62 protein-coding genes and 1 tRNA gene (2 of these 63 only partly in view) are annotated in these 55,166 nt (G+C 69.2%); 48 read left to right on the top strand and 15 right to left on the bottom strand.

Annotation, left to right across the window (positions count from 1 at the left end; translation table 11 throughout):
* A protein-coding gene (locus DV20_RS05805) for a PaaI family thioesterase (protein WP_043776959.1) crosses the window boundary here: on the top strand, positions 1–384 show its 3' portion. It extends 24 nt beyond the left edge of the window; only the last 384 of its 408 coding nucleotides appear in the window; its start codon lies off the left edge, out of view; the stop codon is at positions 382–384.
* On the opposite strand, the gene DV20_RS05800 is transcribed toward DV20_RS05805, so the two are convergent.
* Positions 381–1,361 (bottom strand): MCE family protein, encoded by a 981-nt coding sequence (locus DV20_RS05800; protein ID WP_043776958.1) that lies wholly within the window; start codon positions 1,359–1,361, stop codon positions 381–383. The genes DV20_RS05805 and DV20_RS05800 overlap by 4 nt on opposite strands.
* A gap of 59 nt (positions 1,362–1,420) precedes the next feature.
* Positions 1,421–2,611, bottom strand: coding sequence for an FAD-dependent monooxygenase (locus DV20_RS05795; RefSeq protein ID WP_043776956.1), 1,191 nt, complete (start codon positions 2,609–2,611; stop codon positions 1,421–1,423).
* A 114-nt stretch (positions 2,612–2,725) separates the two neighbouring features.
* On the opposite strand from DV20_RS05795, the gene DV20_RS05790 reads away from it, so the two are divergent.
* Positions 2,726–3,385: a TetR/AcrR family transcriptional regulator gene (locus DV20_RS05790; protein ID WP_043776954.1), complete on the top strand. Its 660-nt coding sequence runs from the start codon at positions 2,726–2,728 to the stop codon at positions 3,383–3,385.
* Here the strand turns inward: DV20_RS05790 and DV20_RS05785 are convergent.
* From DV20_RS05785 to DV20_RS05775, 3 genes are all read right to left on the bottom strand, one after another.
* The gene (locus tag DV20_RS05785) at positions 3,382–3,657 is read right to left on the bottom strand and encodes a YggT family protein (RefSeq protein ID WP_043776952.1); all 276 of its coding nucleotides are present in this window, start codon (positions 3,655–3,657) and stop codon (positions 3,382–3,384) included. The two genes, DV20_RS05790 and DV20_RS05785, sit on opposite strands and share 4 nt — an antisense overlap.
* Before the next feature lie 103 nt (positions 3,658–3,760).
* Positions 3,761–4,921: a right-handed parallel beta-helix repeat-containing protein gene (locus DV20_RS05780; protein WP_051735802.1), complete on the bottom strand. Its 1,161-nt coding sequence runs from the start codon at positions 4,919–4,921 to the stop codon at positions 3,761–3,763.
* A 142-nt stretch (positions 4,922–5,063) separates the two neighbouring features.
* Entirely contained in the window at positions 5,064–6,032 is a 969-nt protein-coding gene (locus DV20_RS05775) for an NADP-dependent oxidoreductase (RefSeq protein WP_043776950.1), read from the bottom strand.
* An 82-nt stretch (positions 6,033–6,114) separates the two neighbouring features.
* On the opposite strand from DV20_RS05775, the gene DV20_RS05770 reads away from it, so the two are divergent.
* Together DV20_RS05770 and DV20_RS44715 are read left to right on the top strand one after the other, a co-directional pair.
* Positions 6,115–6,735: a TetR/AcrR family transcriptional regulator gene (locus DV20_RS05770; RefSeq protein ID WP_051735801.1), complete on the top strand. Its 621-nt coding sequence runs from the start codon at positions 6,115–6,117 to the stop codon at positions 6,733–6,735.
* A gap of 798 nt (positions 6,736–7,533) precedes the next feature.
* The gene (locus tag DV20_RS44715) at positions 7,534–9,060 is read left to right on the top strand and encodes a hypothetical protein (protein WP_152603635.1); all 1,527 of its coding nucleotides are present in this window, start codon (positions 7,534–7,536) and stop codon (positions 9,058–9,060) included.
* A 333-nt stretch (positions 9,061–9,393) separates the two neighbouring features.
* On the opposite strand, the gene DV20_RS43670 is transcribed toward DV20_RS44715, so the two are convergent.
* A complete protein-coding gene (locus tag DV20_RS43670) occupies positions 9,394–10,998 on the bottom strand; it encodes an AAA family ATPase (protein WP_160169701.1) in 1,605 nt (534 codons plus the stop codon).
* Between the two features lie 318 nt (positions 10,999–11,316).
* On the opposite strand from DV20_RS43670, the gene DV20_RS46405 reads away from it, so the two are divergent.
* On the top strand, positions 11,317–11,454 hold the full coding sequence (locus DV20_RS46405) for a hypothetical protein (RefSeq protein ID WP_235190715.1): 138 nt from the start codon (positions 11,317–11,319) through the stop codon (positions 11,452–11,454).
* Positions 11,455–12,005: 551 nt separating this feature from the next.
* Here the strand turns inward: DV20_RS46405 and fxsT are convergent.
* Positions 12,006–14,384, bottom strand: a complete 2,379-nt coding sequence (gene fxsT, locus DV20_RS05760; protein WP_235190714.1) for an FxSxx-COOH system tetratricopeptide repeat protein — start codon at positions 14,382–14,384, stop codon at positions 12,006–12,008.
* Between the two features lie 929 nt (positions 14,385–15,313).
* Here fxsT and DV20_RS05755 point away from each other — a divergent pair.
* Positions 15,314–15,562 carry a hypothetical protein gene (locus DV20_RS05755; protein WP_043776948.1) on the top strand — a complete coding sequence of 83 codons (249 nt, stop codon included), beginning with the start codon at positions 15,314–15,316 and terminating at the stop codon, positions 15,560–15,562.
* 312 nt (positions 15,563–15,874) lie between these two features.
* Here DV20_RS05755 and DV20_RS05750 read toward each other — a convergent pair whose 3' ends face one another.
* From DV20_RS05750 to DV20_RS05730, 4 genes are all read right to left on the bottom strand, one after another.
* Entirely contained in the window at positions 15,875–16,690 is an 816-nt protein-coding gene (locus DV20_RS05750) for a hypothetical protein (protein WP_043776946.1), read from the bottom strand.
* Positions 16,691–17,624: 934 nt separating this feature from the next.
* Positions 17,625–18,098 carry an NUDIX domain-containing protein gene (locus tag DV20_RS05740; RefSeq protein ID WP_043776944.1) on the bottom strand — a complete coding sequence of 158 codons (474 nt, stop codon included), beginning with the start codon at positions 18,096–18,098 and terminating at the stop codon, positions 17,625–17,627.
* Between the two features lie 5 nt (positions 18,099–18,103).
* Complete coding sequence (locus DV20_RS05735) at positions 18,104–19,333, bottom strand: helix-turn-helix domain-containing protein (RefSeq protein ID WP_200876357.1); 1,230 nt, start codon at positions 19,331–19,333, stop codon at positions 18,104–18,106.
* Between the two features lie 206 nt (positions 19,334–19,539).
* Positions 19,540–19,890 carry a GntR family transcriptional regulator gene (locus DV20_RS05730; RefSeq protein WP_043776943.1) on the bottom strand — a complete coding sequence of 117 codons (351 nt, stop codon included), beginning with the start codon at positions 19,888–19,890 and terminating at the stop codon, positions 19,540–19,542.
* A gap of 167 nt (positions 19,891–20,057) precedes the next feature.
* Between DV20_RS05730 and DV20_RS05725 the strand changes: the two genes are divergently transcribed.
* The 28 genes from DV20_RS05725 (at position 20,058) to DV20_RS05595 (ending at position 36,513) form a co-directional block, all read left to right on the top strand.
* Complete coding sequence (locus DV20_RS05725; protein WP_235190713.1) at positions 20,058–20,276, top strand: hypothetical protein; 219 nt, start codon at positions 20,058–20,060, stop codon at positions 20,274–20,276.
* Position 20,277: 1 nt separating this feature from the next.
* Positions 20,278–20,514 carry a hypothetical protein gene (locus DV20_RS05720; RefSeq protein WP_043776940.1) on the top strand — a complete coding sequence of 79 codons (237 nt, stop codon included), beginning with the start codon at positions 20,278–20,280 and terminating at the stop codon, positions 20,512–20,514.
* Between the two features lies 1 nt (position 20,515).
* A complete protein-coding gene (locus DV20_RS05715; protein ID WP_043776938.1) occupies positions 20,516–20,725 on the top strand; it encodes a hypothetical protein in 210 nt (69 codons plus the stop codon).
* An 84-nt stretch (positions 20,726–20,809) separates the two neighbouring features.
* On the top strand, positions 20,810–21,493 hold the full coding sequence (locus tag DV20_RS05710; RefSeq protein WP_043776936.1) for a hypothetical protein: 684 nt from the start codon (positions 20,810–20,812) through the stop codon (positions 21,491–21,493).
* Between the two features lie 37 nt (positions 21,494–21,530).
* Positions 21,531–21,668 (top strand): hypothetical protein, encoded by a 138-nt coding sequence (locus tag DV20_RS45750; RefSeq protein ID WP_167344362.1) that lies wholly within the window; start codon positions 21,531–21,533, stop codon positions 21,666–21,668.
* Positions 21,665–22,060 carry an SsgA family sporulation/cell division regulator gene (locus tag DV20_RS05705; protein WP_043777235.1) on the top strand — a complete coding sequence of 132 codons (396 nt, stop codon included), beginning with the start codon at positions 21,665–21,667 and terminating at the stop codon, positions 22,058–22,060. The genes DV20_RS45750 and DV20_RS05705 overlap by 4 nt, the downstream gene beginning before the upstream one ends.
* Positions 22,061–22,118: 58 nt before the next feature.
* Positions 22,119–22,730 carry a hypothetical protein gene (locus tag DV20_RS05700; RefSeq protein ID WP_043776935.1) on the top strand — a complete coding sequence of 204 codons (612 nt, stop codon included), beginning with the start codon at positions 22,119–22,121 and terminating at the stop codon, positions 22,728–22,730.
* 142 nt (positions 22,731–22,872) lie between these two features.
* Complete coding sequence (locus DV20_RS05695) at positions 22,873–23,130, top strand: hypothetical protein (protein WP_043776933.1); 258 nt, start codon at positions 22,873–22,875, stop codon at positions 23,128–23,130.
* A 10-nt stretch (positions 23,131–23,140) separates the two neighbouring features.
* The gene (locus DV20_RS05690) at positions 23,141–23,542 is read left to right on the top strand and encodes a hypothetical protein (protein WP_043776932.1); all 402 of its coding nucleotides are present in this window, start codon (positions 23,141–23,143) and stop codon (positions 23,540–23,542) included.
* Between the two features lie 2 nt (positions 23,543–23,544).
* Entirely contained in the window at positions 23,545–23,730 is a 186-nt protein-coding gene (locus DV20_RS05685; protein ID WP_043776930.1) for a hypothetical protein, read from the top strand.
* On the top strand, positions 23,727–24,095 hold the full coding sequence (locus DV20_RS05680) for a hypothetical protein (RefSeq protein ID WP_063607773.1): 369 nt from the start codon (positions 23,727–23,729) through the stop codon (positions 24,093–24,095). The genes DV20_RS05685 and DV20_RS05680 overlap by 4 nt, the downstream gene beginning before the upstream one ends.
* Entirely contained in the window at positions 24,088–24,438 is a 351-nt protein-coding gene (locus DV20_RS05675) for a hypothetical protein (RefSeq protein WP_043776929.1), read from the top strand. The genes DV20_RS05680 and DV20_RS05675 overlap by 8 nt, the downstream gene beginning before the upstream one ends.
* A 2-nt stretch (positions 24,439–24,440) precedes the next feature.
* Positions 24,441–24,761, top strand: coding sequence for a hypothetical protein (locus tag DV20_RS05670; protein WP_043776927.1), 321 nt, complete (start codon positions 24,441–24,443; stop codon positions 24,759–24,761).
* A complete protein-coding gene (locus tag DV20_RS05665; RefSeq protein WP_043776925.1) occupies positions 24,758–26,071 on the top strand; it encodes a hypothetical protein in 1,314 nt (437 codons plus the stop codon). Before DV20_RS05670 ends, DV20_RS05665 begins: the two co-directional genes overlap by 4 nt.
* A 114-nt stretch (positions 26,072–26,185) precedes the next feature.
* A complete protein-coding gene (locus tag DV20_RS05660) occupies positions 26,186–28,432 on the top strand; it encodes an FtsK/SpoIIIE domain-containing protein (RefSeq protein ID WP_051735799.1) in 2,247 nt (748 codons plus the stop codon).
* Between the two features lie 240 nt (positions 28,433–28,672).
* A complete protein-coding gene (locus tag DV20_RS05655) occupies positions 28,673–29,158 on the top strand; it encodes a hypothetical protein (protein ID WP_043776924.1) in 486 nt (161 codons plus the stop codon).
* Between the two features lie 141 nt (positions 29,159–29,299).
* Positions 29,300–29,680: a hypothetical protein gene (locus DV20_RS05650; RefSeq protein ID WP_043776922.1), complete on the top strand. Its 381-nt coding sequence runs from the start codon at positions 29,300–29,302 to the stop codon at positions 29,678–29,680.
* Entirely contained in the window at positions 29,677–30,126 is a 450-nt protein-coding gene (locus DV20_RS05645) for a hypothetical protein (RefSeq protein WP_152603634.1), read from the top strand. Before DV20_RS05650 ends, DV20_RS05645 begins: the two co-directional genes overlap by 4 nt.
* Positions 30,127–30,333: 207 nt before the next feature.
* Positions 30,334–30,894, top strand: coding sequence for a hypothetical protein (locus tag DV20_RS05640; RefSeq protein WP_160169700.1), 561 nt, complete (start codon positions 30,334–30,336; stop codon positions 30,892–30,894).
* A gap of 20 nt (positions 30,895–30,914) precedes the next feature.
* Positions 30,915–31,214 carry a hypothetical protein gene (locus DV20_RS05635; RefSeq protein ID WP_043776917.1) on the top strand — a complete coding sequence of 100 codons (300 nt, stop codon included), beginning with the start codon at positions 30,915–30,917 and terminating at the stop codon, positions 31,212–31,214.
* Positions 31,211–32,149, top strand: coding sequence for a bifunctional DNA primase/polymerase (locus DV20_RS05630; protein ID WP_043776915.1), 939 nt, complete (start codon positions 31,211–31,213; stop codon positions 32,147–32,149). Before DV20_RS05635 ends, DV20_RS05630 begins: the two co-directional genes overlap by 4 nt.
* Positions 32,150–32,169: 20 nt before the next feature.
* On the top strand, positions 32,170–32,961 hold the full coding sequence (locus DV20_RS05625; RefSeq protein ID WP_043776914.1) for a hypothetical protein: 792 nt from the start codon (positions 32,170–32,172) through the stop codon (positions 32,959–32,961).
* A gap of 18 nt (positions 32,962–32,979) precedes the next feature.
* A complete protein-coding gene (locus tag DV20_RS05620) occupies positions 32,980–33,267 on the top strand; it encodes a hypothetical protein (RefSeq protein ID WP_043776913.1) in 288 nt (95 codons plus the stop codon).
* 97 nt (positions 33,268–33,364) lie between these two features.
* Positions 33,365–33,568, top strand: a complete 204-nt coding sequence (locus tag DV20_RS05615) for a hypothetical protein (protein WP_043776911.1) — start codon at positions 33,365–33,367, stop codon at positions 33,566–33,568.
* A 91-nt stretch (positions 33,569–33,659) separates the two neighbouring features.
* Entirely contained in the window at positions 33,660–33,947 is a 288-nt protein-coding gene (locus tag DV20_RS05610) for a hypothetical protein (RefSeq protein WP_152603633.1), read from the top strand.
* A gap of 105 nt (positions 33,948–34,052) precedes the next feature.
* Positions 34,053–34,418 (top strand): hypothetical protein, encoded by a 366-nt coding sequence (locus DV20_RS05605; protein ID WP_043776909.1) that lies wholly within the window; start codon positions 34,053–34,055, stop codon positions 34,416–34,418.
* Positions 34,415–34,921: an ATP-binding protein gene (locus tag DV20_RS05600; protein ID WP_043776908.1), complete on the top strand. Its 507-nt coding sequence runs from the start codon at positions 34,415–34,417 to the stop codon at positions 34,919–34,921. The genes DV20_RS05605 and DV20_RS05600 overlap by 4 nt, the downstream gene beginning before the upstream one ends.
* On the top strand, positions 34,918–36,513 hold the full coding sequence (locus tag DV20_RS05595) for a DNA cytosine methyltransferase (protein WP_043776906.1): 1,596 nt from the start codon (positions 34,918–34,920) through the stop codon (positions 36,511–36,513). Before DV20_RS05600 ends, DV20_RS05595 begins: the two co-directional genes overlap by 4 nt.
* Before the next feature lie 9 nt (positions 36,514–36,522).
* Here DV20_RS05595 and DV20_RS44710 read toward each other — a convergent pair whose 3' ends face one another.
* A complete protein-coding gene (locus DV20_RS44710; protein WP_152603632.1) occupies positions 36,523–37,053 on the bottom strand; it encodes a hypothetical protein in 531 nt (176 codons plus the stop codon).
* A 467-nt stretch (positions 37,054–37,520) separates the two neighbouring features.
* Here DV20_RS44710 and DV20_RS05590 point away from each other — a divergent pair, with 467 nt between their 5' ends.
* The 3 genes from DV20_RS05590 to DV20_RS46400 all read left to right on the top strand — a co-directional run bounded on the left by DV20_RS05590 (position 37,521) and on the right by DV20_RS46400 (position 41,139).
* Positions 37,521–39,110: a hypothetical protein gene (locus DV20_RS05590; protein WP_051735811.1), complete on the top strand. Its 1,590-nt coding sequence runs from the start codon at positions 37,521–37,523 to the stop codon at positions 39,108–39,110.
* A gap of 392 nt (positions 39,111–39,502) precedes the next feature.
* Positions 39,503–39,709 (top strand): helix-turn-helix transcriptional regulator, encoded by a 207-nt coding sequence (locus DV20_RS05585; RefSeq protein ID WP_043776905.1) that lies wholly within the window; start codon positions 39,503–39,505, stop codon positions 39,707–39,709.
* The gene (locus tag DV20_RS46400) at positions 39,706–41,139 is read left to right on the top strand and encodes a tyrosine-type recombinase/integrase (protein WP_235190712.1); all 1,434 of its coding nucleotides are present in this window, start codon (positions 39,706–39,708) and stop codon (positions 41,137–41,139) included. Before DV20_RS05585 ends, DV20_RS46400 begins: the two co-directional genes overlap by 4 nt.
* 150 nt (positions 41,140–41,289) lie before the next feature.
* Here DV20_RS46400 and DV20_RS05575 read toward each other — a convergent pair.
* Positions 41,290–41,362, bottom strand: a tRNA-Arg gene (locus DV20_RS05575).
* A gap of 150 nt (positions 41,363–41,512) precedes the next feature.
* Here DV20_RS05575 and DV20_RS05570 point away from each other — a divergent pair.
* The 3 genes from DV20_RS05570 (at position 41,513) to DV20_RS05560 (ending at position 44,064) form a co-directional block, all read left to right on the top strand.
* Entirely contained in the window at positions 41,513–42,613 is a 1,101-nt protein-coding gene (locus tag DV20_RS05570) for an epoxide hydrolase family protein (RefSeq protein ID WP_043776904.1), read from the top strand.
* A gap of 168 nt (positions 42,614–42,781) precedes the next feature.
* Positions 42,782–43,702: a cation diffusion facilitator family transporter gene (locus DV20_RS05565; protein ID WP_043776903.1), complete on the top strand. Its 921-nt coding sequence runs from the start codon at positions 42,782–42,784 to the stop codon at positions 43,700–43,702.
* A gap of 29 nt (positions 43,703–43,731) precedes the next feature.
* Complete coding sequence (locus tag DV20_RS05560) at positions 43,732–44,064, top strand: RIP homotypic interaction motif-containing protein (protein WP_043776902.1); 333 nt, start codon at positions 43,732–43,734, stop codon at positions 44,062–44,064.
* 13 nt (positions 44,065–44,077) lie between these two features.
* On the opposite strand, the gene DV20_RS05555 is transcribed toward DV20_RS05560, so the two are convergent.
* Together DV20_RS05555 and DV20_RS05550 are read right to left on the bottom strand one after the other, a co-directional pair.
* Positions 44,078–44,794 (bottom strand): DUF305 domain-containing protein, encoded by a 717-nt coding sequence (locus DV20_RS05555; protein ID WP_043776901.1) that lies wholly within the window; start codon positions 44,792–44,794, stop codon positions 44,078–44,080.
* Positions 44,791–45,606 carry a DUF3105 domain-containing protein gene (locus DV20_RS05550; RefSeq protein WP_043776900.1) on the bottom strand — a complete coding sequence of 272 codons (816 nt, stop codon included), beginning with the start codon at positions 45,604–45,606 and terminating at the stop codon, positions 44,791–44,793. The genes DV20_RS05555 and DV20_RS05550 overlap by 4 nt, the downstream gene beginning before the upstream one ends.
* A 196-nt stretch (positions 45,607–45,802) precedes the next feature.
* On the opposite strand from DV20_RS05550, the gene argS reads away from it, so the two are divergent.
* The 8 genes from argS to prfA all read left to right on the top strand — a co-directional run.
* Positions 45,803–47,473, top strand: a complete 1,671-nt coding sequence (gene argS / locus DV20_RS05545) for an arginine--tRNA ligase (RefSeq protein WP_043776899.1) — start codon at positions 45,803–45,805, stop codon at positions 47,471–47,473.
* A 3-nt stretch (positions 47,474–47,476) separates the two neighbouring features.
* On the top strand, positions 47,477–48,907 hold the full coding sequence (lysA, locus tag DV20_RS05540; protein ID WP_043776898.1) for a diaminopimelate decarboxylase: 1,431 nt from the start codon (positions 47,477–47,479) through the stop codon (positions 48,905–48,907).
* Positions 48,908–48,913: 6 nt separating this feature from the next.
* Positions 48,914–50,224 (top strand): homoserine dehydrogenase, encoded by a 1,311-nt coding sequence (locus tag DV20_RS05535; protein ID WP_043776897.1) that lies wholly within the window; start codon positions 48,914–48,916, stop codon positions 50,222–50,224.
* Positions 50,221–51,282 (top strand): threonine synthase, encoded by a 1,062-nt coding sequence (thrC, locus tag DV20_RS05530; protein ID WP_043776896.1) that lies wholly within the window; start codon positions 50,221–50,223, stop codon positions 51,280–51,282. Before DV20_RS05535 ends, thrC begins: the two co-directional genes overlap by 4 nt.
* Entirely contained in the window at positions 51,279–52,166 is an 888-nt protein-coding gene (gene thrB / locus DV20_RS05525; RefSeq protein WP_043776895.1) for a homoserine kinase, read from the top strand. Before thrC ends, thrB begins: the two co-directional genes overlap by 4 nt.
* 410 nt (positions 52,167–52,576) lie before the next feature.
* Complete coding sequence (gene rho, locus DV20_RS05520; protein WP_043776894.1) at positions 52,577–54,577, top strand: transcription termination factor Rho; 2,001 nt, start codon at positions 52,577–52,579, stop codon at positions 54,575–54,577.
* A gap of 182 nt (positions 54,578–54,759) precedes the next feature.
* Entirely contained in the window at positions 54,760–54,987 is a 228-nt protein-coding gene (gene rpmE / locus DV20_RS05515) for a 50S ribosomal protein L31 (protein WP_043776893.1), read from the top strand.
* Positions 54,988–55,067: 80 nt separating this feature from the next.
* Positions 55,068–55,166, top strand: partial view of a peptide chain release factor 1 gene (gene prfA, locus DV20_RS05510; protein ID WP_043776892.1) — the 5' portion only. The gene runs 972 nt beyond the window's last position; 99 of the gene's 1,071 nt are visible here — the first part of the coding sequence; its start codon is at positions 55,068–55,070; its stop codon lies off the right edge, out of view.

Genomic DNA, 55,166 nt, shown 5'->3' with positions numbered 1-55,166 from the left:
GCGGGGCTCGCGAGCCAGCCGTTCAGCCGGCTCCTCGGCGCCCGGCTGACCGAGTTCGGCGACGGCGCCGCCACCCTCGAACTGGACGTCCGCGAGGAACTCCAGCAGCAGAACGGCTTCCTGCACGGCGGGGTCCTGGCCTACGCCGCCGACAACGCGCTCACCTTCGCCGCCGGCAGCGTGCTCGGGCCCGCGCTGCTCACCGCCGGGTTCACGATCGACTACCTCCGCCCGGCGGTGGGGGCCACCCTGCGGGCCCACGCGGTCGTGGTGCGGGCCGGGCGGTCCGGCGCCACCTGCCGCTGCGACCTGTACACGGTGGACGGCCGGGGCGAGAGCACCCTGTGCGCCGCCGCGCAGGGGAGTGCGCGCCTGAGGTCCTAGCCGTGGCAGCCTTCTTCGTTCAGCGGCCCGAACGACGGCAGCACCAGCCCGCACAGGTAGCCGTCGACGAAGCGCCCGGTTCCGGCGACGTTCGTGCCGAGCCGCACGAACGGGGCGAGCCCCCGGATCCCCGCCGCCAGCGCGTCCTGGTTGCGCTCCAGCATCGACGTCAGCTGGTCGAGCTGGGTCAGCAGCGGGTCGAGGCGTGACTCGCCGATCAGCCCGGACAGCTCCGTCGCGAGCCGCCGCGAGCCGTCGAGGAGGGCGGTGATCGCCGCCTCGCGGTTGCTCAGCTCCGCCAGCAGCCGGTTCCCGTCCTCGAGGAGCCGGCGTACGGCCGCGTCGCGGTCGACGAGCGTCCGCGAAACCACGCGGGTGTTGCCCAGCAACGCGGCGAGCCGGCTGTCGCGCGAGGCGAGCGTGTCCGACAGCCGGGAAAGCCCGGTGAGCGCCGCCCGGACGCTCTGCGGGGTGTTCGCCAGCGTCGCCGACAGCGTGTCGAAGCTCTTCGCCAGCCGCGCGGTGTCGATCTTGTCCACTGTGGACGCCAGCTCGCCGAACGCCGTGAGGATGTCGTAGGGCACCGTGGTGCGCGACCGCGGGATGGGCCGTCCCGGGTCGAGCGTGCCCTCGCCTCCCGGGTCGAGGGCGAGGTACTTCTGGCCCAGCACGGTCTTCAGCCGGATCGCCGCGCCGGTCGCGTCGCCCAGCCAGGCGCCCTTGACCCGGAACGAAACCAGCACGTGGCCGCCGCGCAGCCGCACGTCCGACACCCGGCCGACCTCGACGCCGGCGATGCGGACGTCGTTGCCTTCGCCCAGCCCGGCCGCTTCGGCGAATTCGGCCGAGTACGTCGTCCCGTCGCCGATCACCGGCAGGGAGCGGACGTTCAGCGCCGTGACCACGCCCAGGGTCAGCACGGCCAGTCCGGCGAGCGCCGTCCTGACCGGCGCCTCGGGGGCCCGCCGCGGTGACATGGCGTCGAGGGTGACCCACCTCACGCCGGGTCGCCAGCCGGGTCCCCCGATGAGCGGAATCAGGCCGCGGTGAGCGCCGGGTATTCCCGGTATTCGAGGGCGTTGGCCGCCCGGTCGGTCATCTTGACGAAGATGCCGCCGAACAACCGCGTGCTCAGCATCCGGTAGACGCGGTTGCGGCTGCGGATCTTCGCGGCCGTGCACGGTGCGAGGAAGTCGCCGGCGCCCTTGCCGTTCTTCTGCCCGACCGTGGCCGCCTTGCGCAGCCGCCGCTCGTAGTGCGCGAACGCCGTCACGTGGTCGCCGCCGGCCGCCGCGAGTTCCCCGGCCAGCACCTGGGCGCCCATCATCGCCAGCCCGGTGCCGGACCCGCCCGGCCCGGCGCACCAGGCGGCGTCGCCCAGCAGCACGACCCGCCCCTTCGCCCAGCGGTCGAGGTGGATCTGGCTGATCGAATCGACGTACAGGTCGTCGGCCGCGGGCAGCGCTTCCAGCAGCTTCGGCGTCTCCCAGCCGGTGTCCGCGAACAACCGCGCGAGCAGGGCCCGCTGTTCGCCCGGCGCACGGTGGTGGAGTTCGACGCCGTCGGCCGCGAAGACCAGGCTGACGTGCAGCCGGTCCGGCAGCCGGTGGCTGCCCACGGTCAGGCCGCGGCCGGGCTCGTTGTACATGATGCTGGTGTGGTCGAGCCCGAGGTGGTTGGGCGCGGTGAACCCGGCGATGCCGAAGCCGAGGTCGGTCCGGAACTCCGGCTCCGGTCCGAAGGCGGCGGCCCGCACCCCCGAGTGCACGCCGTCGGCCCCGACGACCAGGTCGAACTTCCGCGGCGCGCCGTGGCGGAAGGTGACTTCGACGCCGTCCGCCGTCTCGGTGAGGGCGGTGACGCGGTCGCCGAAGACGTATTCGGTGTGGTCCGCGGTGCGCTCGTACAGGATCCGCGCGAGGTCGCCGCGCAGGATCTCGACCTCGCCGCTCCACGCGGCGCCGGGCACGGTCAGCACGGGACGGCCGTCGGGACCGAGCACGGTCTGGTCGCCCATCGCCGTCTCGTACCGGCGGACTTCGTCGAGCACGCCCATCGCGGCCAGCAGTTTCACCTGCTCGCCGCGGAAGTCGACGGCCTGGCCGCCGGGCCGCGGCGCGGGCGCGGACTCGACGACGGTGACCTGGTAGCCGCCGCGGTGCAGCCAGTGGGCGGCGGACGGGCCGGCGATGCCGGCCCCGGAAACGAGCACGGTCCTGGCGGTCATCGGGGGTTCCTCTCGGATCGGTGGGTGCCGGTACCGAGACTGGGGGCCACCGCTGACCGTTCGCGCACGGTCCGCTGACGGTTCGGCCAGTGGCGCGCGGTTGCAGTCGCTAACATGACGCGGGTGGATCGCGCCGCCGACGGCCGGATCCAGGAGGACGGCGAGGGCGTCGTCGAAGCACGCATCCTGGATGCCGCTGCCCACCTGATCGCCGAAGAGGGCTTCGGCAGGCTGAAGATCGGCGCCGTCTGCGCCCGCTCCGGCTACGCGCGATCGGTCGTCTTCCAGCACTTCGGGGACAAGGACGGGCTCGGGCGGCGGCTCGTCGAGCACGCCGTCGAAGCGTTCACCGACGTCTACAGCGAGGCTGTCGCGGCCCGGACGGGCTCGGCGACCGCGACGCCGATGGACATGCTGCGGGCACTGCTGGACATCATCTTCGAGCTGATCCGCACGATGCCGACGCTCAACCAGGCGTTCCTGGCCCTCTGGGGCGACGCGGCGGCGGAGTACTCGGCCCTGCGCGGCGCGCTGACCGAGGCCGACCGCCGGTTCCGGTTCGCCATCGCGCAGACCGTGGCCAGCGGGGTCGCGGACGGCTCCATCACCGGTGTCCGCGACCCCGACTCGTACGCCTCGGCGCTGCTGGCCCAGCTGCGCGGCATCTCGATGCAGGCCCTCATCGACCCCGACGGCGTCGACCTGCGGGGCCTCCGCGCCGAGCTCGAGCGCAGCGTCGACCGGCTGTCGTCGAGCTTCCGCGGCACGCTCTAAAGGGCGTACACGATTCCCCGCAGCACGATCACGCCGACGAAGACGAGCGTGAAGGCCAGGTCGAGCGAAAGCCCGCCGATCCGCACCGGCCGCACGACCCGCCGCACCGGACCGATCACCGGTTCGGTCGCGGCGTAGGCCAGCCCGCGCGCCCGCCGCGCCCACGGCGGCGTGTTCGCCACCACCGCGACCCAGTCCAGCACCATCCGCGCGACCAGCACGAGCAGGTACAGGCTCAGCAAGAACCCGAGCAGCGTCCCTAGTGCACCCATGGTCCCCTCCGTTTCCGCTACCCGGAGAACGGGTGGGGGAGGTGGGGAGTGCCGGGTCTGTCCGGGTTCACAGCATTTCAACAGGTTCGTGCCGCCGTCGCCGTCAGCCGAACGTGACCACGAGCCGGCCGTCGGAGGCGAACGACCACTTCAGCGTGCCGGCGTAGGACGAGCAGCGGGACCCGTTCTTGCCGGTCCAGAACTGGTTCGAGCTGTCGGCGTTGCCGACGGTCTTGTCGTTCGAGCCGCCACTGGCGAAGCGGCACGAGGTGTCGTTGCGGAACACCGACGTCCCGGTGTCGAAGGAGAAGTTGCGCTCGGCGTTGTCGATGCCGACGTTGTCGGAGACCGTCATCGACCCGGGGTTGCTGTTGTAGGTGAACCCGTGGTGGCCGTTGCGGTAGGCGATGTCGCGCCGGACGATGTGGTTGACGGCGATCTTGTCGCCGCCGAGCTTGTAGCCGTTGCGGTCGCCGTTCTTGTTGACGGTGCCGTTGCTCAGCGTGCCGTTGGCGTAGGCGAGGGAGTCCTCGATGGTCACCGGGCCGATCGGGCCGGTGTCGGTCTTCGTGTAGAGGTCCCAGCCGTCGTCGATGTTGTTGTGGGAGACGTCGTAGCGGAAGACGTTCCCGGGCCCGGCGGTGAGCTTCGCGGCGAACCCGTCGGCGTCCTCTCCGTCGGAGTCGGCGTTGTCGTGCGATTCGGAGCTCACCACGAGGTTGTTCGACGGCCACTGCTCCTTCGGCGTGCTCGACGCGATCCGGGAGATCTGCAGCCCGGAATCGCGGTTGTAGCGGGTGATGACGCGTTCGATGACGTTGTTGCTCCCGCCGACGAAGATCCCGTTGTCCCCGGCGCGTTCGACGACGATGCCGGCGATGCGCCAGTAGGAGCCGTTGACGGCGAGGCCGCGGTTGGCCGGGTCTTCCGCCATGGCCGAGAAGTTCAGCACGGGCTTCTCGCCGGGGTAGGCGGACAACGTCTTGCGCGCGCTGGAAGTGCCGTTGTTGCCCGGCGCGATGGTGACGGTCTGGGCGTAGGAGTAGGTGCCACCACGCAGCGAAATGGTGTCACCGGCCCCGATCCGGGTCAGCGCCGAGGTGAGGGTGGTCGGATCCGCCTGCGTACCGGCGGCGGAGTCCTTCCCGTTGGGCGCCACGTAAACGGTGGTACCCGCGGCGGCCGACGGCGGCGCCAGTGCGGCCACCGTGACCAGTGCGGCAGCGGCTGTAAGCGCTTTCTTGGCGATCCCGTGCGAACTCATGCGCGCCTCCTTGCGAGCAGGAATGTGCCGGACACCGGATCCGGGAGCGCTCCCAGCGTCCCGGATTCCCGGTGAGGCGAAGGTAGCATCGGGTTGTGGCGCGCCGAGTGGTCCAAGCGGGTCGTCTGTACTGAAAACGCTTTCAGAGTGCATCCGCTGATGCCTGGAGGTCGATGACGACCTTCCCGTGCACGTGACGTCCCGCCTGCAGCTCGACCGCGGCGCGGATCCGCTCGATCGGGAAGGTGGCCGCGATCGGCACCCGGATCCGGCCCGCCGCGACCAGGCGCGCGATTTCCTCGAGGGCGCTCGGGGCCGCGTTGGCGCCGTTCGCCGACGTGATCCCGTCGACCAGGGCGGTGATGAGGGTGATGCGCGCGTCGGGCACGCCGAGTTCGCGTGCCGCCCGCACGGTGTCCGTGCCGTGCAGGTCCATGGCCGCGGTGACGCCGCCGGGAGCCAGCGCGCGGACCCGCTCGGCCAGGCCGTCGCCGTAGGTGACCGGCTCGGCTCCCAGGTCCCGCAGAGCACCGGCCGAGGTGGCCGACCCCGTCCCGATCACCCGCGCGCCCGCGAGGCGTGCGAGCTGGACGGCGAACACGCCCACCCCGCCGCCCGCGCCGCCGATGAGCACCGTGTCCCCCGGACCGGGGTCGACCACGGCGAGCGCCGCGGCCGCCGTGCGGCCCGCGATGGCCAGGGTGGCCGCGGTGCGGTCGTCGACGCCGTCCGGGGTGCGGCACGCCTCGCCGCCCACCGTGATGGTCCCGCCCACATCCACGACGACGTGATCGGCGACCGCGCGGGACAGGGCGCCGCCGAACACGCGGTCACCGACCGCGAAGTCGTTGACGCCGTCACCGACCTGATCCACAACGCCGGCGTAGTCGGTGCCGAACCCGCACGGCAGGCTCAGGCCGAACCGCGCGGCGGTCTCGGCGTCGGAGGTCATGAACCAGTCCATCGGGTTCAGGCCGGCCGCGGTGACCCGCACGCGGAGCTGTCCCGGCCCGGCCTGCGGCGCGGGTACCGCGCGGACGCTCAGGGCCTCCGGCCCGCCGAAGGCCTCGAACTGGACGGCCCGGCTCGTGGTGACGCTCGCTTCTGCCATGCTCGCCTGTCTCCTGAACCACTTAAACGGACTACGCTTCGGTTAACGACCCGACCGTAGCACAAGTGGAGCGTGATCCGTTTTGCCTCCCGCAGAGCCCCGCCGCCCGCGGGCGGACGCGACCCGCAACCGCCGACAGCTCCTGAACGTGGCAACCCGCATGTTCGCCTCGGCCGCCGACGAGCCGTCGATGCGCGCGATCGCCCAGGAAGCGGGGGTCGGCATCGCCACGCTGTATAGGCACTTCCCCACCCGAGAGTCCCTGGTCGACGCGGTCTACCGGGACCAGGTCTCCCGGCTGACCGCCGGAGCCCACGAGCTGCTCACCCAGCTCGACCCGCCGGCGGCCCTGCGCCGCTGGATGGACCTGTTCGGCGACTGGATCGCGACCAAGAACGGAATGCTCAACACGCTGCTGGCGATGGTGGAATCGGGGGAGATCGCCCACACCGACACCCGAGCCGAGCTACTGGCGGCCATCGAGGCCATTCTTGAAGCCGGGCGAGCGAGTGGCCAGCTCCGCGCAGACATCCCCGCAGAAGACATCGCGGCGGCTCTCATCGGCATCTTCACCGTGGCGGGCTCACCTGAGCAGAGGGCGATGGCGGGTCGGTTGCTGGATCTTCTGATGGACGGACTTCGGGTTGACCGGCCGAGCGATCGAGGTGCGAGCCCGGCGTCGGTAGTTGGTGGACGCTCCTGACACTGGCCACGGCATCGAGCGTGAGATCCACGCCGGGAAGATTGCCGCTTCGTGGCCTTGCGGGTCATGGACAAGAAAAACGCCGCCCGCATCACGGACGGCGTCACATCGTCTCCCAGCAGTGGTCCGTGGGAGGGTTGGATTTGTGTGCCCTCGGCAGGATTCGAACCTGCGACACCTGCCTCCGGAGGGATGGGTTGAAACAGGGCGACGTGTGGCTCTGACCTGCGGGTTGTTGCGTCCGCGGAGTGGTCGAGACGTCGGCTTGCACACGCATTGCACACCTGCGTCCAAGAGAGGCTGAAACAGCAGGGGGTGGAGAGTGTCTCCACTCAGCGCTGTTTCAGCCTCTTTCTCGTCTCTCAGTGACTACTGAGACATACCGTTAGTGTGGGAGAGACACTGTCACCGTAGGTGTCCCTCTCCTGTCCCACCTAAACCCGCAGGTCAGACAAGGTAAAGGGACAGAGTGACAGGTGTGACACCCCGGCCACCCCAACCTGTCACACCCGGCCGGTGATTACCGCGGGGCGCACGTGCGCGGGTCCGGTGTCCACTTTCACCCCGAGCAGACCGGCGGCGTGCAGCAACCTCGTAGCACAGTCGGTTGGTCCCCGGCACCGTACGGGCGGACTGGGGGCTGATCACAACTCCCCGCTGTACTCACAGTGGGTGGTCACCCGGCAAGGGCTCAGGGCGGCCACGTCGAAACAGCTTTTAAACCACTTCAAACTCGGGAGAGCGTGCAAAAATGCGGGTATGAACGTTCGTGCACGAAACTCCGCCGAGCGTCGGGCTGTGGCTCAGTGGTTGGCCAGCCGTGACGCCCTTATCGATCTGCCAGAGTGGATATGGGGTGGCGACCCATTCGGGATGGCACGCGACTTCGGCTGGAAGATGGTTTTCGATCAAGAGCAGCAGGCGTACAGGGTCGGCCTTGCCGAACGCAGGGCGAGGCAGTCGCCGAAGCTAATAGACCTCAAGAAACTGGCTCACGCTGGAAATATCGATTCCCCTGGTTCGTTTTCCGAACTAAAGACACTGCCGCCGCAATCTTCCTTTATCTCGATACCGGTGGAGGTTATAAATCACGAGATACAGAGAATTTCTCGAAATGACACAGGATTAGGGGCAGTATTTTCGCAGATCACGACGGCGACCCTTTCCTGTCACGAGAACCAACTGCCTGAGTTAATCCGAGATGTATTTCGCGAGACTCTACTTGAGAGTCTCCCTGGGGCGTGCGCGTGGCTGCTCAAGATCAACAAAGCATTGCAGCATAGATTCACTATTCCGAGGGTCTTGTTGGCACTGGAGCATGATCCGAGAATGCGCACGGATAGACCTGAAGATGGAGCGAAATTTCGAAGCGCTAACGGCCTGTATTCGGACACCATGATGGGGTTGGGTTCCTACTTGGCCCCGCTACTTCTTTCACTGTCTCCGTGGGTCTGGGGTATCGATGCAGCTCGTGCGGGTGGCGTGGTCATTTACACATTCGGGCAGGAGGTTCCAGGGCGTCGTCATTATCCACCAGAGCCATTGCAGAAGTTTCATCCTTCTACTCCGACGGTAATTCAGTCGAGAAAGGTGCGAGTGTCGGTCGACGGCGCCGATATTGAGGAGTCTTTGCACTGGTGGACTCGAAAGTTGAATGAGCTATTCGCTGAATTGACGGACCCGTCGAATTCTGTCGATTCATCTGGTCGTCTAGATCCAAGGCGTCAGCTTGAGCGTATTCTCAGTGTTGAGCAGATATTTCGGAATGTTCAATCAATATCGGCACTGGATCGTGATCGACACGCTGCGAGGATGCTTTGTTTCGATACCTTGGATTGTCTCTCCGGCCTGAAGTTGCTTGACTTTGAGCCGATGTGCACTGCGTCGAAGGCAGAAGCGTGCTTAGATGAAATCAAAGGTGAACTTCCCGCAAGGGTGGCCAAAGTGCTACTTCCTCGCGCCGAGGTGGCGGTTCAGGCGCTAAAGGATCTACAAGACGGATTCTTCATGAGTTCTTTGGTTGATCCAGATGGCCGCATTGAGTTGCCGGATGACGTTCACGGCTCGCGAAAGTATGAAAAAGATCGCGCAGTCGCACTCTGGCTCCGAATGCTGCGCAACGCAGGTCACTCGTTCGGGGGGCGGCCAACCAGCCGGGGTGACACTCTGCTAATCGCTCATAATGGCGAAGTTCCGCCCGATTTTCCTGATTTGGCATACCTGTATCTACTTAGGCTGATAACGTTCCCTGAACTGCTGCGAGATAATCGTCGTTCCCCTCTCTTGGGTCTTCGCAAGCAGCGGCGCGCAGAGGGTGTGGGCTAAATGGGATAGCGAGTTACCGCCTTTTGTGTCAGTCCTGCCACAAAAGGCCGCGAGCGGCGCTCTCGGAGTGCAAGATCTTGCGGCGTGCGCGTGCCCCCGCGATATGGTTGGTTACCAGCCGTGCAGCAGGAGTGCCGTGAGGCCATGTTCGACGATCTCAGCTAGTGCCGTCATCGTCACGGCCTGTTGGCCCCGCTCTGCGAGTCGTTCCGTTTGCGCTTCCCGCTGCTTAGTCGCCTGCCCTCCTCTGAGCCGGGTTCTGGCCCGCGCTGCGTGGAGGCCGATCACTGCGAGTCGTGCTCGCTGCGGCGTTGTGCTGCCTCGACGCTGAGGTCAACTATTTTGATTCACTCTCCGCTGTGGCAGGAAAGAGCCAAGGGCTTTGACTAGCTCTTCGGAAAAGGTGGTGAGGTTGATCGATTTAACATCAAGAGAGTTGATTATTAGATCTGTATAAGCAGCAACATTCATGCCTGCTTCTCGCGCGGCAATCGGCAACAATTGCTTTCCGGGGACGACCAATAAGACTTGTTCAATCGTGCCAGTGACGAGGGCGGATTCAACGAACTCCTTCTCGCTCTCAAGGATTTCTTTTGGCGAAAAACTCCAATTTGCTTCATCGAAGATGCTGGGCACCTCGGACGCAAGTTTGTCAATCGACATATTCCGCTTGCTTACGTCGCTCACGATCCCTGCGAGCCTGGGTTCAAGCTGAGCTTTCCAGCGCTGGATAATTAGCTGATGGCGCTGACTTTCCGAAACGCTCGCCCGGAGTTGATTAAGGTAGTTCGGTTCGTCGAAATTCCGTCTTAGGTGGTCGCATACTGTGCGCAGAACTCCGCTCAGACAGAAGAGGCTCTCAATCTCGTGGACTGCTAGCACATGGACGCCGGCCGGCAGACTTGTTTTGAAATTATCTGGGTGATAATCGGAGTCGATAATTCCATTTGATTCGAGGGCTTGAGCTACGCCCGACGTTCTAAGTGCATCTACGCACCGCAGTACCATCTGACTGCTTCCAACTGGCTTTACGACGGTGTCCAAGCCGTTGAACCACGCCTTATATACACGGCTATCGAAGCTGCTCTCTCCGCCTTCGCAAAAGAATATCCTGGACGCGTAGAAGGATAGGGAGGCGGAACCTAGGAGTGCTGCGGCCACGTCGTCGGGCAAGTTGTCGTCAAGGTCGATGGCTCGAAGACCGTTGGTAGGGTTGGCAATTACGTAACGTGCGGACCTTCGCGATAGTGCAAAAGTCAAATCGTGAGTAACGTATACGAATCTTATATCCCGTCGGGCGTCTTCAAGTTCGTTCCAGATTCGTACCGCTAGAAGCGAATGAAAATGTGTTTCTGGCTCGTCGACAACGATCACGCCGGGGTCGGCTAAAAAGACGCGTGAAGCGAGATATAGTGCTGCCTTTTCCCCGTCGCTCATATGGTAGGCGCTGTACTCTACCGGATCGGTGCTCTGTGTGACACTTGATACGAATGGCTTCCACTCTCGCCACTCCAGTTTGCGGCCAGGATATATTCTTGCCCAGAGATCCTGGACCTTCTCCAAGGGCGTCTCCGGAGGGCTGCCCGCCGATTCGGGATTTTCTCTGTAGCGCGACGTGAATGCCATTGCCGCCATTGAACTTTGAGCCACGAGTTGTGACAACATAAAGTCGAATTCGGAAGTCAAGTCCCAAAAATTGTTGCGCGCCTGGTTCTTCTGTTGGAAAAATTGACTTCGGGCACTGTCAAAACCCATGATTGGCAGTTCGGGGGCAACGCGTGTGTTTCGCAAAGCGTTCACGAACTCCATGGGTAGTCCGGTGAAAATGCTTCGCGACTGCCGCGTCTTGCCGCTCCCGTTGGGGCCAACTATGACGATCGGCTCCGAGCCTTCCAGTAGCGTGCCATCCGGAAGTGTGATCGTGATATCAGTGCTCATGAGTCCGGCACTGTAGCCTGCAGTGCGCGCCTTCGGGCGGATTCCTCTCCCTTGCTCGCGCATTCACACGTCGGAGTTGGTCACGGTAGGCTTGGTGCTGACCGCCATCCTGTGGCGCCACGTCGAGCGGTTCGGCTACGGCCCGGATGGCCGCCTGTTCGTCGGTGAGCGCGGGGGACCGTCTCGAAGGTCACCTACACCAAGGTGTTCCGTGCGGCCCGTGAGGCGACGTTCACGGTCGAAGTAGCGCGGGGTCCGCTGGCACGCCGGCCGTACGACCTCCGCCACGCCGCGGTGAGCACCTGGTTGGCTGCCGGGGTGCCAGCCGCGACGGTCGCGCAGTGGGCCGGTCAGTCGGTCGCTGTGCTGCTGGAGGTCTACGCCAGCTTCCTCGACGGCGGGGAGGAGGCAGCCAAGCGGCAGATCGAGCGCGTGCTGGGCACGCCGCCGCGGTGAGCGCGCACACGCATCGCACACAGACGCCCGGATTCGGCCGTGGCCCGCCATGGTTGGCCGGGTAAGTCGCGAATCGGCCTCTACGGCGTTCTCGCTGGTAGGGGCCGTCTGGCCGTTATTCAAAAGGGGTGCCCTCGGCAGGATTCGAACCTGCGACACCTGCCTCCGGAGGGCCAGACGGCGTCGCGCCGAGAAAGGTGCACCGACCTGGGCAAAGGCTGGTAAATGCTAGGCGGCTCCATGTCATTCGGGAACGCATTGGGAACATGCCGCGCGCTGGGCTTCCGCTGGACGCGTTTGAACGGATCTTGAAAGTAGCCTTGGGTTGCTTCGGGCGCCTGAGCCGCGTGCGGGTGCGAGCACCATGGTGGACGTCACAGCAGCGCCAGGCTGACCCCTTCTGTGGCGAGTACGTGCGCCGGGCGACTCTGCCACCAGCCCAGCCGCACCCCGGCGGCGACGGCGAACCCGAACGCCCGCTCCGGCAAAGATGCCCCACCGCCATGGGGCAACGTAGAAGACTGGTGAAGCATCCTCGCTGACTGCTCGTCTCAGCGTCGGTGAGACATCTGGGACGGCCCCGGACCGGGAAGGTTCTGCTCGTGCAGGGCGATGGCCTCGTCCAGGCGTCCCGCCGACTTGTAGGCGGCGGCGAGGTTGTTCCGCGAGGTCAGGGTGTCTGGGTGTTCGGTTCCCAACACCCGTTTGTAGTCGGCGAGGTTCTGCTCGTGCAGGGCGATGGCCTCGTCCAGGCGTCCCGCCGACTTGTAGGTGTCGGCGAGGTTGTTCCGCGAGATCAGGGTGTCTGGGTGTTCGGTTCCCAACACCCGTTTGTAGTCGGCGAGGTTCTGCTTGAGCAGGGCGATGGCCTCGTCCAGGCGTCCCGCCGACTCGTAGGCGCCGGCGAGGTTGTTCCGCGAGGCGAGGGTGTCCGGGTGCTCGGCGCCCAACACCCGCTCGCGGTCGGCGAGGTTCTGCTTGAGCAGGGCGATGGCCTCGTCCAGGCGTCCCGCCGACATGTAGGCGCCGGCGAGGTTGTTCCGCGAGATCAGGGTGTCTGGGTGTTCGGTTCCCAACACCCGTTTGTAGTCGGCGAGGTTCTGCTCGTGCAGGGCGATGGCCTCGTCCAGGCGTCCCGCGGACCAGTAGGTGTCGGCGAGGTTGTTTCGCGAGGTCAGGGTGTCCGGGTGCTCGGCGCCCAACACCCGCTCGCTTACGGCGAGGGTCCGCTGGTGCAGGGCGATGGCCTCGTCCAGGCGTCCCGCCGACTTGTAGGCGGCGGCGAGGTTGTTTCGCGAGGTCAGGGTGTCTGGGTGCTCGGCCTCCGACACCCGCTCGTAGTCGGCGAGGTTCTGCTCGTGCAGGGCGATGGCCTCGTCCAGGCGTCCGGCCGACATGTAGGCGCCGGCGAGGTTGTTCCGCGAGGTCAAGGTATCTGGGTGCTCGGCGCCCAACACCCGCTCACGGCCGGCGAGGGTCTGCTCGAACAGGGGCAGCGCACGGGTCAGATCGCCGGCTTCCTCCAGCAGCCCGGCGATCCAATCGGCCTGAACGAGCAGCAACGGCGACGGCTCGTCGGTATGGCTGAGTACGGCGTCGAGGTGGGCGGCGAGTTCGTCCAGCTCATCACGGCGCAGCGCGACCTGGGCGCGGGGGAACCGGTCGGTGAGCGCGTCCAGCAGGCGGGCCGCGGTGTCCACGGCGGCTGCCTGATCATCACCGGGCGGTCGGCTGGCTTCGTGACGGACCACCAACGCAGTGAGCCGGTGCACCGCGACGACCCGACGGTCCTCACCGTAGGCGGCCGCCTGGGCGATACCGCCGAGCGTGACCAGCGACGCCGCCGCCAACGTGCTGACCGCAGGCCACACTCCGCTGTGCAAACCGAGCTGCGGCTCGGCCTGCACCAGCAGGTCACGGCTCACCCCGTCCGGCGACAGCAGCGATAGCACTCGCAGCAACCGGGCCGCGTCCCCGCTACTGTCCGCCTCGTCCAGTCCTGCCAAGCTGAGCTGGGTTGCCTTCAGCACCCCAGGGTGGTCGGCGCCGGCCTGCTGACGCAACGTCTCATCCAAGTCCTGACGCTGCAGCAGCCGCGCATACTCGGCATAGGAGATCCCGGTCCGGCTGATGAATGCGGCAGCCTGAGCCAACCCCAGCGGCAGCCAGCCCAGCTGCTCACCCAACCGTGCCCCATCACCGGCCGAGTCCAGGCCGGTCGCCCGGGCCAGGAACTCCGTTCCTTCGGCCGGTGTGAACATGCCGACCTCGACTACAGCGATCCCGGCCATCGTCATGAATTCCCGCCGGTTGGTGGTAATCAAGACCTTTGTTGACCCCGCCGACGGGACGTAGCCGTGCAGGACGTCCGGGTCGTCGACGTTGTCGAACACCAGCAGCCGCCGGGCCCGGCCTTCCCGCGCGAGCCACCGGCACACCGCGGCCGCCGCCTGCTCCGGCGGCATCTCCGCCACTCCCGGAAGCCCGAGATGGGCTGCCAGCGCCGCCAGCTCGGGCACTGGCCCGGACTCCGCATTGATCCACGCCACCAGGTCATAGCCCTGATCGAGGCACGACCGGGCGTAGCCGGCAGCCAGCTGCGACTTGCCTGCGCCCCGCGCACCCGGCAACGCCACCAACGCCGTCTTGCCCCGCCGTCCCAGCGCCTCCCGCACCGCCTTTTCCTCCTGCGGCCGCGGCTGCCACTGCCACGCCTGCCGTGGGAGAGCCCCGAACACCCGGGACTGCACCTCGACCGGCCCCAGCTGCGTCTGGAGCCGCTCGGCCCGATGCCGCACCGTCTCCAGCACCAGCACACCCGCGACCAGCAACCCCAGCGCGGCGAACACGGCTGGAGGCCACCACGGCTGCTTTACTTCGACCAGGCCGGTGGCCAGGTTGCCTGCCAGCGCGACCGCCACACCCAGCATCGCCAGAGGTACTGGTGACGGCACCCAACGTCGCACAGCCACAACCAGCCTCCCAGCATGAGGACCGACCTCATCCCAAGTCGTAACGAAGGTCGGGTTGCGTAGGCTAGTCGTTACTGCCAGCTGAGCTAGGTCGGCCTGTCAACCGTCCGCTTTTCAGGTCTTGGGTTGTCAGTTCACTGTCGTCCGCAAGTCTCATCGTCGCAGTTCAGCACGTTCTGGCGTTTCCTACGTACCGCAGCGAACGGTGGCGGTTGAGACCTGCGTTGAGACCGTCCGGCCCGGCAAGAGTCCCCAAGCTCGCCCTTCGGGAGCGCAACGCTGCGTGACGTCGGCTCGCGGCGCTCCGCATGTCCGCCTCGCGAGCGGCGACCGCTCGCCCGCTCGGCGCAAAGTAGGGTGAATCGCCGGATTCGAGAGTCGGACTGCCCTGCCGAGGCATGCCGCCTCGTACCGCGGCCTCCATCCCTTGGTCTTGCCAAGCTCACGGGGTCCCCGCTGAGGTAGTTCTGCATGCGATTTGGACAGGACCTCGAAATTGCGCCGCCACCAGCGCGGATAGTGAACCCGATCGGCCCCGCCGTAGGGCTTCCCGCGCATTCATCGCCGCGTAACCACCGGTTGTCGCGCGGTTGTCGCGCGGGGCTCCCCTGGCCGCCGGGGCGACCCTAGTGTCGATGAGGAAGACGCAGGTCGGGCGACCCCACGTAGGGGCCGCCCGCGGGCGCCGGAGTACCAATCCGTCGCCCGTCCAGGACCCGAAACAGGACCTGACCTGCTTCTTCTGACGATGCACCCCTAAGAAGGAGTACCTCATGAGGCTACGACGACAGAGGTCGGCTCAGCCACCCCAGGGCGCTCATCTGTCCCCCGCGAGCGACAGGCGGCCGCTTCCCGAGAGGCGGCCTACATCCGGGCTGATCGAGTCGGTGCAGCTCTTCGCCGCGGACCCGCCGACGTTCTGGCGAGTCATCGGCGGGACGGGCATCCTCGTCGCGGTATGCCTGGTCAGCATGGGAGTCAGCGGGGTGGGGGTCGACTTCACCCCGACCGGGGTGCACTTCGCCCCCGCAACCGGACGCGAGTTCCGAGATCTCGAACTGCGTCCCGTGGCTCCTCAGGGCTGGCTGCCGCCGGGTGACACCTCGATCCACACGGGCTGCCCCGGAGCGTGCTAGCGGTCAGGACGCGGGCCTCTTCGTACTCGCCGGGTCGACGTTCGTAGATGACCGTCATGTCGGGTTGAACGTGCCAGCGGTCGACGGCGTTCGGCTGGCTGGCCACGGCGTAGGTGGTGGCATCCGTCAAATCAGGCGGGTTGTTCATCGCGCACTCCGAGCTGTTGCGTCGGTGCCCGGACCTTCCCCGTCCAGGCACCGACTCCAGCACCATAGAACACCTGTTCGACGTGTGCCACTCCGGCCAGCAGTCGAGTGCAGCGTTACGCCTCTACTTCACAACGGAGGTGCGACTAGGGCGGCACCCCACCGTCATGCCTTGCGCGCCCGCCTGTGCCCAGCTGGCCCACGGAGCTGGGCGATTCTGCTTGCGAGCTGGTCCTGAAAGTCGGTTCCCTCGCCGTAGAACGCCACGTCGGTCACGTCGTCTAGCTCGTTTAGCACTGCGGCCGGCCAGCTGTCTCGTCTACCGGCGGCGACAGCGAGCACTCGTTCACGGGGCACGTCCGTGTGGCTGAACACGTAGTAGCAGTGCTCGGCTGCCTGATCGCGACTGCTGGCGGACATAGCTTGCACGTAGATCCGGTTGTCCGTGTCGGGGCCGACAGCAGCAGTGACCTGGCGGGTGCGGCCCGATGTCTGGGGAAGAGGTGCGTTGGGCGTCACGTACTCGGGCCTCGGAGCAACAGAACCAATGGTCCGCACGACGCGATCCCGAAACTGGACCGGCCGCTTCTCGTTCGCCAGCCAACGGAGTTGATCCACCCGAAGGGTGGCCTCAGCCACGTTGAGCACGAGCTGGCCGACGTTCGACACGTCGCCCCAGCCGCCCACCATGCCGTCTTCTGCAGTCAGCGCCTGGCCGCCAAGGCTGGCGATCGACCGAGTCCAAGCCTCGACAACGCGAGGCGTTTCCAAGTCGAGATCAGCCATGTGCAGTCGCATCGCGGTCGTACCTTGATCAGAGACGCGAACCCCTCCCTCATAGGGTTCCACGAAAAGAGTGATCAAGTCATCGTCGTAGAACGCCAAGGGGAGCGTCAGCAGGTACCCGTGTCCGTACTCGCGTATCTCTAGCAAGTCGTTGACCTGCGACAATACGCTAGTTTTGATCTTCGAATCATCCATTCGCGCTCACCTCCCTGGCTCCGTCCAGTATCCCTCTGGCAACTCGATGAAGCACTCCGAAGCGAACGCCTCGAACACGCGTCTGTATGTGCCCGCCGCGACGGTAGGTCCCAACGGTACCGGCGGGATGTCGTCCGGTACATAGGCGCCCTCGGCGCCGGTCTGGGGCACGTACGTGTGCTTGTGGGTGGTGTCCGGAGGTAGACCCTTATGGTTGTCATTGACGTCCAGTCGCCGGACTGGAACCCGGTTGACGAGGTACTGCACGTGGAAGCGATCGGGACGCGCAAGCACGAAGTACGCGCGCAGCATCCCATCGGGGCAGTCCTCAACGGCCGTGCGCACGTGGATCAATCCCTGCTGCGTGTGAGGCTTCAACGAGGACCAGGACAGCTGCCCCTGCGCACGAGCTCGGCCAAGCTTGGACAGGAGCGTGCTGATAGCGGTAGGCGAGAGCGCCCCAACGGCGTAGCCACCCAAGTCAGTCAGCCCTCCCCATTGTCAGCGGCATCTCAATCTACATCGCGATCAGGCACCGAGCAGTTACGGAGGTTTTCGCAGATCAGCATGGCTGGTATGTCGTGATTCGGTGGCCCTCCTGGTACTGCTGCGTGAGGGTCAGGCGGCCAATCTGCGGGCCGGGATCGGGGCCGGCAGTACTGGCGAGGCCGCCGAAGTCGAGGGCGCAGGCGTCCACGGCGAGGGTGCCGGCCGGGCCGCGTTGGATGGGCCTGACACCACCAAGCGTGACGGCCTAGATGCAGTTGAGGACCGTGACCGCCTCCGTTGGCAACGCTGCCCTTGGTGGGTGCGTCGGTCCGGGCGCCTGGGAGCGAGCCGGCGACCGCCGGGTAGAGGCGCCGGATCATCGGGTGGTGCGTGGCCGGATGGTTGACACCTCTCCGCCCCGGCGTTCCTTGCCGACCAAGCAGCTTTAGCCTTCTCCTAGAACTGGCTCGCCGTGCTCAAGGTAGAGAGTCGTGTCAGTGACGTGGGCCTGGTACGCGTGCTTCAGTCGTCGGGCGAGACGTGGGATCAGATACTCGTCCAGGTTGTCGACTGGGACCCACTCCCAGTGATCGAGTTCGACACCGTCTAGAACGACGGCGTCCTCGTCACTGCCGAGATCCCCGCATCCGAAGACGTAGAGGATCTTGTCGCCTTCCGAGTCGTTGGGCGCCCAGTCGTGCACCAGCAGCCGCTGGGCCGACCGAGCTAGACCAACCTCCTCGCGTAGCTCCCGCGAGCAAGCCGCTGCCGGAGACTCGCCCTGGTCGACGTACCCACCGGGGATGTCCCAGCGGTTCCCGTACGTCTTCCGGACCAGCAGAACGCGGTCGTCGTTTACGAACAACGCCCCGGCGGCGATCCGGGGCGTTGCGAACTTGTCCGTCGGGTCGTCCGTCACGTTGGTCAGCCTACGACGTGCATCCGCTTGGCGAGCTGGTGGAGCTCGAAGCCCGGCTTCCCGTGGGTGTTGCGGACCCACGTGATGACGAGCTGCCGACTCAAATAATGGTGCCTGACCTGGTCGGGTGCCATCCGCTCGGCGTTCAGCACCGTAGCGACCGCGGCATCGTGACGGCCGGAGACGTGGAACGCGCGGGCAACGTCCAGCATGTGGCGCACTCGTCGCTCGACAGGGAGCGCCGCTGTGTCCAGTTCCGAGCCGATATCGAGCGCAACCTGCACGTCGCCCAGCTCCATGGCGGTGTTCACCCGGTGGATTGCCACGTTCGTGGGCCCGAATGCCGTCCAGAGATGGTTGCCGTCGACACCGAGGCGCCGGGCCGCCTCATCAGCCTCGGCCAGGTACCCGCGCGTGGTTGCTCTGTCCTCAGCGCGTGCAGCCGCCATTGACCCGGCCAGAAGCAGCGTTCCGTAGGACGAAATAACGTCGCCGTCGCCGTCGTTCAAGTGCGGCTGCAGGTAAGTGGCGGCCGCCTCTGTCAGCGACATTGCCGGTTCGTGGCGACCGGTCGACAACAGTGCGAAAGCTACTGACCGGAACAGCGATCCGGTGATGGCGTAGTTCTCCGATTGCTGCGCCGCCGCCAGGCCGCGCTCGGCCGCCATCCACGCGAGGTCAGCCTCGCCGATCTTCGTGAGCACCGACGCAGCGGCCTGGTAGCTCAAGGCCAGCAACTCGTGAGCACGCAGGCGGTCGTCCCCGTCGTACTGGCGTGCCGCGAGGAGTGCGTCCGTGAGCAGAAGCGGTGCCCTGCCGGCGGCGTATCCAAAGCGCGATCCCTGGTAGGCGTCGAACACCGAGCGCAGCTCGCGGGCGAGTTCGTCGAGCGTCGGCGGTTCCGCGTCCAACGCCGGGGCGCTCAAGATCGGCGTGAGTTGGCGGTAGTCCATGAGCACGGCCCGGAGCGCTGGCACCGTCGCCGTGCCACTGTCCGCGGTCCAGTCGAGCAAGGTCGGCTCACCGATGAGGTCACCGAGGGCGACGTCCAGCGCGTCCGCAAGGCTGCGGATCACGGATAAGCGGTCCAGCTCGATCCGGTTGTTCTCCGCCTTGCCCAGCCAGTCGCTCGTGCGGCCGACCAGCCCGGCAAGGGCCTCTTGCGACATGCCGCGACGACGCCGGTACCACGCGACGCGCTCTCCGATGGTCAGGTTCTCGCTAATTGCTCGCATGTCCCCACCCTCTCGCGCAACTGCGCCAGCAACCCGGAAAGTTCTTCCGGGTTGGCCCCGGAAGAACTTTCCGGGTTCATGCACTTAACCGGGCTGAAGCTACTTCCATGAACCGCCAGCGACACCAGCCCGCCCGAGCCCGACCATGTGGCACCGTCAGCAGTTCTGGCCATCGGCAGTGCATGCGACTACCCGCCGGAACGGCGTCAGTGCGCAAGCCCAAGCTTGCGCTCGACCGCCAAGAGTCGCCTCTCAAGGTCTGCGAGGTTAACGACGCTCGACGCCCCACCGGGAGAAGTCTCCGCCGCTGGCACCGCAGCGCCGGACGCGCGCACGAAGGTTCCTTGCCCTTGCCGCGTGACGATCAGCTGTTCGTCCTGCAAGAGCGCGTATGCGCGCTTGACCGTTCCTACCGACACGCCGAACTCCTCGGCGATCGCCTGGTGTGGGGGGAGCTTGTCGCCCTGCCGATAGCTCTCTCCACGGAGCGCCTCCCTAAGTCGACTTGCCACTTGCAGGTAGGGCGCTCGCGAGTCAGCCGGATCGAGTTTGTCCATATCAGCCAGGGTACTCCACCTAGCCAACTAGTCCATCTAGGTGACGAAAGACGAGAACACTTGACTATGTTGCTATGTTGTCTAACGTCTCTGGTGTCGCATTAAGTGCAATGACGAAAGGGTTCGCTTCGATGAGGAACGCACGACCGAGTCGCCGCCAGTCCGAGATGGACGCGGTCGACCTGGACTTCGACTACTTCGCCGACACCACCGGCCTGGCCGGTGACAGCGCCCTGACCGGGGATTTCGACGGTGTCGCCGACCTGATCGCCTTATACGCGGAGATCGCGGAGATCGACGAGGCGCTGGCCGAGCTGGACGCCCCGATCGCCCCGGTGGTGTCCCTGCCGGTCGCGGCCCCGCGGACGGTGGGGGAGGTGGCCTGAGGTGGCTGACCGTCTATTCGTCCCGGCCTCGTTCAGCTGGCTGCTGGCCACGATGCCGTCTGCGGATGCCATCCGTGAGGACCGGGAGCACTGGCTGGACGTCGCCTACCACACGATGCGCGGGGAGTTCACCGGTCCGCACGGCCTGAGCGCCATGCGCTTGGCTCGGGTGTTCCGGGCCGCCCTCGCCGCTGCCTACGAGGAGGCCGAAACCGGCTCTTCGGCTCTGGCGGCCTGAGATGCGCCGCCGTTGGCAGCAGCTGCGGGAGGAGTGGGCAGCCAGCAGCGCGGCGCTGGAGCGGGGCACAGCAGCCCGGCACCGCCGCCAGCAACGCGAGGCAGCCACCCGGGCCCACGCGCCCAGCCCGGAGTACTCGGCCGGGGACATCACGACCATGAACGCGGCCACCATCTGCGGGGCCATCGCCACCATCATCACCAACAGCTGATTTTCCGCGATTTCTCGCGACTTTCCGCATTCGTCTCGGGGCAGCGCCATGCCTGCACCCGGCCCGCACCGAAAGGACCCCCCGATGTCTCGCACGCTGATCGCCCCGGTTGCGGCCCGGTTCACCGCCCTGGCCGACACCCTGAGCCGCAACGCCGCCGTGCTGGCCGCCGCTGGGCTGCCGCAGGTCGTGACCGAGGTCCGGGTGGCCGTGTACGGCGACGTCGCGGCGCAGCTGCGGCTGCTGGCCGAGCAGGTCCCGGCCGCGGGCAACCCGCTGGTGCTGGTTCCGGCGGCCGAGGACACCGCGGTGGCGGTGGCGCGGCGGTTCGAGGCGCTGGCCGGGCTGCTGGCCGCCAACGCCCGTCTCCTGACCCGCCGCACGGCGGATGCGGTGATGCACCGCCGTGCCGGGGTGTACTGCGACGTCGCCGCGCAGCTGCGGCTGTTGGCCGCCGATGAGCGGGAGGCCGCCACGGCGGCGGCGCCGCGGACCAGCCGGCCGCCGCTGTCCAACACCGCCCCGTTGTCGCCGGTCGTGGCGCAGGCCGCGGTGCGGGTGCCCCGGGTGCGGCCGGAGTTCCTCGAGGCGCTGCTGTCCGCGGTCGCCAAGCGCCGCGCACAGGGCTGGTCGGTGGCGCGGCTGACGCTGTGGCTGCGCACCAGCCTGCGGGACCCGCAGACCGAGCACGTCCACCCGTGCGCCCAGCGGTCGTTCGTCGCCTACCTCACCGCCCTGCTCGACACCACCACCGCCCGCGCCGCCTGACCACCCACCACCCCACATCGAGGAAGGAAGACCCGTCATGGCCGAGAACGACTCCGGCGCCTGGCACAGCGAGCTGCAGCGCCAGCAGGAGGAAATCCAGCGCCAGCAGCGGGAAGCCGCACGGAAGGTCGCCAAGTTCGGCACCCGTACCCCGGACGAAGGGGGATGGTCATGACGCAGGTGCGGTTTCCCTGCTCGGTGTGGCTGCTCGGCCGGGGCACAGTCGAGGGATTCTGGGAGTACAGCACCGCCGACCCGTGGGCGGTCACGCTGCACCTGGACGGGCAGCGGTGGATTTTCGCCCGCGAGCTGCTGCGCGCCGGTCTGGCCGAGCCTGCCGGTGACGGCGACGTGCAGGTCATGCCCGATACCGGCGGCAACCCGCGCGTGCTGAACGTGCTGCTGCGCTCGCCGTCGGGCGCGGCGCGGCTGCCGGTAGCCCGCGACACCGTCGCCTCGCTGCTGGAGGCCTCCTACGCCCTGGTGCCCGCCGGATGCGAGGCCGCCGCCGTTGACTGGCCAGCCGAATGGGCACGCCTGGCCGACACCGGCCCGGCCGCTGCCTGAATCTCCCGGCAGTCGTCCCGTTCTCCGCATTTCCGTTGTCCTGCTTGGAGGCTTCGTCATGTCCCTTGCCACCATCCCCGCGACGGTCCCGGCCCCCGCGCCGCAGGCCGCCGCCGACGATGAGCCGTTCTACCCGCCGCCCGCGGCCACGATGACGGTGGCGCTGGCCAAGCAGATGGCCGGCACCGCCTACCACGAGGCCAGCCAGCGGGTGGTGCGGCTGGCGCGGCAGCTGCTGCCCCAGGCTGTCTGTCCCGATGACCGGATGCGGCTGCTGTTCCTCTACGCGGCCGAGGAAACCTACCTGGCCGGCGTGTTCCCCGCGGTTCACCCCCAGCACCCCGAGCGGTGGCAGACGGGCGTCACCGCTCACCAGCTGACCGGCGAGTTGGCCGCGATGATCGCCCACGCCGAAGAGGCCATCGCCGCCGGTCACCCCTACCGGCCCGGCGGATTCGAAACCGACACCGAGCCGTACCTCGCGCAGGCGATGGCCTACTACGTCACCGACCCGAACCCGATGGGCCGCGCCGGTGTCCTCGACACCCTGGCCCAGCACCTGCGCACCCGTGGTTTCCCGCCGCGGGCGGTCGAGCTGGTGGCCGACGTCGCGGCCGGGCTGCGGGTCACCGCGATCGGCGGCAACCGTCCGCTGCCGGGCACGCAGTAAGCACACCGCGGTATCTCTGCCCCCGGGTGCGCGGAAGCTCCTGCCGTGGACCACCACATCACTGGCGCCGATTCTCCGGTCCCGTGGCACCCACCACCGGAACCGAGCACGCCTACATCCACCCACCCCACAAGGACATCTCATGAGCATTCACGCAAACGCTGAGCAAATCGTCGCCCTTGCCCACGCGATCCCGTTGGGTGCGCTGCAGGCCGCAGGACAGGAAATGGACGCCTACTCCGACCGGGTTCACCAGCTGGTCGGCTCGACCCCCGGGGGCCAAAGGGTGGTCGCCGCCCTGCAGCAGTCCCACTCCGCATACGAGTCACTGATCAGGCTCTGGACCCAGGCGCAGATTGACCTGCTGGACCTGGCCCGCCACCACATGAACGACGGCTGAGCCGGCCGATATGAGCGACGACGACATCGGATCGAGGTTGTTCGATCGGGTCACCGACAGCGACCGCCGTCGATGGCAGATCCAGGCCCACGCCGCGCTGGCCACCGTCCTCGGCCGGGCCGCCCAAGCCCGGCTGGCACCGCTGCACTGGACCCTCGGCCCCACCGGCCAGCTGCACGGCACGGTGCCCACCCTCGGCTACGCCGCCGACAAAGTGGCCGAAATCTACGTCGAATGGGCCGACTTCCTCGGCCTGTCGACCCGACGCACCGCCCGTGGCAGCCACGGCACCGTGCACCTGACTGCGACCGGGGACATCCCCGGCCGCACCGGCCGGCTCGGCCGCCCGGTCGTGATTTCCGCCGACCTCCACCCGGCCGAGGACATCGACCCAACCACCGAGGAGTGCTGACCATGCCCGCCACATCCCGCCGTTTCGACGGCAAGCCCGAGACCGCCGCCGATACCCGCTTCTTCGACCTGCGCGAGTCCGGCTACCGCGGCCCGATCGACCAGGACGGCCACCGCGTCACCACCGGGCGCGCGAAGGAGATCCTCGACGCCTTGGCCGCCCTGTCGGACGACGGAGCGCAGCAGTGACCCCCGCCCCGCACGGTGGCGGGCACGACGACACCGCGGCCACGGTGCTGCTGTTGCGCCGCCTGGTCGAGCGCAACGGAACCTGGGTGCTGGTCAAGGTCTTCGCCGCGATGGCGGTGTGGCTGGCGCTGCACCTGTTCCGTGCCGCGCTGGTGCTGGTGGTGCGGCTGCTGACCGGGGCGATGGCGCGGGCGGACCGCTACACCACCGCCGCGGTGCTGACCCCGCCCACGCGGCGGGTCAACCACTACTTCGACGCCCACAACGGCCACGACTACGACCCGCACCACTTCGAGCACACCACCACCCCGGCTGGCCACGGCCCGCCGGGACCGCGGATGCCTTGGGAGGCAGCACATGCGTGACTTCGGCAACCACTTCGACGAAGACATCCTCGACCTGAAGGCCCGGGCCGGGCGGCCCGGCGTCGTCATCGGACCGGGCCACAGGTCCGCGCTGATCACCGACAGCGCCGAAATGCTGCCCGGGCTGCTGCTGGGCACCGCCTTCTTCGCCGTGGTCGCGCTCTCCGGCACCGTCGCCTGGCTCACCGTCGGCTCGGTGGTGCTGGCGATCGTGCTGGGGCTGCGGGCGCTGTGGCACGTGGTGTTCCTCATCCGCGCTGCCCTGGATCTGCGCGACCGGCTGGCCGGCGAGGCCCGGGAACTGGCACGCGAGCACGGCATCGACCACGAAGAGGGGTGGTGAGCATGGCAGGAGACACTCGCTGCCGCACGCGGCAGGAAGCGGCGGTGGCGTGGACCAGTGCGCACGCGGCCGAGCTGGCCGGCGTGGGCCTGCCGTTGATCGGCGGGGCGCTGCTCACGCCGTGGCTGGACCTGATTTCCCTGGCGTGGGCGGCGGTGTGGGCGGCCAACGAGATCCGGCTGCGCCGCACCACCCGAACTGCCCGCCAGGTCGCGGTGGCCACCCGCCCGGCTCGACCCGCCCTGACCACCGGCACCGCCGCCGACGACGGCGGTAAGCCGTCCCCGGCCGAGTCCGGGCCGCGCAAGGAGGTGACCCGATGAGCTGGTACAGCGACCGGGCCGAGCAGGCCCGCGCCGACCGCGCCTTGAAGGCCGAGCAGGACCGCGCCGACCGGCAGCAGCGGCTGGACCAGCAGCTGAAGCTGACGCAAATGCAGCTGGCCGAGTCCCGCCGGGACAAGGCCGACGCGCAGGCCGAGCGGGACGCCCTGCGTGCCCGCCGCGCCGCTCGGGTGGCGGCGATGCGGGCGTGGGCGGGTGCGCATGTGGTGGATCTGCTGATTTACCCGCTGATGATCGTCTCGGCCGCCATTGCGGTGCCGACGGCGGCGCAGTGGGGTGCGGCGAAGCTCGGGCACACCGGCGGGCTGCTGCCGGTGCTGTCGGAGTGGGGCATGGTCGCCTTCTCCATCGCCGTGCACGTCTCGCGGGTCCGGACCCCGGACCGGCCGGTGTGGGCGCTGCAGCTGGGGACGTGGGTGTTCGCCGCGGTCGGCTTCGCCATCGCCGTCATCCGCGGCGCCACCACCCCCGAGGGCGGCGGCTGGGACCTCGGGTTCGTGATGGGCCTGGTCTCGATCGCCGGGGTGGCGGCGCACCAGCTGGTGTCGGCGGCGCCGCGCCGGTCGCCGGCCGAGCGGGCCGCCCGCAAGCTGGCCCGGCAGGAACTGGCCGAGGCCCGCGCCGAGCTGGCCACCCGCAAGGTCGCCGCGGCCCGGGTGGACGCCGCGCGGCGGGCGGCGATCGCGCACGCGGTGGCCGAGATCGACCCCGACGGCACCGCCCGGCTGGTGTTCCAGCCGGGCCGGTTCACGCTGCACCGCGGGAAACTGCGCCGCGGGAAGCTGCGCCCGGCGGCGGTGTCCGGTCTGCCGGTCGACCCCGCGCCCGAGGGCGAGATCAGCGACACGGTGGCCGATGAGGCCGCCGCCTACCTGGCCGGGCTGCACTTCCGGCGGCTGAGCGACGTCCCCGAGCAGGAGACGACCCCGCCGGGCGAGGGGGAGGGACCCGGCGGGGTCGCCACCCTCGACGGTAAGCGACCGCCGGTCACGCCGCCGGTCGCTGAGCAGGACGACACCCGCCCGGACCAGCCCACCCCACCCCGGCGGGACCGGGAGGTCCCGGCCCGCCGCGCCACCACCGCCCCGCGACGGCGGACGGTGCGAGCCCGGGTCACCGCGCCGAAGCGCAGCCTCGACCAGCTGCGCGAGGAGTTCAAGAAGGCCTTGGCCGAACGGCCGGCCGGGTTCGACCCGGACAACGGCGAAGCCATCCGCCGCACCCTCCAGTGCGGCAAGGCGTTCTCGCGCCAGCTGCGCGACGACTACCGCGACGGCCGTATCGGCTGACCCCTCACCCCCACCACCACCGGGCAAGGCCGCAACCACCGCAACCCCGCTTGCCGGGCGGTGGCTGCGGCCTGCCCCGGGTCTGCGCACCACCACGGCAGGAAGGCACCAGCGATGAACCCGACCGACGACCACGACGACAAGACCATCACCGACACCACGCCGCAGACACCCGCCGTGGGGCCGGCCGGGGAGCTGGCCACCGTCCACCACCTGCCCGGCCGCCCCGAGGGCGGCCCCGCGATCGAGGGCGAGATCGTCTCCGAGGAGGAGTGGCGCCTCTACACCGACCAGCAGGCACAGCGGGCGTGGCGGTATGCCGAGTACCGCCGCCAGGGCGCCCTGGTGGTCAAGGCCACCCGCACCGCGGTCACCCACGACAAGACCGTGGCGACGGCGAAGTTCGCCGGCCGCCACGCCGCCTACGTCTTCGGCGGCGCCGGGATCGTGGCCAAACGGGTGTGGGAGGCCAAGACCAACTCCCGCTACGAGCGGCTGATCCGTGCCGCGGAAGCCCGCGGCGATGCCGAGGAACTCAAGCACTGGGAGGAGCGGGCCGAGCTGGCCAAGGAGAAACGGCACCGCCGCGCGATGGACTGGCTGGACGCCCCGGTCCAGATCGCGAAGACGCTGCTGCTGAGCGTGCTGGTCGCGATCGTGGTCCTGTTCGGGATCGGCTGCCTGCTGGCCCTCTCGTTCTCCGACGTCGCCATGATCGGTGCCCCGTTCGGTGCCGTGATCGACGTGGTCCGCTGGGTCACGATCGCGATCTCGGTGGCGTGGGGTCCGTTCCTGCTCGCCGCGCCGTGGATCGGCCTGGCGGCGCTGCACCACATCGGCCGGCGCGCCGAGACCACCCCGGGCTGGCTGGCCCGCGCCGACGGCGGCGGGATGGACGCGTCCACGCTCCTCACCGCCGACGGGATCATCGCCGCGCTGCGCCACCTCGGCATCCCGGCGATGAACAAGGCGATCAAGGAGGGGTGGACTCCCCGGTTCGAGCTGAACCCGACCCGGGAGGGCACGGCGCCGTTCAAGGGGTACCGGGCGATCGTGGACCTTCCGATGGGGGTCGCGCCGACGATGGTCGCCGACCGCCGCGAGGTGCTGGCCAAGAACCTCAACCGGAATCCGGTGGAGGTGTGGGCCTCGGACTATGGACGCGAGAAGGGCGGCAAGGCCGGGTACCTGAACCTCTACGTCGCGGACTCCGGCGTGATGGACAAGCCGACCCCGCCCTACCCGCTGCTGCACGAAGGGTCCACCGACGTCTTTGCCGGAGTCCCGATCGGGATCACCCAGCGCGGCGACGTGGTGTCCATCCCGATCGCCGGGTCCAACGCGGTGTTCGGCGGCCAGCCTGGCCAGGGAAAGTCCAACGCCGTCCGGGTCATGGTCCTGGGGGTGGCGCTGGACCCGCTGGCCGAAATCCGGGTCCACGTGTTCGCCATGAACGGCGACTTCGACGCCTACGAACCCCGCCTCTCCCGCTACGAGAAGGGAGCCACCACCGAGCACGTCGAGTCCGCCCTGGACCACCTCGAATCCCTGTATGCCGAAGTCGGACGCCGGGAGGGGCGGCTGGCTGAACTCGGGGCCAAGAAGCTGACCCGGGCGATCGCACAGCAGCACGAGGACATGCGCCCGCTGCTGGTCGCCTTCTCCGAGTGCCACGAGCTGTTCGGCCACGGCGAGTTCGGCAAGCAGGCCGCCGAGCTGGCGGTCAACATCGTCAAGCGCGGCCGCAAAACCGGCGTGTCCACCGTCTATGACACCCAGTCCTCGCGGGCGGACGCGATCCCGTCGCAGCTGGTGGAGAACGTCGGCGCCAACGGCTGTTTCGCGGTCAAGACGTGGCGCTCCAACGACGGCTTCCTCGGGGACGGGTCGTTCGCCGCGGGGATCCGGGCGACGGAGCTGCGGTTCAACGTCGACCGCGGAACCATGGTCGCCACCGGCATGACCGATGAGCTGTTCGAGATCGTGCGGACGTTCTTCGTCGAGGTCGACGACGACCGCGGCTGGGACGCCGCCGCCGACGTCATCGCCCGCGCCATGGCCCAGCTCAAGCCCGGCACGCCGGTGGCCGGCGCCCGCCCGGCGCAGGCGCTGGAAACCGCCCGTGACCTGCTGGAAGACGTCGCCGACGTCCTCGGCGACGACGAGAAGGCCAAGGCCACCGACGTGGTGGCCCGGCTGCGCCAGCTCGCCCCCAGCTACCGGCCCTACCAGGGCCTCAACGCCGACAAGCTGGCCTCCCAGCTCGGGGAGCTGGGGGTCAAGGTCACCAAGGTCGGTGTCCTCACCGTGTTCACGGAGCGTGTCCGAAAGGCGCTCGCCGACCGCGACGCCGACGCCTAGGGAGGGAATCCGCCCGCGCTCGCCGACCCCCGCCGCCGGCCGGGGGTGAGCCGGGCGGATTCCCTCGCTTCCCTCGCTCCCTTCGACCGCATCCGCGCTGATCAGCTATAGGGAGTGCCGTAAAGCCGCCCGGCAGGGAATTTTCCCTTCCCGACCTCGGATTCCCTCGCCCGTTCCCTTCCGATCCCGTCGTTCACCGCACCCACCGATCGTCACCGTGAGTTACTTTTGGAGGTTGTCATGGGCTTGTTCAGCTCGACCACGCCGGAGCAGAAGGCCGAACGTCGACGGCAGGAGCAGGAGGCCGACCTGGCGCTCGCCGCGCACGAGGTGGGGCACGCGATCGGCTGCGCCGCCGCCCGGATCGAGGTGCGGCACGTGCGGCTCTCGGGCGGCTCCGGTCAGGTCTCCCACGCCGACGTCGACCTCGACGACCCGGCCGAGGTTGACGGCGCCTTGGTGATGACGCTCGCCGGCTGGGCCGCGGGCGCGGAATGGGCGCACCGCCATCACGGCATGTCCCGCTCCGCTGCGCTTTCCTGGTCCCGGGCAGGGGCCCGGAAAGACTGGGCCGAGTTCCGCCGGATGAAGCGCCACGGCTCCCACAGCGGCGGCTGGTACGAGCGGGCCGCGCAGAAGCTGGTGCGCGCCAACTGGTCCCGGATCGAGCGCTACACCCGGGAACTGGTCCGCACCGGCCAGCTCCCGGGCAGCCGCTTCAACTAGCCCCTTGCCCGCCGGGCTGGCACCCCGGCGGGGTCCGGCGCTGCCGCCGATGTTCTTCGGCGGGCCGCGCGGCCGGCGCCTGTTGCCCTGCGCGGCCCGGCGACACCAGCACGCCCTCTTCCGTCCGGAAAGGACTCTCCGATGTTCCTGCCCGCTCCCGACCTGTCCGACACCGACGCCTACGCGTGCCTGCGCGTGCACCACCCGACCGTGCTCACCGACCCCACCGGCGCGATCTTCGCCGTTGGCGTCACCCGCCCCGCACAGGCCGCGGAGATGATCCGCGCCGCCGCACCGGGCCGGGACCTGCCGGCCCCGGATCGCGCGGACGCGCAGACCTTCCGGCTGCGCTGGTTCGCCTACACCCACCCCGCCCGGCCCGGCGACCCGCTGATCCGGCCCGCCACGCCCACCGAGGACGGCACATTCCCCGTGGTGATCTGGCGCGCCGCCGACCAGGCCCGCGCCCGCGCTGCCCGTGACGCCACCCGCGCCCTGACCGCGACGGGGGTGGCCGCGTGAGCACCCCCGCCGACCCGCCCCAGGGACCCAATCGCGGCAACCCGACCCTGGCTGCACAGGAGGATTTCGACGCCATCGCCGCCATGCTGGAGCAGGCCGGGCTGGGCCCGGTCGAGGTCTACGCCACCCCGGCGGCCGGGTTCCCCGACGGGGTGGTCACCGCCGAATTGCCCGCCGGTCCCGACGTCGCCCGGCGCATGCTGCGCTGGCTGGACTTCCTCGACGTCCTCGACGCCATCGCCGGGAAGTACCACGACGTCGACACCGTCCAGCGACTCATCCTGCGCGGCCTGACCCCGAGCGGGGCCCTGCTGCTGCTCATCGGCAACTTCGACGAAACCACCGACCCCGCAGCGGCCGAGCTGATCCGCAACCGGATCGAGCAGCAGGACATCCCCAGTCTGCTGGCCGCCCTCGCCCAACACGAAAACCGCACCCGGACCTGACCGCTCCGAACGGGGCCGTGCCGTGGCGGCCAAGACGAATCACCGCGCAAGCGCACCGCCATCACCGCCGTGCTCAATCTCTGCTGAAGTCCCCTGTCCCGAAAGGACGCCCCGATGAATCCCCATATGTACACCGAAGTCGCGTCCGCGCCGGGCGTGTGGTTCGCTGCCCTGCGCCCGCGATTCGGCACGTCGCAGGAGTCGGTGGTGTCCGCGCTCGCCGACGCCTGCACCGACCAGGTTCCGGTGTCGGCGCTGGTCGCCGACGACCGCGACGGCGTCAACGAGGTGATCCTCGCCCGAGATCCCAGCATCACCCACGGCACACCGACCACCGCCGACTGCGTCGCCTTCGCCCGCGAGCTGGCCGACACCCACGGCTGGACCTACGGCATGGGCTTCGGCCCCGCAACGGGCCCGTCCGCCGGTCGGGACCTCGCGGCGGCGGGGGTGATAGTGCTGATGGGGTTGCGAGAGGGCTACTTCCGTGACGCCACCGAGTACAGCGTGCGGGACGTGCACGAGCGCCTAGCGCTGCATCACGTCACCACGTATCAGCTGCACACCGGCTGGCTGTTCTCTGCTCGCCGTCTCGCCGGTTCGGTGCGCACCCATGACGAACCCGCAGCCCTGATCCGGGTTCCGACGACAGACCTGGAGGCGCTGGCCGGCGTCGCCTTCTCGTTCGGGCAGATGCGGCTGATCGTCGCCGACCTGGACAACAACCGCACATACGTGCTGCGCCAGCCCCTCGAATACACCCGCTGACCTGCCGGGGGTGAACCGGCGTGGCGGACACGACGAACTACGACGCGGCCGAGGTCACCGCGTGGCTGACCGACACCCAAGCGATTGGCGCCCGCCCGGCCCGCCAGGCCGGGCGGGTGATCGCGGCGGCCTGGAACGGCCGCGAGTTCTACGCCTCGGCCACCCTGCCCGCCCTCGCAGCAGCCCTGCGCGCGGCCGAGCGGCCGGTGTCCGAGGTGGACCAGGTCGCCGACGCGCTGGCGCGGGCGTTCGGGGTGCACCTGCACGACGTCGCGGCCTGGGATCCCCGGCCCGACTGGCGAAAGGAGATCGGCGCATGAGCGGTGATGCGCACCGTGCTGCCCTGGAACGGGTCGCGCTGGAGATGGCTGGCAGAGGGTGGGCGGTGTTCCCGATCCAGCCCGGGCGCAAGTTCCCGCCCGCCTGGCACCGCCAGGACACCTGCCCCGGCCGCGGCCCGTGCGCGGCCGGGCACGTCTTCCCCGAGCACCTGGCCACCACCGACCCCGAGGTGATCTCCCGGGTGTGGGCCGCCGCGCCGTACAACGTCGCGGTCTACGCGGGCAAATCCGGGTTGCACGTCGTCGACTGCGACGTGCCCAAGCCCGGCGAGCCCGCCGGGCCGGACGGGTGGGCCGAGCTGGTCGAGCTGGCCGCCCGCCGGGGCGGGCCGCTTCCGGACACCTGGACGACCACCACCCCCAGCGGCGGCCGCCAGCTGTGGTTCACCGTCCCGCCCGGGTGCTGGCTGGGCTGCACGGTCAAGACGATCGCCCCGCACATCGACACCCGCGGCCGGGGCGGCTACGCGATGGCTCCCGGCAGCGTCCGGCCGGATGGTGCCTACGAACTGTTCGACGACACCGACCCGGTGCCGTTGCCCGGCTGGCTGGTCCAGGCCAACGTCGAACGCGGCACCACGGCCGTCTCCGGGCGCGACCAGACCGCCGTGGGCGCGCCGAGCGCGTACGCGGCCAAGGCGGTACGGGCCGAGTGCGACCGCGTCGCATCGGCCCGGCCGGGGACCCGCAACCGGGTCCTCTCCACCGCCGCCTACGCCCTCGGCCAGCTGGTCGGCGCCGGGCTGCTGGACGAGCACTACGCCCGTACCGAGCTGCGGGCCGCGGTCGCGTCGTGGATCACGCCGGAGTCCGCCGTCAAGGACGACGGCGTCATCGACACCTCACTGGCGGCCGGGATCGACAACCCCCGCCGGATCACCCCCCGATCCGGCACCCGCCGCACCGCCGCCTGAACCCGAAAGGACAAACCGCCATGCCCGCCACCACGGCCGAATCCCGCGCGCGCAACGCCCGCCGCTACGCCGCTCGCCCGCGCACCCCGATTCCGGCCAGCGCGTGCGCGCTGCGCGCGCTGACCGTCTCCTGCCACAACGGGCTCGCACCCGCAGTCGGCGAAACCACCGCGGTCCCCGGGGTGCTGCTGACACCGCTCGCGCACGGGGAACCGCTGCGCTTCACCGGCGAGTGGTGTCTCACCCACGCCGCCACCGGCCTGAGGGTCAGCCCGCCGGCCAGCTACCTGCACACCGTCGAAGCGGTCGAATGGCTGCGCCGCACGGGCTTGGACTGGGACCGCCCGGTCGAGGCATTGCACGCCGATGCGGAACTGGAAGCGGCCTACGCCGCGCTCAACTACGCGGTCTGGGACGCCTGCAGGGAGCATCGCCCGCTGCTGCCCGCACGGACGTCGTGGGTGGACTGGCCACCGCTGTGGCGCATCCGCCACCACAGCCGCGTCGCCGTCGCGCGCTACCTCACCTGGGACGACGCCGCCGACTACGCCGAAACGGCCTGCACCGCGCCGGGCGGCGCATTGCAGCCGGACGCGGTGATCTACCGCGACACCGTCTCGCCGGGATGGGCGCTGCGCTGCGCCTCGATCGCCTGCACCGACACCAGCTGGCTCATCGACTGGTGCGACGAAGGCGAAGGGCCCGCGCTGGGCACCCGCGCCGAACTGGCCGTCTTGGCCGTCGAAGACGGCTGGCACGCCCACCCCGGCGGGCACTGGACCTGTCCCGAGTGCACCCGCCGCTACCACTGAGACCGGAGGAACCCCTCGATGGCCGCCATCGTGCACCGCTGCACCTGCACCCACCTCGACCATGTCCACGCCACGCACCCGACCAAGGACGACACCCGCCCGTGCACGATGTCCGGCTGCCCCTGCCCGGACTCCGCACCGGCCGCACCCGAGCTCATCCCGACCTGGGCCGCCGCAAGTCCCTTCGCCACCGCGCTGCCCGACCCCGCCGTACTCGAACCCGGCACCGCCGACGGATTCGGCCGGCTGTGCGACTGCGAGGACTGCTGGTCGCTCTACGACACCACCGGCGGCCAGGCCGCCTGAGCTACCACCACCCCGCACCGACCACTCAGAACCCACCCCGGGCCGGGCACCACGCATGCCCAGCCCGCTCACGCCCACCACCTGTGAGGGAGCACCCATGTTCGGCAAGAAGAAGACCGAGGACGAGGCCATCGGGGAAGCCGTCACGCACCTGATGCTGTCCCGCATGAAGCCCGAGCACCGCTCTGGCGTGCTCAGCCAGCTCAGCGACGGACAGCGGCGGCAAGTCCTCAACGCGGAGCTGGAGGGCCGCAAGGCCGCCTGGGAGCGCCAGCACGGCACGAAATGGGGCGGAAGCTAACACCCAACCCGACGGGTCCACCCGATCGGAGGCAGCAGATCACCTCACCGGGCTTTGGTGTCGCGAGCGCAGGACAGCCAAGGTGCTGCAGGTGCAGAAGACCACGACCGCAGGCACGCCGCCCACCTCCGAACCCCCGCACCCCCCGGCCGAAGGCCCGGCAACCCGGTTGCTGGCGCTGCTGCCCAACCCGATCCCACCCTGGCCGCTGCTGCTCGCGCTGGTCGCCATCCTCGGCACCGTCACGATCATCGCCCTGGCGATCCTGCACAGCATCGGGCCGACGCTGGCGACGGCCGGGGCGCTTTCCAGCGTCATCGGGGCGGGCATCCACTGGAGCAAGCGACACACCCGCGGCCGGGCCAAAACCCGGCCGTGACGTCACCGCACACCGACAACCACTGACCACATCGGACACCTGAAGGGCCGGGCACCACGCGTGCCCGGCCCTTCCTGTGCCCGTCTCCGAAAGCGAGCCAACGCCATGACCACCACCCACCCGATCGTCTCGCCGCACACCGTTGCCGTCCTGGTCAAGATCGCCGCCGAACGCGTCCGCCAAGACGCGCTGTGGGGCGAACAGAACCACCCCGACGGCACCGGCCCCGACGTCGAGGTCGCCGGCCTGAGTCGCCGCGCCGCCGACGCCGCCCACACCGCCCGGTTCACCACCGAGATGGCCCGCGCCGAAGGCCGCCTCACCTGGCTGCACATCCTGCGCGAAGAGGTCTACGAAGGCTTCGCCGAAGCCGACCCGGCGGCGCTGGCCGAGGAGCTGATCCAAGTTGCCGCCACCGCGGCGTGCTGGGCCGAAGCGATCGAACGCCGCACCGGCCGGGCGGCCGCATGAGCGGCCCGCAGGCGCCGGTGCTGCGGGTGATGGTCGGCGCGCCCGGCTGCGGGAAGAGCACCTACTGCGCCCGGAAGCTGGCAGAGGGGAGGTTCGGGGCCCGGCTGTCGCTGGACCGCGAACGCGCCGTGCTCGGCCGCCACGAGCACGACCAGGCCGCTACCCCGGCCGCCGTCCGGATGGTCCGCGCCATCGCGGGTGCACTGCTGGCCGGCGGGCGCGAGGTCACCATCGACGCCACCGCCACCACCGCGGCCGAACGCGGCACCTGGCTCACCCTCGCCCGCCAGCACGCCGCCGTGCCGGTCGCGGTGATCGTGCGTGCCCCGCTGGCCGTGGCGCTGGCCCGCAACGCCGCCCGCGTCCGCCCGGTGCCCGAGCCGGTCGTCCGCGAGTTCTGGCACCGCGTCCACGCGATCCACCCGCTCACGCTGCTGGTCGAGGGATTCCGCGCCGTGACCGAAGTCGACACCACGCCCACTGAGCAGGAGGCTGGCCGATGACCGTCACCACGTTGCACGAGTTCGCCGGGTTCGGCGGGGACACCACCGGCGTGCTGGCCGTGCCCGGCACCCAAGGTGTCCTCGGGTGCAACCACAACCCGGACGCGATCGCCACCCACGCGCTCAACTTCCCCGAAATGGACCACCTTGAGGGTGACATCGCCAAGACCGACATCGGCCGCTTCCCGCGCGTCGACTTCTTCTGGGCCAGCCCCTCGTGCCCGCCGTGGACCGACGCACGCGGGCAGAAGCGGGACTTCGACCAGAGCACGCAAGGGGTGCTCTTCGACCCGGTGACCGGGCCGCGGGCGCTCAACCCGGAGACCGCGCGGGCGCGGGCGCTCATGGAGGAGATCCCGCGCTACCTGCAGGCGATGAACCGGCGGGGCAAACCTGTGCTCGGGGGCGTGGTGGAGAACGTGGTCCAGGTCGTGAAGTGGGCCGAGTTCGGCCGCTGGCGCGGTGAGATCGAGGCCGAGGGCTACCGCAGCCGCGTGATCGCGCTCAACGCCATGCACGTCACCGGGCCCACGCTCGGGAAGGTGGCGCAGAGCCGCAACCGGTTCTTCCTCGCCTACTGGCACGTGAGCCTGGGCCGGGATCCGGACTGGGACAAGTGGCTGCGCCCCCGGGCGTATTGCCCGGTCTGCGACCAGGTGGTGTCGGCGGTGCAGGGGTTCAAGAACCCGCGCAACACCATGGGCGTCTACGGCATCCGCCACGGCCAGTACGTCTACCGCTGCCCGCACCGAGCGTGCCGTCACCAGATCGTCGAACCCGCCGTGCTCCCGGCGTCCACGATCATCGACTGGTCGCTCGACCCCGGCCAGCGGATCGGGGAACGGGTCGACGACCGCGGCCGGCCGGACCCGCTCACCAAGAACACCATGGACCGGATCGAGGCCGGGCTGCGCCGCCACGTCGGGGCGCTGCTCACCCCGGCCGGCGGGACCTGGCGCCAGCATGCCACCAGCGTTGGCGAGCCGCTGCCGACACGCACCACCCGGGAGACCGACGGGCTGGTGTGCCCGCCACTGCTGGTCTCGTGCGCGGCGCGGGCCGGGGTCGATACCGCCAGCACGATCCTCGAACCGATGCGCACGCAGACCTGCCGTCGGGAGACCGCAGTGGTGGTGCCGCCGTTCATCTCGATCCAGCGCAACGGCGGCTCCGCACAGATGGCCTACCCGGTCGACGGGCCGATCCCGACGGTGTCGGCCGGGGGCAACCACCACGGCTTGGTCGGGCCGCCGACCAGCGGGGCCGAGCTGGCGTTGCTGATGTCCTACTACGGCAACGGCGCCACCCACCACGTCGAGGACCCGATTGGCACGTTGACCACCCGAGACCGCTACGCGCTCATCGGCGGTACCCCGCCGATCGAGTCGTGCACGTTCCGGATGCTCGACCCGCACGAAATCGCCGCAGGAATGGGGTTCCCGCGCGGCTACAAGGTGCCGCCGAAGGTCGCGAAGTCCAAGCGCAAGCAGGTCCGCGGCTGGGGCAACGCCGTCCCGCCTGCTATGGCCGAGGTCCTCGGCTCAGCCGTCATCGAGGCAATCACCGGCGAACCGCTGGAAACCGCCGCCTGAGCGCGGCATCTACGAAAATGTGTTAACCCAGTATCCGATTATTCCGCCGACAATCAACGATACTGCACCTATAAGTAGGTCATCCCGCTTACGTCGCCAAAACGAAGGCAAGTCAGCCTTGGTTCTCGTGAAAAGGCGAGACTCCCAAGGGCGCCCTCCGAACAAGAAGGAGACGTAGATTCCAGTGCATATCAAGCCGATTGCTACCATGGCAAGATTTTCACCCACAGTGTGACTGTGAATATCTCCAAATAACGATCCATTGACAATTGCCGAGCGGGTAAAAATTGCAGCGCTCGTGACGAGGAGCGCCGCTGCGGTAGCAAAGCGTCGAGGCGTAGTCCCGTAGAAAAAATTAGCGATAGGCAGCCTCTTGTGCTGCGCGGAGATGACCTTGATCTGCGTTGCGTTAGCCTTCGCCTCAGCCTGATCATCTCGGTATTTCACAAAATTACTATGGTCACTGAATCGAACCTCGATCACGCGATCGCTATGCATGATGGAGATCGCGTCGATCTTTGAATCCTTGAAGGTGGCCAACTCCTGAATTTTGTCGACGGTATACCTGGAGCCCTTTGATTCGATCTCGACTAAAGGGGCGCTTTCTGAAGTTATCCTCTCCACCCAAAAGACTACCTCTTCCAGGTCTTCGAGCCACATTCTGACCGGAGGCAGTCGTTCGCAAATCACAGTCGAACTCGTCTTATGTATGGGCAATGCTTTTCCTTTCAAGTCTGTAGAACTATGACGATGAGTCTACGTGCCTAACCGTCGATGATGAACTAGGCGTGCGATCCGTGCTGCGCTTACGTCGCTAAGCGCGGTTCGGCACCTTAGTTCGCGCCCGCCATCGAGACGGTTCCGGACTTGTCGAGATCTCGCCAACGCGGTCTCGCCCGCGATGGCCGAAGTGCTCGGCTCGGCCGTGATTGAGGCGATTACCGGCGAAGCGCTGGAACCCGCCGCGTAAGGGCGGCATGCACTACCCGCACGACGGAGGGAACGCCATGGCCAGCACGAATTCGCAACGCCTGTGGTCGGTCGGGCCTGGTGGCCGGCCACGGCTGCGGACCGGGGCCGCGCCGGAAACCATCCGAGTCCTGACCGCCGCGGTGGACGGCCGGATCATCCCCGACACCTACGTCTCCGAGGGCGCGCCCGTGGTCGTGGAACAGGTTTCCGGCGCGGCCGACCCCACCGCCGGAGACGACGACGTGGCGCTGCCGGTGGCGGCGTCGGTGCTGAAGCCCGCGCTGCTGGCGAACTTGCTGGCCACCCACACCGACGTGATCCAGAGCAAGGTCAACGAGAAAGGAGACACCTACGACGTGGAAGTTTCCCCGCCCGCCAGCGTGCTGAGTGCGGTGCTGGCCGGCCGGTCCTGGCCCGGCCTGCCGGTGCTGCGCCGGATCATCTCCACCCCGGTGCTGCGCCCGGACGGGACGCTGCTGCAAACCCCGGGCTACGACCCGGCCACCGGTTTCTACCTGACCGCCAACGGCCACCTCGACCCGATCCCGGACCGGCCGAGCCCGGACCAGGTCGAGGCCGGGCGGGAATTCCTGCTGGAACGGTTCCTGCGGGACTTCCCATGGCGGTCGGCGGCCGACCGGGCGAACTACCTGGCGTTGCTGGTGACGCCGCTGATCCGGCCGTTCACCAACGCGCTGTCCCCGTTCGGGATGATCGAGGCGTCCATGCCCGGCTCCGGAAAGACGATCCTCGCCGGGTGCGTCGGGTTGCTGGTCGGGCAGCGGGTCCTCACCTGGACCGACTCGGAGGAGGAACTGCGCAAGTCGATCACCACCGTGCTATCGGACTCGGTGGGGGTGGTGGTGTTCGACAACCTCACCGAGGGCGAGATGGTCAACTCCGCGGTGCTGGCGCGGCTGGTCACCGAACGGACGTGGTCCGATCGGCGGCTGGGCACGAACGTGTCGAGCAACTTCACCAACGATCGGCTGTGGCTGGCCACCGGCAACAACCTACGCACCGGCGGGGACATGGCCTCCCGAACGGTGTGGGTGCGCCTCGATCCGAACTGCCCGCGCCCGGAAGCCCGCACCGGGTTCACAATCCCCAACCTGGATTCCTGGATCCTCGACCCGGTCAACCGGGCGACCGTGCTGCGCCACGTCCTCACGCTGGTGCTGGACTGGACGGCCAACGGCGCGCCGACCGCCAGCAACGTCCCGCAGATGCGGCAATTCACCCGCTGGGCCCAGTACCTCGGTGGGTTCCTGGCCCACCACGGCGTCGGCGACTTCCTCGGCAACGCCGACGCCGGCCGGGGCCTGGATGAGGACCACGCGGAGTGGTACGCGTTCCTGGCCACCTGGCGCGACCTCTACGGCGGTGAGCCGGTGACCGCGCAGCAGCTGCGCTCGGACGCCGAACCCGAGTACGGCGCACCGGACCGGTGGAAGGGGACGTTCCCGACCACCGCCGCAGGCAAGCCCCTGACCCCGAAGTCGCTGGGAAAGAGGCTGGCAGGGCAAAAAGACCGCTGGCGCGGCGACCTGGTGTTACGCAGCGAAGTCGACCCGCACACCAAAATGAAGCTCTACACGGTCGAGCGCGGCACCGATTCGAGCTGACCCCCGAATCAAACACCGCAAATACCGCAAACACCGCAGCTAGGCCTCGAAAGTGGCTCTGAGCAGGGAAGACAGCATCGCGGTGTCTGCGGTGTTTGACCTCGGGCCGGGAGACTCGAGATACCGCAAACACCGCAACTTGCGGTGTTTGCGGTATTTGGCCATCCGGCCATCACCCTCAAACACCGCAAGAAGATCCCCAGGTCAGCGGCCACTTCGCGGTGTTTGCGGTGTTGCGGTGTTTGGTTCCGGCCTCCCACGCCTGAGCCCCCTCCCTCTCTGCCAGCCTGCCCCACCCGACAACCACGCAACGTAACCAAGATCGCGCCGCCCGGATTGTGTCCGGCGGCACTTCGCCATGCCCGCTCGCCGGGCGTTTTGGAGGTGCAGTCATGGCGCAGCAGCGCAATCTCACCGGCTCACGACAGCTGCTCAAGATCGCCGAGGTATGCGAGGAGCTGTCCGTGGCGGAGTCCACTTTCTACGACTGGCGCGCGAAGAACCGCGGCCCGCGATGCATCAAGCTACCGAACGGTGGCGTCAGGGTGCGTCGCGGTGACCTTGACGCCTGGCTCGAAACCCGAGAAGAGGCCGCGTGATCAGCTCTTCGTACAACGTCCGGGTGTGGGCGATCGAGACCCGCGTCAACGCGGCGGGCAAGTCCACGAGCTACCGCGCGCTGTGGCGGGTGGACAAGAAAGACTTCAAGGAGTCGTTCAAGCTCTACACGCAAGCGGACGGCTTCCGTTCGTCGCTGCTGGCCGCGCAGCGCGCGGGGGAGGCGTTCGACGTCGTCTCCGGGCTCCCGCCGTCATTGACCCGGCCGGCGGGCGACATGAGCTGGTACGCGCTCACGGTGGCCTACATCGACATGAAGTGGCCCGATGCCGCGGCGACCGCGCGCCAGACGATGGCCGAGGCGCTGATCCGCGTGATGCCGGTGTTCGTGAAGCGGGACAAGAACGGACCGGACGCGAAGGTGATCCGTTCGGCCCTGCGACAGTGGGGTTACAACACCGAGTACCGCACCAACCGGGAGGTGCCAGACGACGTCCGAAAGGTGCTGAAGTGGCTGGAGCGCAACACAATGCCCGTGCGGGCCGCCGTCGACCCGGACGTTCTGCGAGCGCTCCAGCGCGCGGTCACCAAGCGGCTGGATGGGAAGAAGTTCGCCCCGAGCGTGGCGCGCAAGACCCGCGGAGTCCTGTTCAACGCACTGGACTACGCGGTCGAGAAGAAGCAGATCGACGCGAACCCGCTGACGTCGGTCAAATGGACGGCGATGCCAAAAGGCAAGAGGAAGGTCGACAAACGGGCGGTGCCGAACCCGACGCAGGCGCGGGCGCTGCTGTCCGGCGTCGGTGCCCTGCCGCGCAGCGGACCGCGACTGGAAGCTTTCTTCGGCGCGATGTACTACGCCGGCCTGCGACCCGAGGAGGTGGTGTCGTTGAACAAGCGGAACGTCGTGTCCTTGCCCGATCCGGTGTGGAGTGACGACGACGGCGAGTACGTCTACGGCTGGGGCACGTTCCGTCTCGACAAGGCCGAGCCGCACGCGGGCGGGCGGTGGACCGACAGCGGGAAGCCCCGCGACGACCGGCCGCTGAAGTCCCGGGACGACGGCGCTGACCGCACCGTGTCGTTTCCGCCGGACCTGACCCGGCTGCTGCACCGGCACATCCTGCGGTACGGCTACGGGCCCGACGGCCGGTTGTTCCAGGCGGAACAGGGCGGGGAGATCCCGATGATCACTTACACCCGCGCGTGGCGCGCGGTGCGCAAGGTCGTGCTGACGGAGGAGCAGCAGCAAACTCCGCTGGCCGCCCGACCGTACGACCTGCGGCACGCCGCGGTGAGCACGCAGCTGGTGGCGGGCGTCGACCCGGCGACCGTGGCCGAGTGGGCCGGCCACTCTGTCGGCGTGCTGTTCGAGGTCTACGCCGCGTTCCTGGACGGGGGAGAGGAGGCCAACCGGGCTCGGATCGAGAAGATTCTCGCCCACAAGCCCCGGAGCGACTCGGAGGGCTGATCGACGGCGCCTGGCTCGTGCCCGTGGGAACGCATTGGGAAGAGATACCCGTGTTTGGCCGTGGATGGCCGTAGTCAGCCGGAGTTCGGGAAGAACTGCTTCGAGCGCAAAAGCGCTGGTGAGGAGCGGTTCTTCCCGCTCCCGTAGGGGTGCCCTCGGCAGGATTCGAACCTGCGACACCTGCCTCCGGAGGGCAGTGCTCTATCCCCTGAGCTACGAGGGCCCATCGCTGGGCGACTCGCAAAGCTTAGCGCATGCCCCACCACCCCCCTCCCGCAGGTGGCCCGATCAACATCCGCGCTGGTCAGACACGGAAAGTTGATCGCTTCGCCGGACCGTCGCTAGCGTGGGAGGCCCACCTGAAGGAGCCGAGATGGCCGAGCCGTTCCAGGTAACTCTCGAGGAGAGCGACATCGCCGATCTGCGGGAGCGGCTGGTGCGGACTCGGTGGCCCGAGGCCGAGACCGTCGATGACTGGTCGCAGGGTGTTCCGCTCGCCTATGTTCGTGAGCTCTGCCGGGACTGGGGTGAGGAGTACGACTTCGGGTTCGCCCGGCGGCTCAACGCCTTTCCGCAGTTCCGGGCCACCGTTGACGGGGTCGGGCTGCACTTCCTGCACGTCCGGTCGCCGGTGGTCGAGGCGCTGCCGCTTGTGCTCACCCATGGGTGGCCCGGGTCCGTTCTGGAGTTCCTCGATGTTCTCGGGCCGCTCACGGATCCCGCCAAGCATGGGGGCGATCCCGCCGATGCCTTCCACGTCGTCGTGCCGTCGCTGCCCGGGTTCGGGTGGAGCGACAAGCCCGCTCTGAAGATCTCGCGGGTCGCCGAGCTTTGGGACGCGCTCATGGTGTCGCTCGGCTACGACCGCTACGGCGCCCAGGGTGGCGACTGGGGTGCCGCCGTCACCAACGCCCTGGCGCGCTCCGGTCACGTCGCCGGGGTGCACGTCAACTTCGCCCCCGTTCGGATGGACACCGCGGATCCGACGCCCGGTGAACGTCAGGCGCTCGCCGACCTCGAAGAGTTCCGGCGGAGCGGTAGTGGCTACTCCGCTCAGCAGGGCACGCGGCCGCAGACGCTCGGCTACGGGCTCACCGACTCGCCCGCCGGGCAGGCCGCCTGGATCGCCGAGAAGTTCTGGGCCTGGACCGACCACAAGGGGCGTCCGGAGGACGCCGTCGACCGGCGGCGCATCCTGGACGCGATCTCCGTCTACTGGTTCACCGCGACGGCGGCCTCGTCCGCGCGGATGTACTGGGAGAACAACGACCGGGATCTGTCCACTGTGGAGGTTCCGGCCGGGGTTTCGGTGTTCCCGAAGGAGATCGTCCGGCCGTCGCGGCGGCAGGCCGAGCAGCGCTACACCGATCTGCGCTGGTTCGAGGAGCTGCCCGTCGGCGGGCACTTCGCCGCGCTGGAGCAGCCCGGGCTGTTCGTCGAGCAGGTTCGCGGCTTCTTCCGGCTCGTGCGTTAGCGCGACGAAGCGTGACCGATCCACCTGGCGGGAAACCCCGCCTGGTGGATTGGGCGGCTCCGCCGCGCGCGGTAGCTTGCGGGTGGGTGAACTTAGGCTGTCCTCTGTTGCACATATGCGCATCCGACTATATGTTTGACCCGACGGTGAACCGGGAACGGAGGCGGCATGGGTCAGGGACACGGCCACGGGCACGCGATCGCGCCGGCGAGCGCGTCGGGCCGTCATGTCCGGGGGCTGGCCATCGCCCTCGGCATCGGGGCCGGGTTCATGGTGCTCGAGTTCGCCGTCAGCCTGGCGACCGGCTCGCTGGCCCTGATGTCGGACGCCGCGCACATGTTCACCGACGTCCTCGGCGTCGGCATGGCCTTGACCGCGATCATGCTGGCGCGGCGCAGCGGCCCCACGGTCGGGCGCACGTTCGGGCTCTACCGGGCGGAAGTGCTGGCCGCGCTCGCCAACGCGCTGCTGCTGTTCGGTGTCGCGGCGTACGTCCTGGTCGAGGCGATCGGCCGCATCGGCGACCCGCCGGCGGTCCCCGGCCTGCCGGTCCTGCTGGCCGCGGCGGCCGGCCTGGTGGCCAACCTGGTGTCGTTCGCGGTGCTGCGCGCGGGCGCGAAGGAGAGCATCAACGTCCGCGGCGCGTACCTCGAGGTCCTGGCCGATCTGATCGGCTCGGTCGGCGTGCTGATCAGCGGCGCGGTGACGCTGCTGACGGGCTGGCGCTACGCCGACCCGATCATCGGTGTCGCGATCGGCCTGTGGGTGCTGCCCCGCACGTGGACGCTGGCCCGCCGGGCGCTGCGCATCCTGTTCCAGCACGCGCCGCAGGGCGTCGACGTCGGTGCGATCAACGCGGAGCTGTCCGCGCTCCCGGGCGTGGCGGACGTGCACGACCTGCACGTCTGGACGCTGACGTCCGGCATGGAGGTGGCTTCGGCCCACCTGACGCTGGCGCCACCGGCGAAGCAGTCCGACGTGCTGACGGAGGCGCAGAACCTGCTGTCTTCGCGGTACGCGATCGAGCACGCGACGCTGCAGGTGGAGGCGCCGCAGTGCGCCCGCCGCTGCCAGGAGCTGTCCTGGTGACGCGGTAACTCGACCCGGGGAGTGGTGCGGTGGCGATCGAAGCGGTGGAACTGGTGGTGACCGCGCTGGCGGCCGGCGCGGCCGCGGGGGCGAAGGACACGGCGACGACAGCGGTGAAGGACGCCTACGCCGGCCTGAAGTCCGGCGTCCGGCGTCTCGTCGGCCGCGAGGAGCTGCCGGACGATCCTGCGGAGCTCGCGGAGGAGCTGGCCGAGGCGAACGTCGGCGACGACGCCGAGGTCCTGGAAGCCGCGCGGGCGGTGCTGCGTGAGGCGGATCCGGACGGCAAGTACCGGGTCACGGTGACCGATTCGCAAGGCGTTCAGATCGGCGACGGCAACACCATGAACCTCAGCTTCTGACCCCTGGCGCCGGCTAAGCGGGCAGCGGCTGGGCGCCCCGCCCCGAGAGCATCAGCTTGATCTGGTCCATCTCCGCCCCCTGCGACGTCAGGATGCTGTTCACCAGCGCCTTCAACGCGGGCAACGTCGAATGCCCCGCCGCGTACTGGGCCATCGACGTTCCGCCCTGGTGGTGGCGGAGCATCAGCTGCAGGAAGAACACGTCGAACGCCCGGCCCGACAGCGAACGCAGCTTCTTCAGGTCCTCGTCCGTCGCCATGCCCGGCATCAACGGGCCACCCGCCGGGTTGACCGAGGACGGGGCCATCGACATGCCGTCGTGGCCCGTCATCGGTTCCGTCATCCACTGCATCGGGGCGCCGATCGGCTGCTCCGGCCGGTCCCACAGCATGAGCCAGCCCTTCATGCGGCCGACCTGCTCCAGCTGCGTGCGCTCGATGTCGAACGACAGCTGCTTGATCTCCGGGTCGGTCGTGCGGTCGCGGGCGATGCCCGCCATCGTCACCGCCTGGAGGTGGTGCGTCGACATGTCCTGGGCGAAGCCGACCTCGACCGAGCCGGCGGCCGGCACCGCGGCCGCCGGGTCGTCGTCGACGGCGCGGGTGAGGAACATCCCCGCCGTCGCGCCGATCAGCAGGACCGCGAGCAGCGTCCCGCCGATGACCACCCAGCGCGACCAGGTCGGCTGCTCGGGGATCTCTTCGGTGTCGAGGCCGGCTTCGGTGCTCACTTGGTCGTGGTGGGGGCGGCGGGGGCGGACGACGACGCCGGCGCGGAGGGTGCGGGCATGCCGTTCTCACCCTGGGCGGCGGTGCTGCCCTTGTAGTCCATCGGCTTCGCGTCGGGGCCCGGCTTCGACGGGTCGAACGGCGGCGGGTTGTCCGGGTCGAACTGGCCCGGGACCGCGTCGCAGGACGCGCCGACCTCGGGGTACACGCCGTTCGGGTTGCTCCGCAGCGCCGCGATGAACTCGTCGATGCGCGGGTCGTTGGCGTCGTCCAGCTTCAGCTGGTGGCCCCACGACTGCAGCGAGATCGGCTTGTCCAGGCCCGGGTACGGCGACATCATCGTGTACGGCTTGCCCTTGGCGCGGACGCTCAGCAGGTTGAGCGCGTCACCGGTGATCTGCTGCGGGTTGTAGGCGATCCAGACGGCGCCGTGCTCGAGCGCGTGCACCATGTTCTCGGTGCGGACCGCGTTCGGGTACACGGTGCCGGTGCAGGTGGCCCACGTCTGGTCGTGCGGGCCGCCGAACGGCGGGGTCTTGTCGTAGGCGACGCGCTCGGTCGGGAGCACGTGGACGCTGCCGGTGTAGGTCGCGGTCACCACGCCGGGGATGCGCTTCGAGGGGTCGGGGTCCTGCGCGCTCGGCGCGAAGGATGCGGCGGCGGCCTCACGGTCGGCCTGCTCGCGCTTCGGCGCGGACTGCACCATGTAGTAGATGATCACCGAGGCGGCCAGCGCCACGATGGCGACCACGGCGATGATCGTGCCCCACGGCGTGCCCTTCTTGCTCACCACGGAACCGCGGGCCGCCTTCACCGCCGACCCCTTTTTCCGAGTTGTCCCGTTCGCCATGGCTCCCGCGTTCTCCCTCTGGTGGCTGCGGACGGATTCCCGCCCGGGCCAGTCTAGGGGCCACCCGTCTGATCACCGTTAACACCTCACGCGGATGCCCATCGTGACGTGGCCGAGACCGATGCGAGCGCCTCACCTGGGCACACCTAGAATTCGGCAAGTGACTCCCGCCGCTCTCGCCGACCTGGTCCGCAGCTCCGCCGTGCAGGTGCTCGCCGCACGCGGCATCGACGACGCCGTGCTGCCGGAGCAGGTGACCATCGAACGCCCGCGCAACCCCGACCACGGCGACTACGCGACGAACCTCGCCCTCCAGGTGGCCAAGAAGGCCGGCCTCAAGCCCCGCGACTTCGCCGAGGCGCTCGCCGAAGCGGTCTCGGCGGACGACGGCGTCGCCTCGGCCGAGGTCGCCGGCCCCGGCTTCCTCAACTTCCGGCTCGCCGCGGCCGCGCAGGGCGACATCGTGCGCCAGGTGCTCGACGCCGGCGCCGCGTTCGGCCGCGGTGACGCGCTGGCCGGCACCCGGATCAACCTCGAGTTCGTCTCGGCGAACCCGACCGGCCCGATCCACCTCGGCGGCACCCGCTGGGCCGCGGTCGGCGACGCGCTGGGCCGCGTGCTGGCCGCGCAGGGCGCCGAGGTCACCCGCGAGTACTACTTCAACGACGCCGGCGCCCAGATCGACCGGTTCGTCCGCTCGCTGATCGCCGCCGCGAAGGGCGAGCCCGCGCCGGAGGACGGCTACGCGGGCGGCTACATCAACGACATCGCCGCCAACGTCCTCAAGCAGGAGCCCAGCGCGCTGTCGCTGCCCGAGGCCGAGCGGCACGAGACGTTCCGCCGGATCGGCATCAACCTCATGTTCGGCGAGATCAAGTCCAGCCTGCACGAGTTCGGCACCGACTTCGACGTCTACTTCCACGAGAACTCGCTGCACGAGTCCGGCGCGGTCGACGCCGCCGTCCAGCAGCTGAAGGACTCCGGGAACCTCTACTTCAACGAGGGCGCCTGGTGGCTGAAGTCGTCCGAGTACGGCGACGACAAGGACCGCGTCGTCATCAAGCAGGACGGCAACCCGGCCTACATCGCCGGTGACCTGGCCTACTTCAAGGACAAGCGCAACCGCGGCTTCGACCTGTGCATCTACATGCTCGGCGCGGACCACCACGGCTACATCGCCCGCCTCAAGGCCGCCGCGGCGGCGTTCGGCGACGACCCGGCCACCGTCGAGGTGCTGATCGGCCAGATGGTCAACCTGGTCAGCGAGGGCAAGCCGGTCCGGATGTCCAAGCGCGCCGGCACCGTGATCACCATGGAGGACCTCGTCGAGGCCGTCGGCGTCGACCCGGCCCGCTACGAGCTGATCCGCTACTCCGTGGACTCCACTTTGGACGTCGACCTGGACCTGCTGCGCAAGCACTCCAACGACAACCCCGTCTACTACGTCCAGTACGCGCACGCGCGGCTGGCGTCCCTGCAGCGCAACGCGGCCGATCTCGGCCTCAAGGCTGCGTCCACTCCAGACGTCGGCAGTGTCCAATTCGGGCTGCTGACGCTGCCCGCCGAGGGCGACCTGATCCGCACCATCGGCGAATTCCCGGAAACCGTGCGCCGCGCCGCCGAAATGCGGGAGCCGCACCGGATCGCGCGCTACCTCGAAGAACTCGCGGGCGCCTACCACAAGTTCTACACCGTGGGCCGCGTGCTGCCCATGGGCGACGAAGAGGCGACCCCTCTGACGTTCGCCCGGCTCGCGCTGTGCGAGGCCGCCCGCCAGGTCCTGGCGAACGGCCTCGCCCTCCTCGGTGTCTCCGCTCCGGAACGGATGTAAGAAATGGCGCACCCCGCGGGCCCAAGGCACGCCGACGTCTACCCCCACGCCGACACCTCCGGGCTGCAGCCGTCCGGGGTCGAGGAGCTCGACAACCTGCCCGCGAAGGTGTGGCCGCGCAACACCTTCCGCGCCGCCGACGGCGTCGTCCGGATTGCCGGCGTCGACGTCCGCGAGCTCGCCGAGAAGCACGGCACGCCGCTGTTCGTGGTCGACGAAGCCGACTTCAAGTCCCGGTGCGCGGACTACGCCGAGGCGTTCGACGACCCGTCGCTTGTGCACTACGCGTCCAAGGCGTTCCTCTCCATCGAGGTCGCCCGCTGGGTGGCCGAGCAGGGGCTGAGCCTGGACGTCTGCAGCGGCGGCGAGCTCGCCGTGGCGCAGCGCGCGGACTTCCCGGCCGAGCGGATCACCTTCCACGGCAACAACAAGTCCCCCGCCGAGCTGGAGGCCGCGGTCGTCGCGGGGGTCGGCACGGTCGTGCTCGACTCCTACTTCGAGATCGCCCGGCTGGCCGACATCGCCGCGCGCCACGACGTCGTGCAGCCGGTGCTGATCCGGGTCACCGTCGGCGTCGAGGCGCACACGCACGAGTTCATCGCGACCGCCCACGAGGACCAGAAGTTCGGGTTCTCCCTGGCGAGCGGGGACGCCGCCGAGGCCGTGCGCCGGGTGCTCAACGCGCGTTCGCTCAAGCTCGTCGGCCTGCACAGCCACATCGGCTCGCAGATCTTCGACGCCGACGGCTTCGAGGTCGCCGCCCGCCGCGTCGTCGGCCTGCTCGGCGACCTGGCCAAGGAGCACGGCCCCGAGCTGCTCGACCAGCTGAGCCTGGTCGACCTCGGCGGCGGGTTCGGCATCGCCTACACCGAGAAGGACAACCCGCCGCCGCCCGCGCAGATGATCACGCAGATCCGCGAGATCGTCCGCAAGGAGTGCGCGTACGCGGGCCTGCCGGTGCCGCGCATCGCCGGCGAGCCGGGCCGCGCGATCGCCGGGCCCGGCACGATCACGCTGTACGAGGTCGGCACCATCAAGGACGTCTCGCTCGGCGACGAGTCGGCGCGGCGGTACGTCAGCGTCGACGGCGGGATGAGCGACAACATCCGCACCGCGCTCTACGACGCGGTCTACGACGTCCGGGTCGTTTCCCGCTCCGCGGGCGACGACGAGCAGCCGGTGCAGGCCGTGCTGTCCCGGGTCGTGGGAAAACACTGTGAGTCCGGCGACATCGTCGTACGAGACTGCTGGCTGCCCGACACGCTGGCTCCCGGCGACCTGCTGGCGGTCGCGGCGACCGGCGCGTACTGCTACTCGATGGCGAGCACGTACAACCGGATGCCCCGCCCGGCCGTGGTCGCCGTGCGCAACGGCAGCTCACGGCTGCTGCTGCGGCGGGAGACGACCGACGACATGCTGCGCCTGGAGGTCTGAGCAACAGTGTCTGCCCCCGAACGACGTCCGATCAGGGTCGCGCTGCTCGGCTGCGGGACCGTCGGCGGCCAGGTCGCCCGGCTGCTCACCGAGCAGGCCGAGGAGCTGGCCGCCCGCGCCGGCGCGCCGGTCGAGCTGGCCGGCATCGCGGTCCGCCGCCCGGACAAGCACCCCGAGCTGCCCCCGGAGCTGCTGACCGCCGACGTCGAGCAGCTGGTGACCAGCGACGACGTCGACGTCGTGGTCGAGCTGGTCGGCGGGATCGAACCGGTCCGCGGCTGGCTGCTCGCCGCGCTGAAGGCGGGCAAGTCCGTGGTCACGGCGAACAAGGCGCTGCTGGCCGAGCACTCCGCGGACCTGTTCGAGGCGGCGGACGCCGCGGGCGCCGACCTGTACTTCGAGGCCGCGGTGGCCGGGGCCATCCCGCTGCTGCGCCCGCTGCGCGAGTCGCTGGCCGGCGACCGCATCACGCGCGTGATGGGCATCGTCAACGGCACCACGAACTACATCCTGTCGGCGATGGACTCCACCGGCGCCGGCTACGCCGAGACGCTCGACGAGGCCAGCCGGCTCGGGTACGCCGAGGCCGACCCGACCGCCGACGTCGACGGCTACGACGCCGCGTCGAAGGCCGCCATCCTCGCCTCCCTCGCCTTCCACACCCGGGTGACGGCGTCGGACGTGCACCGCGAGGGCATCGCCGACGTCACCGCCGCGGATCTCGCCGCGGCCCGGATGCTCGGCCGCACGGTGAAGCTGCTGGCCATCTGTGAGCGGGTCACCGACGACGACGGCGTCGAGTCGGTTTCCGCCCGCGTGCACCCGGTGATGATCCCGCGCCGCCACCAGCTGGCCGGCGTCGGCGGCGCGTTCAACGCCGTCTACGTCGAGGCCGACGCGGCGGGGGAGCTGATGTTCTACGGCCAGGGCGCGGGCGGCGCGCCCACGGCGAGCGCGGTGCTCGGCGACCTCGTCGCGGTGGCCCGCAACCGGGTCGTCGGCGGCCGCGGCCCGCGCGAATCGGCGCACGCGGCCCTGCCGGTGCGGCCGATGGGCCAGACGCCGACCCGGTACCACGTCAGCCTTTCCGTGGCCGACCGCGCCGGGGTGCTCGCCCAGGTCGCGCAGGCGTTCGCCGACCACGGCGTCAGCATCGCCGCGGTGCGGCAGAGCGACGTCGGCGACCGCGCGAGCCTGGTCGTGGTGACGCACCAGGCCCCCGACGCGGCCCTGAAGTCCACTGTGGACCAGATCGGCCGGCTCGACGTCGTGCACGAAGTTGTCAGCGTCATGCGGGTGGAAGGCGAAGACCAGTGATCAGGCAGCCCTGGCCGGGACTCATCGAGGCGTACCGGGACCGCGTCCCGGTCCCGGACGGGGCGCGGGTCGTCACGCTCGGGGAGGGCAACACGCCGCTGCTGCCCGCCCACCACCTGTCCGAGCTGACCGGCTGCGAGGTGTACCTCAAGGTCGAGGGCGCCAACCCGACCGGCTCGTTCAAGGACCGCGGGATGACCGTGGCCATCACGCACGCGCTGGCCAGCGGCCTCAAGGCGGTGATCTGCGCGTCGACCGGCAACACCTCCGCCTCGGCCGCCGCCTACGCCGCCCGCGCCGGCCTCACCTGCGCGGTGCTGGTGCCCCAGGGCAAGATCGCGATGGGCAAGCTCGCCCAGGCCGTGCTCCACGGCGCGCGGATCCTGCAGGTCGACGGCAACTTCGACGACTGCCTCGAGCTGGCCCGCAAGACCGCGGCCGACTACCCGGTCACGCTGGTCAACTCGGTGAACCCGGTGCGCATCGCCGGCCAGAAGACCGCCGCGTTCGAGATCTGCGACGTGCTCGGCACCGCGCCGGACATCCACTGCCTGCCGGTCGGCAACGCCGGCAACATCACCGCCTACTGGGCGGGCTATTCGGAATACGCGGCCGACGGTGTGGTGAAGAACACGCCGCGGATGTTCGGCTTCCAGGCGGCCGGCGCGGCGCCGCTCGTGCACGGCGAGCCGGTGCGCGACCCGGACACGATCGCGACGGCGATCCGGATCGGCAGCCCGGCGTCGTGGACCGCCGCGGTCAAGGCCAAGGACGAGTCCGACGGGCTCTTCGAAGCCGTCACCGACGAGAAGATCCTCGAGGCCTACCGCCTGCTGGCCGGCCGCGAAGGCGTCTTCGTCGAGCCCGCGTCGGCCACCAGCGTGGCGGGCCTGCTGGCCACGGCCGCCGACGGCAGGCTGCCGCGCGGGTCCCGCGTGGTCTGCACGGTCACCGGGCACGGCCTGAAGGACCCCCAGACGGCCCTGGCGGGCAACGTCGAGGTCGAGCCCCTCGCGGTGGACCCCTCGGCGGTCGCGGCGGCCCTGGACCTGCGGTGAGCGGCGGGTTCCGGGTCACCGTCCCGGCGTCCACAGCGAACCTCGGGCCGGGCTTCGACGCCTTCGGGATGGCGCTGAGCCTGTACGACGTCGTTCAGGTGCGGGTCATCGACACCGGGCTCAAGGTCGAGGTGGAGGACGCCGGTGCGGGCGGGGTCGCGGACGTCCCCACCGACGAGACGCACCTGGTCGTGCGGGCCATCCGGAAGACCTGCGAGCACCTCGGCGTCGAGCCGCCCGGCCTGCACCTGCGCTGCTTGAACTCGATCCCGCACGCGCGCGGCCTCGGCTCGTCCGCGGCCGCGGTGGTGTCCGGGGTGGCCGCCGGGTACGCGCTGGCCGGCCGGGAAATCGACGCCTTCGAGGCGCTGCAGCTGGCCGCCGGGTTCGAAGGCCACGCCGACAACGCCGCCGCCAGCCTGCTCGGCGGGCTGGTACTGGCCTGGTGCGACGGCGGGCGCTTCCACGCCGAACGGCTCACGCCGCACCCGGCGATCCGGCCGGTCGTGGCCGTGCCGTCGGTGCGCTCGGCCACCGCGACCACGCGCGGCCTGCTGCCGCCGGCCGTGCCGCACGCCGACGCCGCGCACAACGCCGGCCGCGCCGCGCTCGCCGTCCACGCGCTGACGGCGAAGCCGGAGCTGCTGCTCGCGGCCACCGAGGACCGGCTGCACCAGGACTACCGCGCCCCCGCGTACCCGGCGAGCACGGAGCTGGTGGCGACGCTGCGTGCACGCGGAGTGCCCGCCACGATCTCCGGGGCCGGTCCGACCGTGCTCGCGCTGACCGCGGACGGAATACTTCCGGCGGACGTCGGCGTTGAAGGGTTCGACGTCCTCGAGCTGCCCGTGGATCTCACGGGCGTGCAGGTTGCGGCTCAGTAAAGGGTGGGTCACGTGCCCGCCGCCACGCCCGCCACGCGGGGGGTGGTTGTTGCACCCGGCACCGTCGCGGTCTACCCTCGGGGGCGTTCGATCACCGTGCGTTTCCGCACCCGATGCCGGTCCCGGGGAATCCCCCGGATCGCATCCTTCGTCGATCCGCCGAATCCGCACCGCCTGGCACGCGGGGTAACGCGGAAGGACGCAGGCGGGTTTCCGGTCTCGGCGGTGCCGAATTCCGTGTCCTCCGAATGGAGGACGCAAACCCCTGTGGTGGAGGCGCTCCAGCTGTGTTTCGCACGGCCGAAGAGCTCATCTCGCGTATCGGGGGGCAACTACGCCGGTTCGCGATCAGAAGCGAGCGGCAGTCCGCTGATCCGCCTGGAGGCGTGGATCGGTCAGGAAGGACATGTGTGAGCAACACCGATCTTTTGAGCGACGTGGGTAGCGACACGGCCGGGTCGAACGGCACGGCCCCCGCGCCCAAGCGGGCGGTCGGCGGGCTGACCGGTAAGACCGTCGCCGAACTGCGTTCGCTGGCTGGGGAGCTCGGCGTCGGCGAGACGACGGGCATGCGCAAGGGCGACCTGATCGCCGCGATCCGCGAGCGCCAGGGCAAGTCCCGCAAGCCGCGTGCGGCGGCCGAGACGTTGCCGCTGGAGGGTGTCGGCGAGCCGGCCAAGGCGGCCCCCAAGGCCGAAGCGCCCGCTGCTCCGGCCGAGACCAAGCCGGAGCCGAAGGCCGAGGCGCCCGCCTCCGCGCCCTCGGAAGCCCCGCCGCAGGCCGAGCGCCCGCAGCAGGACCGGCAGGACGGCCAGCAGGGCCAGGACGGCCAGCCCGAGGAGGGCGGCCGCAGCCGGCGCCGCCGCGGTTCGAACCGCGCCGCCGGTGCGCCGGACGGCCAGCAGGGTGGCGAGCGTCAGCAGAACGGCGACCGTCAGCAGGGCGACCGTCAGCAGGGCGGCGAGCGTCAGCAGGGCCAGAGCGGCGAGCGCCAGCAGGGCGACCGCAACCGCGACCAGCGCCAGGGCAGCCGTGGCGACAACCGTGGCGAAAGCCGCGGTGACAACCGCCAGGACGGCAACCGCCAGCGCAACAACCAGCAGGACGGCAACCGCGGCCAGGACAGCAACCGCGACAACCGTGCCCAGCAGCAGGACGACGACGAGGAAGGCGGCCGTCGCGGCCGTCGCTTCCGCGACCGCCGTCGCCGGGGCAGCGGTGGCGGCCGGGCCGAAGGCGGCTCGCCGGACACCGAGATCCGCGAGGACGACGTCCTGCTGCCCGTCGCGGGCATCCTGGACGTGCTGGACAACTACGCGTTCGTGCGGACCTCCGGCTACCTCGCCGGCCCGAACGACGTGTACGTCTCGCTGTCGCTGGTCCGCAAGTACGGCCTGCGCCGCGGTGACGCCATCACCGGCGTCGTGCGCCAGCCGCGGGACGGCGAGCAGCAGCGGCAGAAGTTCAACCCGCTGGTGCGCGTCGACTCGATCAACGGCCTGGAGCCGGACGAGGCCAAGCGACGCCCCGACTTCACCAAGCTGACCCCGCTGTACCCGAACGAGCGGCTGCGCCTCGAGACCGAGTCGCACAAGCTCACCACCCGCGTGATCGACCTGATCATGCCGGTCGGCAAGGGGCAGCGCGCCCTGATCGTGTCGCCGCCGAAGGCCGGTAAGACCACGATCATGCAGGACATCGCGAACGCGATCTCCACGAACAACCCCGAGTGCCACCTGATGGTCGTCCTGGTCGACGAGCGTCCGGAAGAGGTCACCGACATGCAGCGCTCGGTGAAGGGCGAGGTCATCGCCTCGACCTTCGACCGGCCGCCGTCCGACCACACGTCGGTCGCGGAGCTGTCGATCGAGCGGGCCAAGCGCCTGGTCGAGATGGGCCACGACGTCGTCGTGCTGCTCGACTCGATCACCCGCCTCGGCCGCGCGTACAACCTGGCGGCCCCGGCGTCCGGCCGGATCCTGTCCGGTGGTGTCGACTCGACGGCGCTGTACCCGCCGAAGCGCTTCCTGGGTGCGGCCCGCAACATCGAGAACGGCGGCTCGCTGACCATCTTCGCCACGGCGATGGTCGAGACCGGCTCGACGATGGACACGGTCATCTTCGAGGAGTTCAAGGGCACGGGTAACGCCGAGCTCAAGCTCGACCGGAAGATCGCCGAGCGCCGCGTGTTCCCGGCGGTCGACGTCAACCCGTCCGGTACCCGCAAGGACGAGCTGCTGCTCTCGCCGGACGAGCTCGCGGTCACCGTGAAGCTCAGCCGGGTGCTGCACGCGCTCGACTCGCAGCAGGCCATCGACCTGCTGATCTCGCGGCTGCGGAAGACCAAGACCAACGTCGAGTTCCTCATGCAGGTGTCGAAGACCGCCCTCGGCGGCGGCGAAGACGACTGAGCAAGGCCTCCGAAGGCCACCGTCAGGGCACTGGACGCTCTGATGGTGGCCTTCGGAATACCTGGTCAGCGGGGTGCGTTCCAGTACTCGTCTGCCCGTCTGGCAGAATCACCCGCTGAAGTCCGGCGCCGGTTCACCCCGTGGGAACGACTGGGGACCCGGAGCCAACGAGAGAGGACACCATGAAGAGCGGTATTCACCCCGAGTACGTGGTCACGAACGTGAACTGCGACTGCGGCAACAGCTTCACCACGCGCAGCACGAAGACCGACGGCAACATCCACGTCGAGATCTGCTCGAACTGCCACCCGTTCTACACGGGCAAGCAGAAGATCATGGACACCGGTGGCCGGGTCGCGCGCTTCGAGGCTCGCTACGGCAAGCGCCAGAAGAAGGCCGACGCCAAGTAGCTTTTCCGACGACGCCCACCCGCCTGCGCGGGTGGGCGTCGTTTTTTGTCTAGCTTTCCCAGGGCTGAGAGGTGGCTGAGGTGGATTCGAGCTCGCTCAAGGGGCTGCTCGCCGAGCACGCGGAGCTGGAGCGGCAGCTGGCGGACCCGGCGGTGCACGCCGACCAGGGGCGCGCCCGC

The sequence above is a fragment of the Amycolatopsis rifamycinica genome (assembly GCF_000695625.1).
Classification (GTDB): Bacteria; Actinomycetota; Actinomycetes; order Mycobacteriales; family Pseudonocardiaceae; genus Amycolatopsis; species Amycolatopsis rifamycinica.
Note: the sequence above shows the minus strand (reverse complement) of the source record. Positions and strands in the feature narration are given on the sequence as shown.

Bases quoted from the DNA above. Each gene is read 5' to 3' on its own strand.
- DV20_RS05660 (WP_051735799.1), top strand. From the start codon at position 26,186: ATGAACCCGACCGACGACCACGACGACAAGACCATCACCGACACCACG.
- lysA (WP_043776898.1), top strand. From the start codon at position 47,477: ATGGCGCACCCCGCGGGCCCAAGGCACGCCGACGTCTACCCCCACGCC.
- rpmE (WP_043776893.1), top strand. From the start codon at position 54,760: ATGAAGAGCGGTATTCACCCCGAGTACGTGGTCACGAACGTGAACTGC.
- DV20_RS05735 (WP_200876357.1), bottom strand. From the start codon at position 19,333: ATGCGAGCAATTAGCGAGAACCTGACCATCGGAGAGCGCGTCGCGTGG.
- DV20_RS05695 (WP_043776933.1), top strand. From the start codon at position 22,873: ATGAGCATTCACGCAAACGCTGAGCAAATCGTCGCCCTTGCCCACGCG.
- DV20_RS05655 (WP_043776924.1), top strand. From the start codon at position 28,673: ATGGGCTTGTTCAGCTCGACCACGCCGGAGCAGAAGGCCGAACGTCGA.
- DV20_RS05780 (WP_051735802.1), bottom strand. From the start codon at position 4,921: ATGAGTTCGCACGGGATCGCCAAGAAAGCGCTTACAGCCGCTGCCGCA.
- DV20_RS05670 (WP_043776927.1), top strand. From the start codon at position 24,441: ATGGCAGGAGACACTCGCTGCCGCACGCGGCAGGAAGCGGCGGTGGCG.
- DV20_RS05705 (WP_043777235.1), top strand. From the start codon at position 21,665: ATGACGCAGGTGCGGTTTCCCTGCTCGGTGTGGCTGCTCGGCCGGGGC.
- DV20_RS05605 (WP_043776909.1), top strand. From the start codon at position 34,053: ATGACCACCACCCACCCGATCGTCTCGCCGCACACCGTTGCCGTCCTG.
- DV20_RS05630 (WP_043776915.1), top strand. From the start codon at position 31,211: ATGAGCGGTGATGCGCACCGTGCTGCCCTGGAACGGGTCGCGCTGGAG.
- DV20_RS43670 (WP_160169701.1), bottom strand. From the start codon at position 10,998: ATGAGCACTGATATCACGATCACACTTCCGGATGGCACGCTACTGGAA.
- DV20_RS05795 (WP_043776956.1), bottom strand. From the start codon at position 2,611: ATGACCGCCAGGACCGTGCTCGTTTCCGGGGCCGGCATCGCCGGCCCG.
- DV20_RS05775 (WP_043776950.1), bottom strand. From the start codon at position 6,032: ATGGCAGAAGCGAGCGTCACCACGAGCCGGGCCGTCCAGTTCGAGGCC.
- DV20_RS05615 (WP_043776911.1), top strand. From the start codon at position 33,365: ATGTTCGGCAAGAAGAAGACCGAGGACGAGGCCATCGGGGAAGCCGTC.
- DV20_RS05585 (WP_043776905.1), top strand. From the start codon at position 39,503: ATGGCGCAGCAGCGCAATCTCACCGGCTCACGACAGCTGCTCAAGATC.
- DV20_RS05690 (WP_043776932.1), top strand. From the start codon at position 23,141: ATGAGCGACGACGACATCGGATCGAGGTTGTTCGATCGGGTCACCGAC.
- DV20_RS05565 (WP_043776903.1), top strand. From the start codon at position 42,782: ATGGGTCAGGGACACGGCCACGGGCACGCGATCGCGCCGGCGAGCGCG.
- DV20_RS05800 (WP_043776958.1), bottom strand. From the start codon at position 1,361: ATGTCACCGCGGCGGGCCCCCGAGGCGCCGGTCAGGACGGCGCTCGCC.
- DV20_RS05725 (WP_235190713.1), top strand. From the start codon at position 20,058: ATGGACGCGGTCGACCTGGACTTCGACTACTTCGCCGACACCACCGGC.
- DV20_RS05730 (WP_043776943.1), bottom strand. From the start codon at position 19,890: ATGGACAAACTCGATCCGGCTGACTCGCGAGCGCCCTACCTGCAAGTG.
- DV20_RS05715 (WP_043776938.1), top strand. From the start codon at position 20,516: ATGCGCCGCCGTTGGCAGCAGCTGCGGGAGGAGTGGGCAGCCAGCAGC.
- DV20_RS05665 (WP_043776925.1), top strand. From the start codon at position 24,758: ATGAGCTGGTACAGCGACCGGGCCGAGCAGGCCCGCGCCGACCGCGCC.
- DV20_RS05650 (WP_043776922.1), top strand. From the start codon at position 29,300: ATGTTCCTGCCCGCTCCCGACCTGTCCGACACCGACGCCTACGCGTGC.
- DV20_RS05595 (WP_043776906.1), top strand. From the start codon at position 34,918: ATGACCGTCACCACGTTGCACGAGTTCGCCGGGTTCGGCGGGGACACC.
- DV20_RS05675 (WP_043776929.1), top strand. From the start codon at position 24,088: ATGCGTGACTTCGGCAACCACTTCGACGAAGACATCCTCGACCTGAAG.
- DV20_RS05785 (WP_043776952.1), bottom strand. From the start codon at position 3,657: ATGGGTGCACTAGGGACGCTGCTCGGGTTCTTGCTGAGCCTGTACCTG.
- fxsT (WP_235190714.1), bottom strand. From the start codon at position 14,384: ATGCTGGGTGTGGCGGTCGCGCTGGCAGGCAACCTGGCCACCGGCCTG.
- DV20_RS45750 (WP_167344362.1), top strand. From the start codon at position 21,531: ATGGCCGAGAACGACTCCGGCGCCTGGCACAGCGAGCTGCAGCGCCAG.
- DV20_RS05710 (WP_043776936.1), top strand. From the start codon at position 20,810: ATGTCTCGCACGCTGATCGCCCCGGTTGCGGCCCGGTTCACCGCCCTG.
- DV20_RS05750 (WP_043776946.1), bottom strand. From the start codon at position 16,690: ATGGATGATTCGAAGATCAAAACTAGCGTATTGTCGCAGGTCAACGAC.
- DV20_RS05620 (WP_043776913.1), top strand. From the start codon at position 32,980: ATGGCCGCCATCGTGCACCGCTGCACCTGCACCCACCTCGACCATGTC.
- DV20_RS05685 (WP_043776930.1), top strand. From the start codon at position 23,545: ATGCCCGCCACATCCCGCCGTTTCGACGGCAAGCCCGAGACCGCCGCC.
- DV20_RS05700 (WP_043776935.1), top strand. From the start codon at position 22,119: ATGTCCCTTGCCACCATCCCCGCGACGGTCCCGGCCCCCGCGCCGCAG.
- DV20_RS05790 (WP_043776954.1), top strand. From the start codon at position 2,726: ATGACGCGGGTGGATCGCGCCGCCGACGGCCGGATCCAGGAGGACGGC.
- DV20_RS05570 (WP_043776904.1), top strand. From the start codon at position 41,513: ATGGCCGAGCCGTTCCAGGTAACTCTCGAGGAGAGCGACATCGCCGAT.
- DV20_RS05600 (WP_043776908.1), top strand. From the start codon at position 34,415: ATGAGCGGCCCGCAGGCGCCGGTGCTGCGGGTGATGGTCGGCGCGCCC.
- DV20_RS05625 (WP_043776914.1), top strand. From the start codon at position 32,170: ATGCCCGCCACCACGGCCGAATCCCGCGCGCGCAACGCCCGCCGCTAC.
- DV20_RS05590 (WP_051735811.1), top strand. From the start codon at position 37,521: ATGGCCAGCACGAATTCGCAACGCCTGTGGTCGGTCGGGCCTGGTGGC.